The sequence below is a fragment of the Anaerostipes sp. MSJ-23 genome (assembly GCF_018918155.1).
Classification (GTDB): domain Bacteria; phylum Bacillota; class Clostridia; order Lachnospirales; family Lachnospiraceae; genus Anaerostipes.
Genome location: NZ_JAHLPY010000017.1, coordinates 1 through 55,802, shown reverse-complemented (window position 1 = coordinate 55,802; position 55,802 = coordinate 1). Strand labels below are relative to the sequence as shown.

56 protein-coding genes and 1 tRNA gene are annotated in these 55,802 nt (G+C 34.2%); 36 read left to right on the top strand and 21 right to left on the bottom strand.

What is annotated here, in order from left to right; translation table 11 throughout:
- Window positions 1-317 precede the first annotated feature (317 nt).
- From KQI71_RS10360 to dnaA, 10 genes are all read right to left on the bottom strand, one after another.
- Window positions 318-405: transfer RNA gene (locus KQI71_RS10360), tRNA-Ser, on the bottom strand.
- Between the two features lie 164 nt (window positions 406-569).
- The gene (locus KQI71_RS10355; protein WP_216435993.1) at window positions 570-1,127 is read right to left on the bottom strand and encodes a Fe-S-containing hydro-lyase; all 558 of its coding nucleotides are present in this window, start codon (window positions 1,125-1,127) and stop codon (window positions 570-572) included.
- A gap of 12 nt (window positions 1,128-1,139) precedes the next feature.
- A complete protein-coding gene (locus tag KQI71_RS10350) occupies window positions 1,140-1,982 on the bottom strand; it encodes a fumarate hydratase (RefSeq protein WP_216435991.1) in 843 nt (280 codons plus the stop codon).
- 14 nt (window positions 1,983-1,996) lie between these two features.
- Window positions 1,997-2,494 carry a hypothetical protein gene (locus tag KQI71_RS10345; protein ID WP_216435989.1) on the bottom strand — a complete coding sequence of 166 codons (498 nt, stop codon included), beginning with the start codon at window positions 2,492-2,494 and terminating at the stop codon, window positions 1,997-1,999.
- Between the two features lie 99 nt (window positions 2,495-2,593).
- Entirely contained in the window at window positions 2,594-5,080 is a 2,487-nt protein-coding gene (gene gyrA, locus KQI71_RS10340; protein WP_216435987.1) for a DNA gyrase subunit A, read from the bottom strand.
- Between the two features lie 17 nt (window positions 5,081-5,097).
- Window positions 5,098-7,020: a DNA topoisomerase (ATP-hydrolyzing) subunit B gene (gene gyrB, locus KQI71_RS10335; RefSeq protein ID WP_216435986.1), complete on the bottom strand. Its 1,923-nt coding sequence runs from the start codon at window positions 7,018-7,020 to the stop codon at window positions 5,098-5,100.
- A gap of 9 nt (window positions 7,021-7,029) precedes the next feature.
- Window positions 7,030-8,115, bottom strand: coding sequence for a DNA replication/repair protein RecF (gene recF, locus KQI71_RS10330; RefSeq protein WP_216435985.1), 1,086 nt, complete (start codon window positions 8,113-8,115; stop codon window positions 7,030-7,032).
- Between the two features lie 11 nt (window positions 8,116-8,126).
- Window positions 8,127-8,336: an RNA-binding S4 domain-containing protein gene (locus KQI71_RS10325; RefSeq protein WP_216435984.1), complete on the bottom strand. Its 210-nt coding sequence runs from the start codon at window positions 8,334-8,336 to the stop codon at window positions 8,127-8,129.
- A gap of 13 nt (window positions 8,337-8,349) precedes the next feature.
- Complete coding sequence (dnaN, locus tag KQI71_RS10320; protein ID WP_216435982.1) at window positions 8,350-9,453, bottom strand: DNA polymerase III subunit beta; 1,104 nt, start codon at window positions 9,451-9,453, stop codon at window positions 8,350-8,352.
- Between the two features lie 269 nt (window positions 9,454-9,722).
- Entirely contained in the window at window positions 9,723-11,054 is a 1,332-nt protein-coding gene (gene dnaA / locus KQI71_RS10315; RefSeq protein WP_216436000.1) for a chromosomal replication initiator protein DnaA, read from the bottom strand.
- 476 nt (window positions 11,055-11,530) lie between these two features.
- Here dnaA and rpmH point away from each other — a divergent pair, with 476 nt between their 5' ends.
- From rpmH to rsmG, 8 genes are read left to right on the top strand one after another with little or no spacing between them, the layout of a single operon-like run.
- Window positions 11,531-11,665, top strand: a complete 135-nt coding sequence (rpmH, locus tag KQI71_RS10310; protein WP_008392981.1) for a 50S ribosomal protein L34 — start codon at window positions 11,531-11,533, stop codon at window positions 11,663-11,665.
- A gap of 51 nt (window positions 11,666-11,716) precedes the next feature.
- Window positions 11,717-12,064: a ribonuclease P protein component gene (gene rnpA, locus KQI71_RS10305; RefSeq protein WP_216435980.1), complete on the top strand. Its 348-nt coding sequence runs from the start codon at window positions 11,717-11,719 to the stop codon at window positions 12,062-12,064.
- Window positions 12,061-12,294 carry a membrane protein insertion efficiency factor YidD gene (gene yidD / locus KQI71_RS10300; protein ID WP_216435978.1) on the top strand — a complete coding sequence of 78 codons (234 nt, stop codon included), beginning with the start codon at window positions 12,061-12,063 and terminating at the stop codon, window positions 12,292-12,294. The genes rnpA and yidD overlap by 4 nt, the downstream gene beginning before the upstream one ends.
- Before the next feature lie 5 nt (window positions 12,295-12,299).
- Complete coding sequence (locus tag KQI71_RS10295) at window positions 12,300-13,310, top strand: YidC/Oxa1 family membrane protein insertase (RefSeq protein WP_216435976.1); 1,011 nt, start codon at window positions 12,300-12,302, stop codon at window positions 13,308-13,310.
- 3 nt (window positions 13,311-13,313) lie between these two features.
- Complete coding sequence (gene jag / locus KQI71_RS10290) at window positions 13,314-14,102, top strand: RNA-binding cell elongation regulator Jag/EloR (protein WP_216435974.1); 789 nt, start codon at window positions 13,314-13,316, stop codon at window positions 14,100-14,102.
- A gap of 47 nt (window positions 14,103-14,149) precedes the next feature.
- On the top strand, window positions 14,150-15,523 hold the full coding sequence (gene mnmE, locus KQI71_RS10285; RefSeq protein ID WP_216435972.1) for a tRNA uridine-5-carboxymethylaminomethyl(34) synthesis GTPase MnmE: 1,374 nt from the start codon (window positions 14,150-14,152) through the stop codon (window positions 15,521-15,523).
- A gap of 2 nt (window positions 15,524-15,525) precedes the next feature.
- Window positions 15,526-17,418, top strand: a complete 1,893-nt coding sequence (mnmG, locus tag KQI71_RS10280; RefSeq protein ID WP_216435970.1) for a tRNA uridine-5-carboxymethylaminomethyl(34) synthesis enzyme MnmG — start codon at window positions 15,526-15,528, stop codon at window positions 17,416-17,418.
- Window positions 17,419-18,129: a 16S rRNA (guanine(527)-N(7))-methyltransferase RsmG gene (gene rsmG / locus KQI71_RS10275; RefSeq protein WP_216435968.1), complete on the top strand. Its 711-nt coding sequence runs from the start codon at window positions 17,419-17,421 to the stop codon at window positions 18,127-18,129.
- Here rsmG and KQI71_RS10270 read toward each other — a convergent pair.
- The gene (locus KQI71_RS10270; protein WP_253288036.1) at window positions 18,126-19,076 is read right to left on the bottom strand and encodes an alpha/beta fold hydrolase; all 951 of its coding nucleotides are present in this window, start codon (window positions 19,074-19,076) and stop codon (window positions 18,126-18,128) included. The two genes, rsmG and KQI71_RS10270, sit on opposite strands and share 4 nt — an antisense overlap.
- Window positions 19,077-19,202: 126 nt before the next feature.
- On the opposite strand from KQI71_RS10270, the gene KQI71_RS10265 reads away from it, so the two are divergent.
- From KQI71_RS10265 to KQI71_RS10230, 8 genes are all read left to right on the top strand, one after another.
- Window positions 19,203-19,967, top strand: coding sequence for a hypothetical protein (locus KQI71_RS10265; RefSeq protein WP_216435967.1), 765 nt, complete (start codon window positions 19,203-19,205; stop codon window positions 19,965-19,967).
- 12 nt (window positions 19,968-19,979) lie between these two features.
- Entirely contained in the window at window positions 19,980-21,665 is a 1,686-nt protein-coding gene (argS, locus tag KQI71_RS10260) for an arginine--tRNA ligase (protein ID WP_216435965.1), read from the top strand.
- 220 nt (window positions 21,666-21,885) lie between these two features.
- Complete coding sequence (locus KQI71_RS10255) at window positions 21,886-22,656, top strand: ParA family protein (protein WP_216435964.1); 771 nt, start codon at window positions 21,886-21,888, stop codon at window positions 22,654-22,656.
- A 2-nt stretch (window positions 22,657-22,658) separates the two neighbouring features.
- Window positions 22,659-23,552, top strand: a complete 894-nt coding sequence (locus KQI71_RS10250; protein ID WP_216435962.1) for a ParB/RepB/Spo0J family partition protein — start codon at window positions 22,659-22,661, stop codon at window positions 23,550-23,552.
- Between the two features lie 16 nt (window positions 23,553-23,568).
- A complete protein-coding gene (locus KQI71_RS10245; RefSeq protein WP_216435960.1) occupies window positions 23,569-24,060 on the top strand; it encodes a DUF4446 family protein in 492 nt (163 codons plus the stop codon).
- 13 nt (window positions 24,061-24,073) lie between these two features.
- Window positions 24,074-25,360 (top strand): serine--tRNA ligase, encoded by a 1,287-nt coding sequence (serS, locus tag KQI71_RS10240; protein WP_216435959.1) that lies wholly within the window; start codon window positions 24,074-24,076, stop codon window positions 25,358-25,360.
- 65 nt (window positions 25,361-25,425) lie between these two features.
- A complete protein-coding gene (locus KQI71_RS10235) occupies window positions 25,426-26,100 on the top strand; it encodes a response regulator transcription factor (protein WP_216435957.1) in 675 nt (224 codons plus the stop codon).
- Window positions 26,101-26,192: 92 nt separating this feature from the next.
- Complete coding sequence (locus KQI71_RS10230) at window positions 26,193-27,110, top strand: sensor histidine kinase (RefSeq protein WP_253288035.1); 918 nt, start codon at window positions 26,193-26,195, stop codon at window positions 27,108-27,110.
- Between the two features lie 55 nt (window positions 27,111-27,165).
- Here KQI71_RS10230 and KQI71_RS10225 read toward each other — a convergent pair whose 3' ends face one another.
- The gene (locus tag KQI71_RS10225) at window positions 27,166-27,357 is read right to left on the bottom strand and encodes a hypothetical protein (RefSeq protein WP_216435953.1); all 192 of its coding nucleotides are present in this window, start codon (window positions 27,355-27,357) and stop codon (window positions 27,166-27,168) included.
- A gap of 45 nt (window positions 27,358-27,402) precedes the next feature.
- Window positions 27,403-27,753: a cupin domain-containing protein gene (locus tag KQI71_RS10220; RefSeq protein ID WP_216435951.1), complete on the bottom strand. Its 351-nt coding sequence runs from the start codon at window positions 27,751-27,753 to the stop codon at window positions 27,403-27,405.
- A gap of 211 nt (window positions 27,754-27,964) precedes the next feature.
- On the opposite strand from KQI71_RS10220, the gene KQI71_RS10215 reads away from it, so the two are divergent.
- Complete coding sequence (locus KQI71_RS10215; protein ID WP_216435949.1) at window positions 27,965-28,732, top strand: ABC transporter ATP-binding protein; 768 nt, start codon at window positions 27,965-27,967, stop codon at window positions 28,730-28,732.
- Window positions 28,722-30,770: an ABC transporter permease gene (locus KQI71_RS10210; RefSeq protein ID WP_216435948.1), complete on the top strand. Its 2,049-nt coding sequence runs from the start codon at window positions 28,722-28,724 to the stop codon at window positions 30,768-30,770. Before KQI71_RS10215 ends, KQI71_RS10210 begins: the two co-directional genes overlap by 11 nt.
- Window positions 30,771-30,831: 61 nt before the next feature.
- On the opposite strand, the gene KQI71_RS10205 is transcribed toward KQI71_RS10210, so the two are convergent.
- The gene (locus KQI71_RS10205; protein ID WP_216435947.1) at window positions 30,832-32,634 is read right to left on the bottom strand and encodes a hypothetical protein; all 1,803 of its coding nucleotides are present in this window, start codon (window positions 32,632-32,634) and stop codon (window positions 30,832-30,834) included.
- A gap of 177 nt (window positions 32,635-32,811) precedes the next feature.
- Between KQI71_RS10205 and KQI71_RS10200 the strand changes: the two genes are divergently transcribed.
- From KQI71_RS10200 to KQI71_RS10160, 9 genes are all read left to right on the top strand, one after another.
- On the top strand, window positions 32,812-33,558 hold the full coding sequence (locus KQI71_RS10200; protein ID WP_216435945.1) for a DeoR/GlpR family DNA-binding transcription regulator: 747 nt from the start codon (window positions 32,812-32,814) through the stop codon (window positions 33,556-33,558).
- A complete protein-coding gene (pfkB, locus tag KQI71_RS10195) occupies window positions 33,555-34,460 on the top strand; it encodes a 1-phosphofructokinase (RefSeq protein ID WP_216435943.1) in 906 nt (301 codons plus the stop codon). Before KQI71_RS10200 ends, pfkB begins: the two co-directional genes overlap by 4 nt.
- Window positions 34,461-34,633: 173 nt before the next feature.
- Window positions 34,634-35,176 (top strand): 5-formyltetrahydrofolate cyclo-ligase, encoded by a 543-nt coding sequence (locus KQI71_RS10190; RefSeq protein WP_216435940.1) that lies wholly within the window; start codon window positions 34,634-34,636, stop codon window positions 35,174-35,176.
- 73 nt (window positions 35,177-35,249) lie between these two features.
- Window positions 35,250-36,419: a hypothetical protein gene (locus KQI71_RS10185; RefSeq protein ID WP_216435938.1), complete on the top strand. Its 1,170-nt coding sequence runs from the start codon at window positions 35,250-35,252 to the stop codon at window positions 36,417-36,419.
- Window positions 36,420-36,720: 301 nt separating this feature from the next.
- The gene (locus tag KQI71_RS10180; RefSeq protein WP_253288034.1) at window positions 36,721-37,788 is read left to right on the top strand and encodes an FAD:protein FMN transferase; all 1,068 of its coding nucleotides are present in this window, start codon (window positions 36,721-36,723) and stop codon (window positions 37,786-37,788) included.
- A gap of 17 nt (window positions 37,789-37,805) precedes the next feature.
- The gene (locus tag KQI71_RS10175; RefSeq protein WP_216435936.1) at window positions 37,806-39,506 is read left to right on the top strand and encodes an FMN-binding protein; all 1,701 of its coding nucleotides are present in this window, start codon (window positions 37,806-37,808) and stop codon (window positions 39,504-39,506) included.
- 13 nt (window positions 39,507-39,519) lie between these two features.
- On the top strand, window positions 39,520-39,939 hold the full coding sequence (locus tag KQI71_RS10170; protein WP_216435934.1) for an FMN-binding protein: 420 nt from the start codon (window positions 39,520-39,522) through the stop codon (window positions 39,937-39,939).
- A 1-nt stretch (window position 39,940) separates the two neighbouring features.
- Window positions 39,941-40,786, top strand: a complete 846-nt coding sequence (locus KQI71_RS10165) for a 4Fe-4S binding protein (protein WP_216435932.1) — start codon at window positions 39,941-39,943, stop codon at window positions 40,784-40,786.
- A 207-nt stretch (window positions 40,787-40,993) separates the two neighbouring features.
- A complete protein-coding gene (locus KQI71_RS10160) occupies window positions 40,994-42,820 on the top strand; it encodes a hypothetical protein (RefSeq protein ID WP_216435930.1) in 1,827 nt (608 codons plus the stop codon).
- 95 nt (window positions 42,821-42,915) lie between these two features.
- On the opposite strand, the gene KQI71_RS10155 is transcribed toward KQI71_RS10160, so the two are convergent.
- Together KQI71_RS10155 and KQI71_RS10150 are read right to left on the bottom strand one after the other, a co-directional pair.
- Window positions 42,916-43,989 carry an undecaprenyldiphospho-muramoylpentapeptide beta-N-acetylglucosaminyltransferase gene (locus KQI71_RS10155; protein ID WP_216435928.1) on the bottom strand — a complete coding sequence of 358 codons (1,074 nt, stop codon included), beginning with the start codon at window positions 43,987-43,989 and terminating at the stop codon, window positions 42,916-42,918.
- Window positions 43,989-44,252, bottom strand: a complete 264-nt coding sequence (locus KQI71_RS10150; RefSeq protein ID WP_216435926.1) for a TIGR03905 family TSCPD domain-containing protein — start codon at window positions 44,250-44,252, stop codon at window positions 43,989-43,991. The genes KQI71_RS10155 and KQI71_RS10150 overlap by 1 nt, the downstream gene beginning before the upstream one ends.
- A 172-nt stretch (window positions 44,253-44,424) precedes the next feature.
- Here KQI71_RS10150 and KQI71_RS10145 point away from each other — a divergent pair, with 172 nt between their 5' ends.
- The 5 genes from KQI71_RS10145 (at window position 44,425) to KQI71_RS10125 (ending at window position 47,806) form a co-directional block, all read left to right on the top strand.
- Entirely contained in the window at window positions 44,425-44,856 is a 432-nt protein-coding gene (locus KQI71_RS10145) for a PTS sugar transporter subunit IIA (RefSeq protein ID WP_216435925.1), read from the top strand.
- A gap of 54 nt (window positions 44,857-44,910) precedes the next feature.
- A complete protein-coding gene (locus KQI71_RS10140) occupies window positions 44,911-45,603 on the top strand; it encodes a 5'-methylthioadenosine/adenosylhomocysteine nucleosidase (RefSeq protein WP_216435994.1) in 693 nt (230 codons plus the stop codon).
- A 75-nt stretch (window positions 45,604-45,678) separates the two neighbouring features.
- Window positions 45,679-46,368 (top strand): hypothetical protein, encoded by a 690-nt coding sequence (locus tag KQI71_RS10135; protein WP_216435923.1) that lies wholly within the window; start codon window positions 45,679-45,681, stop codon window positions 46,366-46,368.
- Between the two features lie 52 nt (window positions 46,369-46,420).
- The gene (locus KQI71_RS10130; protein ID WP_216435920.1) at window positions 46,421-47,227 is read left to right on the top strand and encodes a delta-lactam-biosynthetic de-N-acetylase; all 807 of its coding nucleotides are present in this window, start codon (window positions 46,421-46,423) and stop codon (window positions 47,225-47,227) included.
- Between the two features lie 66 nt (window positions 47,228-47,293).
- Window positions 47,294-47,806, top strand: coding sequence for a dUTP diphosphatase (locus KQI71_RS10125; RefSeq protein ID WP_216435918.1), 513 nt, complete (start codon window positions 47,294-47,296; stop codon window positions 47,804-47,806).
- Window positions 47,807-48,215: 409 nt separating this feature from the next.
- Here the strand turns inward: KQI71_RS10125 and KQI71_RS10120 are convergent, their stop codons facing one another.
- The 4 genes from KQI71_RS10120 to KQI71_RS10105 form a co-directional block, all read right to left on the bottom strand.
- On the bottom strand, window positions 48,216-48,629 hold the full coding sequence (locus KQI71_RS10120; RefSeq protein ID WP_216435916.1) for a hypothetical protein: 414 nt from the start codon (window positions 48,627-48,629) through the stop codon (window positions 48,216-48,218).
- 100 nt (window positions 48,630-48,729) lie between these two features.
- Window positions 48,730-49,437: a DUF4367 domain-containing protein gene (locus KQI71_RS10115; RefSeq protein WP_216435914.1), complete on the bottom strand. Its 708-nt coding sequence runs from the start codon at window positions 49,435-49,437 to the stop codon at window positions 48,730-48,732.
- Window positions 49,427-49,984: an RNA polymerase sigma factor gene (locus tag KQI71_RS10110; protein ID WP_216435912.1), complete on the bottom strand. Its 558-nt coding sequence runs from the start codon at window positions 49,982-49,984 to the stop codon at window positions 49,427-49,429. The genes KQI71_RS10115 and KQI71_RS10110 overlap by 11 nt, the downstream gene beginning before the upstream one ends.
- A 98-nt stretch (window positions 49,985-50,082) precedes the next feature.
- Window positions 50,083-50,346, bottom strand: a complete 264-nt coding sequence (locus KQI71_RS10105; RefSeq protein WP_216435910.1) for a hypothetical protein — start codon at window positions 50,344-50,346, stop codon at window positions 50,083-50,085.
- A 155-nt stretch (window positions 50,347-50,501) separates the two neighbouring features.
- Here KQI71_RS10105 and KQI71_RS10100 point away from each other — a divergent pair, with 155 nt between their 5' ends.
- Complete coding sequence (locus KQI71_RS10100; protein ID WP_216435908.1) at window positions 50,502-51,557, top strand: PTS transporter subunit IIC; 1,056 nt, start codon at window positions 50,502-50,504, stop codon at window positions 51,555-51,557.
- Here KQI71_RS10100 and yyaC read toward each other — a convergent pair.
- Complete coding sequence (gene yyaC, locus KQI71_RS10095; protein WP_216435906.1) at window positions 51,554-52,111, bottom strand: spore protease YyaC; 558 nt, start codon at window positions 52,109-52,111, stop codon at window positions 51,554-51,556. The two genes, KQI71_RS10100 and yyaC, sit on opposite strands and share 4 nt — an antisense overlap.
- Window positions 52,112-52,269: 158 nt before the next feature.
- Between yyaC and KQI71_RS10090 the strand changes: the two genes are divergently transcribed.
- The 3 genes from KQI71_RS10090 to KQI71_RS10080 all read left to right on the top strand — a co-directional run bounded on the left by KQI71_RS10090 (window position 52,270) and on the right by KQI71_RS10080 (window position 55,304).
- Window positions 52,270-53,424 carry a LysM peptidoglycan-binding domain-containing protein gene (locus tag KQI71_RS10090; protein ID WP_216435904.1) on the top strand — a complete coding sequence of 385 codons (1,155 nt, stop codon included), beginning with the start codon at window positions 52,270-52,272 and terminating at the stop codon, window positions 53,422-53,424.
- 113 nt (window positions 53,425-53,537) lie between these two features.
- Window positions 53,538-54,734, top strand: coding sequence for a DUF5711 family protein (locus KQI71_RS10085; protein ID WP_216435903.1), 1,197 nt, complete (start codon window positions 53,538-53,540; stop codon window positions 54,732-54,734).
- 15 nt (window positions 54,735-54,749) lie between these two features.
- Window positions 54,750-55,304, top strand: a complete 555-nt coding sequence (locus KQI71_RS10080; RefSeq protein ID WP_216435900.1) for a CvpA family protein — start codon at window positions 54,750-54,752, stop codon at window positions 55,302-55,304.
- Window positions 55,305-55,802: the final 498 nt, after the last annotated feature.

Genomic DNA, 55,802 nt, shown 5'->3' with positions numbered 1-55,802 from the left:
CTTTATCCTTGTTATTACTGTTCTTAAAGAACGTTCGTCGATTTTTACTAAAATCGTCTGAAAAATTCAATTGAATTTTCAAGGTTGTCTTATTGTTCAGTTGTCAATGTTCTGTGATTTGCTTCTGTGTGTAAGAAGCTTTTCTATTATATCACTCTGTTCTTTGTTTGTCAAGAACTTTTTTTATTTTTTTAAGTTGTTTTTTATCAACTTTCGTGTCTCTTGTAAGACACAACTTGTTTATTGTATCACAGTATTTATTCTCTGTCAATACTTTTTTCAAAAAAATTAAATCTTTCAAAAGAAAGATTTAAAAGCGCAGAAGGAGGGATTTGAACCCTCGCACCGCGTAAACGGTCTACACCCTTAGCAGGGGCGCCTCTTCAGCCACTTGAGTACTTCTGCAAATGCCTAAACATAAATACTTTATGAAATTGCATTACGTTTTTTACAACGCTTGAATATCTTACCAAACTCACTTGGGTTTGTCAATACATTTTTCTTATTTTTTTTAATTTCTTATAAAATTAGTCAGGAAGAAGGAAACTCCCTTCTTCCTATTCTCAAAATTATAACAGCTGCTTTTTAAAATCTTCAACCGCTGTCTCATATAAATTATGTCCTTGACTATCAATCACAACAATAACTGGAAACCTTTCTACCTTTAATTTTCTGATTGCCTCTGTTCCAAGATCATTGTAAGCAATGACCTCTGCCTCTTTAATACATTTCGATAATAAAGCTCCGGCTCCGCCAACCGCTGCAAAATAAATTGCCTTATGTTTAATAATTGACTGAATGACTTCTTTTGATCTTTTTCCTTTTCCTATCATTCCCTTTAAACCATGTTCAAGCATCGTAGGTGTATATTTATCCATACGGCTACTTGTTGTTGGTCCTGCTGAACCAATAACTTGTCCCTCTTTTGCTGGTGTTGGTCCCAGATAATAAACAAACTGATTTTCTAATGATACAGGAAGCTCCTTTCCTTCCTGCACTGCTTCATACATTCTTTTATGTGCAGCATCTCTTGCAGTGTAAATCGTACCCGTTAAATACACATAATCTCCAGATTTTAAATTTTCTAATTCTTCCTGTGATGTTGGTATTGTTAAATATTTTTCCATATGTTCCTCTCCTTATAAGACTCTGTGTGAATGACGGTTAACGTGACAACATATATTAACTGCCAGCGGCATCCCCGCAATATGAGTCGGATATGTTTCAATATTTAATCCTAACGCTGTTGTACTTCCTCCAAGACCTCCTGGACCAATCCCAAGCTGATTAATTTCAGAAAGTAATTCTTTTTCAAGGCGTGCAATATGAGGTTTATCCGAATGCTCATCAAGATTTCTTGTCAAAGCTTTTTTAGCAAGAAATGCAGCCTTTTCAAAACTTCCTCCTAACCCTACGCCAATAACCATTGGTGGACAGGCATTTGGACCAGCATCTCGGACAGCTTCTATTACAGATCTCTTAATTCCTTCTTCTCCATCCGCTGGTTTTAACATAAAAATACGACTCATATTTTCACTTCCAAATCCCTTCGGTGCCACCAGAATTTCAAGATTTTCTCCTGGAACAATATCAATATGAAGAATCGCTGGTGTATTATCCTTCGTATTTTCACGAATTAAGGGATCTTTTACAACAGATTTTCGAAGATACCCTTCCGTATATCCCTGTCTTACTCCTTCATCCACTGCCTCTTTCAAAGGCATCCCTTCAATATGCACATCCTGTCCAATATTTAAAAATACAATTGCCATTCCAGTATCCTGGCAAATTGGAATTCTATCTTCACCTGCAATTTGCATATTTTCCTGAAGTTGCCCTATGATCTGTTTTCCCAAAGGACTTTTTTCATCTTCATATGCTTTTTCAAATCGGCATTTCATATCATCTGTTAAAGATAAATTCGCTTCAATACACATTTCTTTAATATTTTTTATAATTTCATCTGTGTGAATCGTTCTCATAACCGCCTCCAAAATTAATGCTTATGTTTCTTCTTTTTCTTCTGAATTGATTTTATCAGCTTTTCCCATTGCTTTCCAATCTGATCTGCCCTTTTAAACTGTTTTTTCTTTATACATGCCTTCATTTTCTTTTTATAATCGGTAATCTCCTGAAGCTGATCTTTCTTTGCCTTAGAAGTATCCATGCTCTCCAGTTTTTTCTCATACTCTTTTAAATTCTGCTTATTTTCCGCAAGAATCATTTTCTCAAACTGATGCATCTCTTTTTTTGCTTTTTCCACATCATCCACATATTGATGATGTACAGCATATTTGTAATTTGTATTCAGCCGATCATATTCTCCATCATTTCCATACAAATTATAATTTGAAAATCGCTGTTGACTTTCTTTTAATCCCTTTTCCATTTTATGAATTGTGGAAATTTTATAGAAAATAAATGCTCCGACTGCACACACTGCAATCAAAAGAAAAAGCACAATCTTCCATTTTCTTTTCTTCTGGTTGTCCATGATCTTTTTTCCTCCGTCACATAGCTATTTCCCATGATTCAGACTATTATATAACAAAAATGAAGGATAGGCAATTTCTACCTATCCTTCATGGAACACCTATTGTTCGTTTTCTTTTATTTCTGCTTCATTATCTTCTTCTACATCTTCCCGGACTTTTGCAATGCTTGCAACCTGAACATCATCATCTACATTCATTACCTTCACACCAGATGTATTTCTTCCAAGAACAGAAATACTGTCTACACTCATACGAATAATAATTCCTTCCGTTGTGATCATCATAATTTCATTATTTTCATCAACGGCTTTTACTCCAACAACATCTCCTGTCTTTTCTGTAATCTTATAGCATTTAACACCTTTTCCGCCTCTATGCTGGGAAGTAAACTCACTCATCATTGTCCTTTTTCCCATTCCATTTGCGGAAACAATTAATAATGCTTCTCCCTGACAGTCAAGCTGCATTCCAATCACTTCGTCATTATCACTCAGATTAATACCACGTACACCCATCGCCGTACGTCCCATACAACGAACATCTTTTTCATGGAAACGGATACACTGTCCATTTTTTGTTACAAGAAAGATATCCTTTTCATTATCTGTAAACTTAACTTCAATTAACTGATCGTCATCTTTCAATGTAATCGCTGCAAGACCAGTTTTTCTTATATTTGCAAAATCCATAATCGAAGATTTTTTAACAATACCATTCTTCGTTGCCATCATTAAGTATTTTCCTTCTTCATAATCCTCGATCGGAATGACTGCTGTAATCTTTTCTCCTGGTTGTAACTGAAGAAGATTGACAATAGCACTTCCTCTGGCAGTCCTGCTGCTTTCCGGAATTTCATAGGCTTTTAATCGATAAACACGACCAAGATTTGTAAAGAACATAATATAGTGATGGGTTGTAGTCATAAATAGCTCTTCAATATAGTCTTCATCGATGGTCTGCATTCCCTTAATGCCTTTTCCTCCTCTACGCTGACTCTTAAAATTATCAACGGTCATTCTCTTGATATAACCAAGTTTTGTCATAGTAATAACTGTATTTTCTTTTGAGATAAGATCTTCAATCGAAATATCATCCACATCAAAGCCAATTTTTGTTCTTCTGTCATCCCCATATTTATCACGAATTAAGATTAATTCATCCTTAATAACTCCAAGAAGAACTTTTTCATCTCCAAGAATCTCTTTCAATTCTTTAATACGAGTCATCAACTCATTATATTCTTTTTCAAGTTTTGCTCTTTCTAAACCATTTAAAGCACGCAGACGCATATCTACAATTGCCTGTGCCTGTGCATCTGTCAGTGCAAATTTTTCCATTAATTCTGCTTTTGCTGCCTGAATATTAGATGCTCCACGAATAATTTTAATAACTTCATCAATATGATCTTGAGCAATCAACAACCCTTCTAAAATGTGAGCACGTTCTTCTGCTTTATTCAACTCATATTTAGTTCTTCTTGTTACTACATCTTCCTGGTGTTTTAAATAATTACCAAGCATTTCGGAAAGATTTAATACTTTCGGCTCACCGTTAACTAATGCTAACATAATAACACCAAAAGTATCTTGTAGCTGTGTATGTTTATATAATTGATTTAAAATTACATTTGCATTTGCATCTCTTCGAAGTTCAATACAAATTCTCATACCGCTCCGATCCGACTCGTCTCGAAGTTCTGTAATACCATCAATTCGTTTTTCTCTTACAAGCGCTGCAATTTTCTCAATCAGACGCGCCTTATTGACCATATATGGAAGCTCAGTTACAATAATCCTCTGTTTTCCATTTGGCATCGCCTCAATATCTGTAACAGCACGTACTTTAATTTTTCCTCTTCCCGTACGATAGGCCTCTTCAATTCCTTTTCTTCCGAGAATTGTCGCTCCTGTTGGAAAGTCTGGACCTTTTACAACATCCAGCAATTCCTCCATTGTCGTTGTACGATCCTCTTGTATACGATTGTCAATAATTTTAATAACTGCATCAATTACTTCTCTCAGATTATGCGGAGGAATATTCGTTGCCATACCAACTGCAATACCTTGTGTACCATTTACAAGCAAATTTGGAAATCTTGATGGAAGTACGGAAGGCTCTTTCTCTGTTTCATCAAAGTTTGGTACAAAATCTACGGTATTTTTATTAATATCTGCCAATAACTCCATGGAAATTTTGCTAAGCCTTGCTTCTGTATAACGCATAGCTGCCGCTCCATCCCCATCAACAGAACCAAAGTTTCCATGTCCATCTACCAGCGGATATCTGGTAGACCAATCCTGAGCCATATTAACTAATGCCCCATAAATAGAACTATCACCATGTGGATGATATTTACCCATGGCATCACCAACGATACGGGCACATTTACGATGTGGTTTATCCGGACCATTATTTAATTCAATCATTGCATAAAGAATTCTTCTCTGTACAGGTTTCAGACCATCCCGTACATCTGGAAGAGCTCTGGATACAATAACGCTCATCGCATAATTAATGTATGATGTTTCCATTGTCTTCTTCAGATCAATGTCATGAACTTTATCAAAAATTGTGTTCTCGTCCATTCTTTTCTTCCTTCCTACTAAATATCAAGATTCTGTACATATCTTGCATTTGCTTCAATAAACTCTCTTCTAGGTTCTACTTGATCTCCCATTAAGGTTGTGAAAGTCAAATCAATCTCAGAAGCAGAATCCTCATCTAGATTTACTCTCAAAAGAATTCTCTTTTCCGGATCCATAGTTGTATCCCATAACTGTTCTGCATCCATCTCACCAAGACCTTTGTAACGCTGAATCTTAATGTTATTATCTCTTCCAATCTCTTCAAGAATCTGATTTAATTCTTCATCACTGTAAGCATACCAGTATTTTTTATTCTTTTCGATTCTAAAAAGAGGCGGCTGAGCCAAATAAACATAGCCATGTTTAATTAGATCTGGCATAAAACGATATAAAAATGTTAATAATAACGTTGCAATATGTGCTCCATCCACATCGGCATCTGTCATAATAATAATTTTATGATAACGCAATTTCTCAATATTAAAATCATCATGAATTCCTGTACCAAATGCTGTAATCATTGCCTGAATTTCCTTATTCACCAGAATTTTATCAAGCCTTGCTTTTTCCACATTTAAAATTTTACCACGCAATGGAAGAATAGCCTGTGTCGCACGAGAACGTGCTGTTTTTGCAGATCCTCCTGCAGAGTCTCCTTCGACAATATAAATCTCACAATTTTCTGGATTCTTATCAGAACAATCTGCAAGTTTTCCAGGAAGACTCATTCCATCCAGTGCAGTTTTTCTTCTTGTTAAATCACGCGCTTTTCTTGCGGCATCCCTTGCTCTCTGTGCAAGAACTGCCTTTTCACAAATAACTTTTGCCACCTGAGGATTCTGCTCTAAGAAATACGTCAGCTGTTCTGCAACGACACTATTTACTGCACCTCTTGCCTCGCTATTTCCAAGTTTTTGTTTTGTCTGACCCTCAAACTGAGGTTCTCCAATTTTTACACTAATCACAGAAGTTAAACCTTCTCTGATATCCTCACCAGAAAGGTTATCCTCTTTTTCCTTCAGCAAATTATTTTTTCTTGCATAATCATTAAAAGAACTTGTTAATGCATTTTTAAATCCAGACAAATGCGTACCACCTTCTGGAGTAATGATATTATTTACAAAACTTAAAGAAGTCTCATTATACGAATCATTATGCTGAAGTGCAACCTCAACATAAACTCCGTCTTTTTCTCCCTCACAGTAAATAACTTGATCATAAAGACTTTCTTTTCCCTTGTTCAGATAAGCAACAAATTCCTTAATTCCACCCTCATAATGGAATATTTCTTCTACTCTTTCTTCACCACGTTCATCTGCAAGAACAATTTTAAGATTCTTGGTTAAGAAAGCGGTTTCTCTTAATCTTGTTTTTAATGTTTTATAATCAAAATTTACCGTCTCAAAAATCGTATCATCTGGCATAAACTGTACGGTTGTACCTGTTCTGTCACTATCTCCTACAATTTTCAGAGGATAACATACTTTACCTCTCTCATAACGCTGCTGATAAACATGACCTTCTTTGTATACTTTTACTTCAAGCCATCTTGATAATGCGTTTACAACCGAAGAACCTACTCCGTGTAATCCACCAGATACCTTGTATCCTCCACCACCAAATTTACCTCCAGCATGAAGAATGGTAAATACAACTTCGACACTGGATACACCTTTCTTTTTATTAATTCCAACAGGAATTCCACGGCCATTGTCCTGTACAGTTACAGATCCATCTTTGTTTAATGTCACATAGATGGTATCGCAGTACCCCGCCAGAGACTCATCAACCGCATTATCTACAATCTCATATACCAGATGATGAAGTCCTTTTTCTGATGTACTTCCAATATACATTCCAGGTCTTTTGCGCACAGCTTCAAGCCCTTCTAGGATTTGAATCTGATCTGCGCCATATTCCCCTTGTTTTTGTGTACCCATAGTCTCCTCCTAATTCTGTTTGATTATTTTTCCTTCTTTTATCTGAAACATTCGCTGAACCGGCAAATGTTGACTAATAAATTCATCCAGGCCAGTACAAGTAATAAACGTCTGTGTATCCTTAATACTTTCCAGCAAATATATTTTACGGTTACTATCAAGTTCTGATAAAACATCATCTAAAAGTAAAACCGGTGTATCATGAAGAACTTCCTTTACAAGCTGTATCTGTGAAAGTTTTAAAGAAAGTGCCGCCGTTCTCTGCTGTCCCTGTGATCCAAATTTACGAATATCAATGCCATTCACAATAAAGCTGATATCATCCCTGTGGGGTCCAATACTTGTTGTTGTATATTTCAGATCTATACTTCTTTTTTTGTTTAATTCTGTTAAAAATATATCATATTCTACGTTATTTTCATACTCTAACTGAATTTCTTCTCGATTTCCAGTCAATTTTCTATGAATTTGTTTTATAATCATATTTAAATGATCAATAAATTTTCTACGATAACGAATAACTTCAGATCCATATTTTACAAGCTGAAGATCCCAAAATTCTAAAGTATCCACTAAATTCGGCTGAAATTTCAATTGTTTCAACAAATTGTTTCTCTGCATTAATATTTTATTATACTTTGTCAAGTGATATAAGTACAGTCTTTCCAGCTGGGATAATTCAATATCCAAAAACTTTCTGCGCTCACTTGGACCATTTTTTATAATTTTTAAATCTTCCGGTGAAAAAAAGATGACCGGAATCTGTCCCAGAAGATCACTGGATTTACGAATTGGAATCCGGTCAATTGCAACACCCTTTACACGGTTTTTCTTTAAATGCATATCCAGCTGATGCATAATATCCTGTTTTTCATAATGAATTCTAATATGTGCCTCATCATGATGAAACTGTATGATTTCCCGATCTTTACTACCTCTGTGCGATTTTGTCGTGGCTGCCAAATAAATAGCCTCCACAATATTCGTCTTTCCCTGGGCATTATCACCATACAAAAGATTCGTTCCACCTGCAAAATTCATCGAAAGCTGCTCATAGTTCCTGTAATTCTTTAATTCTAAAGACTTAATAAACATAATGCTCCCAACTATTTTACAATTTTTACTTCTTCTCCGTCAAAAGAAATTATTTCTCCACCAAAAAGTTTTTTTCCACGACGAGTTTCAACTTCGCCATTTACGAGAACTTCTCCATCCTGAATAACAATCTTTGCATCCAGCCCAGATCCTACAAGGCCAGCGGCTTTTAAAGCCTGACCAAGTTTAATATGTTCGTCTCTTAGTTTAATTTCTATCATGATACTCTCCTTTTTAATGATTAAAATTAACAGGAAGGATTAAATACGTGTAAGTTCCTGCATCATCACGAATATAACAAGGTGCTTTAGGATTTACAAGATAAATGTGAATCTCTTCGTCATCAATGACCCTAAGTACATCCATCAAAAACTTTGGATTAAATCCTATCAGTATATCCCTTCCTTCTTTCTGAATCATAATACTTTCTTCCATAGATCCAAAGAAAGAAGAAATGCTTAATTCTAAAGAATTATCTGTAATATTAATAATAATTGGTTTTTTATCAGATTCTCTAATCAATAAGCTAGCACGGTCTATACAATTTAAGAATTCTTTCTTATTTATTGTAATTTTTGTTTCATAATCACTGGAAAGCATCTGACTTATTTTATAATATTCCCCTTCCAGAAGTCTTGAAACAACTTTTGTACTATCAAATTCAAATAAAATATGTCTTGGAGTTACATAAATTGCAACATCCTTTTCAACTTCTCCTGATATAATTTTAACAATCTCCTGAAGTGTCTTTCCTGGAACAACAACCTTAAATTCATCTGCGCTATCTTTCAATTCAAGTTTACGAATCGAGATGCGATGTCCATCTAATGATACTACGCTCAATTGTTGATCTTTAACTTCAAATAATTCTCCAGTCATCAATTTTGTATTTTCATTATCTGAAATAGAGAAAATTGTTTGACGAATAATTTCTTTTAAAGAAAATTGTGATAATGTAATATTCTTTTCTTTTTCAATCTCTGGAAGTGCAGGAAATTCTGTACCATCCTGACCAATAATGTGGAAACTTGATTTTTCACAAACGATTAATGTGTTAAAATCTTGTGTTGTTTCAATTGTAACATCATTATCAGGAAGTTTACGTACAATTTCTGAAAATAGTTTTGCGTCAAGAGCGACTTTTCCTTGCTCAAGAATTTCCCCTTCAATTGTAGTTTCTATACCAAGTTCCATATCATTTGCTGTTAAAGTAATTGTTCCTGCTCCAGCTTCAATTAAAATACATGAAAGAATAGGGAGTGTTGTTTTATTAGATACTGCTTTAGATACAATACCAACTCCGTGAACAAGATTACTTTTTTTACATATAATTTTCATAAATGTGTATAACTCCTTCCTATGTAAAATTTACTTAAATAAATAAAATATAACCGTAGTCTTCGTAGTAGTAGCTGTGGATTTGGGGATAACCTTAAAAAACCTTGAAAATTCGGGCTTTTCCGATGTGGATAACTTGTGCATAAGCTGGGGAAAAAGGTTGGATAAGTCTCTAGTTATCAACATTCCAAAATTTGGGAATGAATGTTTATACACAGGATATCCACAAGTTATCCACAGTATTTGTGGATAACTCACTTATTATTGCATTATTCCATTTTTTTGGTGATAACATTTATAATATTCTGTAAATTAACATCTTTTTGTAAATCTCTCTCTATTTTTTCCACACCATGAATCACAGTAGAGTGATCTCTTCTGCCAATAAATTCACCAATTTTAACAAGAGAAGTATCTGTTAGTTTTTTACATAAATACATACAAATTTGTCTTGGATATGCGATATCATGGCTTCTTTTTTTGGAAATGATATCACTCGTTTGAATATTAAAATGTTCTGCGACTGTTTTTAGAATCAGATCTGGTGTGATTTTTGGTTTATCTTTACTGTCAATTAAATCCTGGAGTGCAAGTTTAGAAGATTCCAGGCTAATTGGCTGTTTATTTAATTTGGAATAAACTTTAATTTTATTTAAGGCACCCTCCAGATCACGAATATTAGATTTAATATGAGTTGCGATATAATCAAATATTTCGTCATCGATATAAAGGTGGTCAAGTTCCGCGCGTTTTCTTAAAATTGCGATCTTTGTTTCATAATTTGGCGGCTGGATATCCACAGTAAGTCCCCAACTAAATCGGCTTCGAAGTCTTTCTTCTAAGACATCCAGATCTTTTGGCGGTTTATCTGAAGAAAGGATAATTTGTTTTTTAGAATTATATAAAGCATTAAATGTGTGGAAAAATTCCTGCTGAGTACTTTCTTTTCCGATAATAAATTGAACATCATCGACTAAAAGAACATCAATATTTCGGTATTTATTGCGTAGTTCTTCCTGTTTTTTATGCTGAATGGAGTTGATAACTTCGTTTGTAAAGTCTTCACTTGTAACATATAAAACATTTAAACTTTTATTATGCTCGAGAATATAATGAGCAATTGAATGCATTAAATGAGTTTTCCCGAGACCAGCACCACCATATAAAAATAAAGGGTTATAAGCTTCAGCAGGTGCCTCGGCAACTGCAATACTGGCGGCATGAGCCATCTGGTTATTATCACCGATAACAAAAGTGTCGAATGTATATCGTGGATTTAGATTATTGTCATCTGGGATAGAATTCTTTACCGAAGGCTTTTTTGAATTCTTATTTTTTTCGAGTTCGAATTCAATCTTATATTCCTTCCCAATTAAAAGATGAATCGCCATGGAAATATTAAAATCATACATTTTGGTTTTGATAAACTGAATTCCTCTCTCATCATATTTCTCAGGAAGACATAAAACAATTTTATCATCCTGTACATCTGTAATATGAAGTGGTTTGATCCATGCATTGATTGCTGCACTGGACATATCACATTCCTGTTCCAATTTAATAAGTACATCATCCCAGATGTCCTCAATGTTTTTTTTCATGTCTGACATGGCTAATTCGAATCCCTTTCTACATTAATTTTTATAAAAGTGCATAGATGCGCACTATAATTAGTGTATAACAAAAAAAATATTTTTTCAATGTCTGTTTGAGAGTTATCGACAAGTTATGAACAGGTTGTGCACAGAAGAGTGGAAAATTACCCACAGGGTGTGGATAACTTTGTCCACATTATCCACATGTTGAATTGTGTTGAAAAATAAAGATTTTTGACATCTCAAAAAAAGATATACACATGTTATCCAGAAGTTATACACATCCCAAGTATAGATTACCCACAAATTGTGGATAACATTTGATTTATCCACAATATATGTACAGCAATGAATTTCTAAGAAAAAAAGCGATTATTTACTTGACTTTTCCTTAAGTGTCTGGCTATAATAGGAGTGATGTTTTTACGAATATATTATTCATATATATAATCAGATTTTATTAATAAGGAGGTGTTTTGACAATGAAAATGACATTTCAGCCAAAGAAAAGACAGAGATCTAAAGTTCATGGATTTAGAAAAAGAATGAGCACTGCTAACGGAAGAAAAGTTCTGAAGAGTAGAAGAGCAAAAGGAAGAAATAGATTATCAGCTTAGGTCGCAGAGATGTGACCTTTTCTTTTCTCTATTAATAAGGAAGAGACTATTATGAAACATTATCATTCATTAAGGAAAACCAGGGATTTCCAGCAAGTCTATCATAGAGGAAAATCAAAAGCTAACAGATATTTAGTATTTTATTATAGAAAAAATGATTTCGATTATAATCGACTTGGAATATCCGTAAGTAAAAAAGTTGGGAATAGTGTAGTAAGGCATCGCGTGACACGTTTAATTCGTGAAAGTTATCGATTAAATCAGGAAAAAATTAAGAATGGATATGATATGGTAGTAATTGCAAGAAAAACTGCAAAAGATATTGACTACCGTACAATGGAGAGTGCATTTTTACATCTTGTGGAAATACACCATTTAAAAAAGAGTGATCATATTTGAAAAAAATTTTAATTGCTGTTATTAAATTTTACAGAAAGTATTTATCGAAGTTAAAGGGAAGAGGAACTTGCATTTATGTTCCGACGTGTTCGGAATATGCAATTGAAGCCTTGGAAAAACATGGCGTGATAAAGGGAAGTCTTTTGGCTATTTATCGAATATTGAGATGTAATCCATTTTCCAAGGGCGGATATGATCCTGTTCCTGAAGTCAGGAAGGGAAAAAGGTAAGAAAAATGATGTTTTTGGCACAGGCCCAGAATGTGGGCACAGGTGGAATTTTATATCCGATTGTAAGAATTTTCGGATGGGTCATGGAAGGAATTTATAATGTCCTTGCAGCCATGGGAATTTATAACGTCGGATTATGCATTATCTTATTTACGTTAATTTCCAAGCTTCTGATTTTACCATTGACCATGAAACAGCAGCGGTCTATGAAAATTAATCAGGTAGCGCAGCCGGAAATTAATAAAATTAACAAAAAATACAGAAATAAAAAAGATCAGGCATCAATGATGAAACAGCAGGAAGAGATGCGCCAGGTTTATGATAAATATGGAACCAGTCCTACAGGTGGATGCGCGACTACATTAATTCAGTTTCCGATCATCATGTCTTTGTACTATGTTGTACGTGCAGTAGAACGATATATTCCTCAGATTGCAGCAGATTCTAAGATTCATGAACATTTATTTGAGCTGCTTCCAGGAATTAATATTCAGGCAACACCAGGATTTAAACTTAGTCCGTTATTACTTGTACCAATCGCTTCGTTTCTTTTCCAGTTTTTAAGTGCAAAAACATCAATGTCAAATACACAGATGGATGAAAACGCACCAGGAGCAGGTATGACAAAAAGTATGATGTATACAATGCCATTGATGTCATTATTTATGTGTATTACTTTACCAGTTGCCCTGGGTGTATACTGGACAGCAAGTGCTTTATTCCAGTGGATTCAGCAGATTGCTTTTAACTATTACTATGATCATGCAGATATGGATAAAATCATAGAAAAGAGCAGAGAAAAAGCAGCAAAGAAGAAAAAGAAAAAAGGACCTTCATTATATGAAAAGATGCTTGGTGCGGCAGCAGAACAGCCGCAGTCAGGTGAAATTAAGAAAGGTGCCAGTGCAAAATCTACTAAGAATGTAAATTACAGTGGAAATGCTGGTGGAAATTCTAAAGGAGGAATTGCATCAAAAGCGAATGCACTGAATCGAAATAATAAGGGAGGTAAATAGGGAATGGCAGTAAAGAGATTTACAGGAAAGACAGAAGCAGATGCAGTAATGAATGCTGCAATGGAATTAGGAATTCCAAGTACCGACCTGAATTATAAAGTTATTGATTCTGGAAGTAATGGTTTCTTCGGATTATTTAAGAAACCGGTCATTATTGAAGCTAATACGGAGATAAAGACATCCGTTGAGCAAAAACCTGTAAAAGAGATTAAGAAAAAAGAAGAAACAAAAGCGAAAGAGAAAAAACCGGCAAATTATGATAAAAAGATGCCAGGTAAAGCAAAAGAAAATGCTGTACCAAAAGAGCAGAAAAAGACAAAAGCACCAGAGAATATTGATGATATTGTAAAAGATACAGAAAAATATTTAGATGAAGTGTTAAGAGCCATGGGATTAGATCCAAAATTGAACCTATATTATAATCGTAGAGATAATGTTTTAAATATTAATGTCTCTGGGGATAAGATGGGAGCATTGATTGGAAAACATGGACAGACTTTGGATGCACTTCAGTATTTGACAAGCCTTTTTGTAAATAAAGAAAGTGATTCGTTTGTTAAGATTAAATTAGATACAGAGAATTACCGAGAGAGAAGACAGCAAACATTAGAAAAATTAGCTGGAAGTATTGCATACAAGGTGAAGAAAAATAAAAAGCCGATTTATCTCGAGCCGATGAATCCAAATGAAAGAAGGATCATTCATTCTGCTTTGCAGAGAGATCCGGATGTAATTACGAAGAGTGAAGGAAAAGATCCTTATCGTAAAGTTGTTATTATGCTGAAAAAATAAGAGAGAAGGCTGCCTTGGTTAAGGCAGCCTTTTTTGAGGTGAATTATATGAATGCAGATACGATTGCAGCAGCGGCAACCCCAATGACCAGTAGCGGTATTGGAATTATAAGAATTAGTGGGGATCAGGCGCTGCCTATTATTTCAAAAATATTTAAACCGAAAAAAGAAAAAAAGATGGAAGAAGTTCCAACTTATACAGCACATTATGGACATATTTATGTAGATGGAAAAATGCTGGATGAATGCATTGTTCTTGTAATGAAGGGACCACATTCTTATACGACAGAAGATGTAGTGGAAATTAATTGTCATGGTGGTGTCATTGTAATGAAGAAAATTCTCGAGGCAGTTTTGAAGGCTGGAGCAAGACCGGCAGAGCCAGGAGAATTTACAAAAAGAGCTTTTTTAAATGGCAGAATTGATTTGACAAAAGCAGAGGCAGTTATGGATTTGATCCAGTCTAAAAATGAATTTGCACTTACATCATCTTTGAAGCAGTTGGATGGAGTACTTGGAGATAGGATCAGTTCTATAAGAAAGGAAATTATTCACAGTGTTGCATTTATTGAGTCAGCGTTAGATGATCCAGAGCATTATTCTGTGGATGGTTTTTCTGATCAGCTGAAGATTCAAATTGAGGATATAAAAAAGCAGCTCAACCATTTTTTGGAACATGCGGATGATGGAAGGATTCTGAAAGAAGGAATTCAGACAGTTATTGTAGGAAAACCCAATGCTGGAAAATCTTCTGTTTTAAATGTACTTCTTGGGGAAGAGAGAGCTATTGTTACAGAAATTGCAGGAACAACAAGAGATACATTGGAGGAGTCAATTCAGATTAATGGGATTCCTTTAAATATTATTGATACAGCGGGAATCCGAGATACGGATGACTTAATCGAAAAGATTGGTGTGGAAAAAGCAAAAGATTTGTTGAAAAAGGCTGATCTTGTATTATATGTTGTGGATACTTCGGTTCCATTTACAAAAGAAGATGAACAGATTATTGATCTGATTAGAGAAAAACAATCGATTGTCTTATTAAATAAGGCCGATCTTGAAACAATTGTTACAAGAGAAGAATTGAAGGAAAAAGGATTTGAACATGTTGTAGTGATTTCTGCGAAACAAAGACAAGGAATGGATGAACTTTATGAAGCAATTAATAATATGTTTTTCCATGGAAGAGTTTCTTTTAATGATGAAATCTATCTTACAAACATCAGACATAAAGATGCAGTATCAAATGCACTGCATAGTTTAAATCTTGTTCTTAAGAGTATTGATGATGGAATGCCGGAAGATTTCTTTTCGATTGACTTGCTGGATGCATATGAACAGTTAGGATTTATTACGGGAGAATCTGTAGGCGAGGATCTTGTTAACGAAATATTTGCAGAATTTTGTATGGGTAAATAAAGATGAAAAATTTAGAAGAACAATATGATATCGTTGTAGTAGGAGCTGGACATGCAGGATGTGAAGCGGCTTTGGCATGTGCAAGACTCGGATTGGAAACTATTTGTTTCACAGTAAGCATGGATAGTGTGGCGTTAATGCCGTGTAATCCTAATGTAGGTGGAAGTTCCAAAGGGCATCTTGTAAGAGAGATTGATGCATTAGGAGGAGAGATGGGAAAAAATATAGATAAAACCTATCTTCAGTCAAAAATGTTGAATCAGTCTAAAGGACCGGCTGTACATTCTTTAAGAGCACAGGCAGATAAAAAAATGTATTCTATTTCCATGACACAGGTTATGGGAAATACAAAAAATCTAACATTAAGACAAGGAGAAGTTACAGAAATTCTTGTATCAGAAGATGGTAAAATTGAAGGTGTAAAAACTTATTCTGGAGCAGTTTATCATGCAAAAGCAGTGGTACTGACAACTGGAACTTATTTAAAGGCAAGATGTATTTATGGGGATGTCAGTACACATACAGGGCCAAACGGACTTCAGGCGGCCAATTATCTGACAGATTCCTTAAAAGCTCACGGAATACAGATGAGGAGATTTAAGACGGGAACTCCTGCCAGAATTGATAAAAATACAATTGACTTTAGTAAAATGAAAGAACAATTTGGGGATGAACATATTGTTCCTTTCAGTTTCACAAATACAGAAGATGATATTAAGAGAGATCAGATTTCATGTTGGCTGACTTATACAACGGAAGAAACACATAGGATTATCCGTGAGAATATTCAGAGATCTCCTTTATTTTCCGGTGCCATTGAAGGTACAGGGCCACGTTACTGTCCATCTATTGAAGATAAAATTGTAAAATTCCCAGATAAAAATCGTCATCAGGTGTTTATAGAACCAGAAGGAGAATATACGAACGAGATGTACGTTGGGGGTATGTCTAGTTCACTGCCAGAGGATGTTCAGTATCAGATGTATCACAGTGTTCCAGGTTTAGAGAATGCCAAAATTGTAAGAAATGCATATGCGATTGAGTATGATTGTATTGATGCAACACAGCTAAAACCTTCGCTGGAATTTAAATCAATTGAAGGACTATTTAGTGGAGGACAGTTTAATGGAAGTTCAGGATATGAAGAAGCAGCGGCACAGGGATTGATGGCTGGAATTAATGCAGCAAGAAAACTTCAGGGAAAAGAAGCTATTGTATTAGACAGATCCCAAGCGTATATTGGAGTATTGATTGATGATCTTGTAACAAAAGAGACTTCAGAGCCATATCGCATGATGACTTCCAGGGCAGAGTATCGTCTTCTTCTGCGTCAGGACAATGCAGATCTTCGATTAACAAAGATTGGACACGAAATTGGTTTGATTGATGAAGCTCGTTATGAACATCTTCTAGAAAAAGAAAAACAGATTGATGCGGAAATGGAACGTTTGAAAAAAGTAAATGTTGGAGCATCTAAAGAGGTACAGGCATTGTTAGAAAAACTGCAGACACCAACATTGAAATCAGGTTCTAATATGATCGAGTTGATCCGTCGTCCAGAATTAAACTATATGGTATTAGCACCAATTGATAAAGAACGTCCACAGCTTGCCATGGATGTACAGGAACAGGTAAACATTAATATAAAATATGAAGGATATATCCGTCGTCAGTTGTCTCAGGTAAAACAGTTTAAGAAAATGGAGAAAAAAAGAATTCCAGATGATATTCGGTATGAGGATGTTGGAAGTCTGAGAATTGAGGCAAAACAGAAGCTTTCTAAAATTCGTCCTTCTTCTATTGGACAGGCATCAAGAATTTCTGGAGTATCACCGGCCGATATTTCCGTTTTGCTTATCTATTTAGAGCAGATGTATCACAGGAGAACAAAATAAATGGAAAGATTAAGACAAAAAGCACAGACTATGGGAATTGAATTAAATAATTCTCAATTAGCAAAATTTGAGCAGTATTATGAGATGCTGATTGAAAAAAATAAGGTGATGAATCTGACTGCGATTACAGAAAAACAAGATGTCATTGATAAGCATTTTGCAGATAGTCTTGCTTTTATAAAAACAGGAATTGCTTTAGATGGGAAAAAACTTTTGGATCTTGGAACCGGTGCAGGTTTTCCAGGAATTCCATTAAAAATTGCATTTCCGGAATTGGAAGTTGTATTATTAGATTCGTTAAACAAAAGAGTTCGATTTTTAAACGAAGTGATTGATGCATTAGGTCTTGAAAAAATCACAGCGATCCATGGAAGAGCAGAAGATTTTGCAAAACAGAAGGAATATAGAGAAGGTTTTGATTTGGTTGTATCAAGAGCAGTTGCAAATCTTGCAGTGCTTTCTGAATATTGCATTCCTTATGTTGCAAAGGATGGATATTTTTGTCCATATAAATCTGGAGATGTGAAAGAAGAGTTACAAGGAGCAAAAAAGGCGGTTCATATTCTTGGAGGAGAAATAAAAGATATCATTTCTTTTGAAATTCCGGATACTGATATGAGTAGAACTATTTTAATGATTAAAAAAGAAAAGGCAACCCCGAAAAAATATCCGAGGAAAGCGGGGCTGCCATCGAAAGAACCAATCCATTAAAAGAAGATTTTGCAAAGATCTAAAAGACTTTGTGGATTTTCTAAATGAGGAAGATATAAGGTATGTTTTAAATAGCATCCTTCAATAGAGGGATTTAAAACTTGATATTGTTCTAATGTATTTTGTGCATCTGGAATATTCTGACTGATTGCCAAATAAATACTTTGATCAATATTTTGTAATGCATAAACCAGGCTGGAATTCATATAACCACCAGATTGGCAAGCATATAAATATTTTGCGCGGGTTCCTCCTCGGTGTGCATTTTTATAATATTCCTCCATATAGGATTTTTGTACATCTGACGGATTTTGAAAATACTTTTTAAAAAAGCGATGATGTATCATTGGAGTAGAATGCATGATATTATAAATAGAAGTTCCAATGATTGGTGATTCCAGTAAATATTTTAAAAGATTTCGACACTTTGTTGGAAACCGGGATGCAGAAGCCATATTTTGTGGATTAATTAGTAATAATTTATGAAACTGTTCTTTTTCCATGGAACAGGCTTGGATTGCAAAAGAACAAGAATTTCCAGATACGATGACATCTGTCTTCTGACCGATGATATCTTTGATGAAATCGTTGATCAGTTGAACATACATATAGCCGGTATAAGAAATCTTTGGTTTTTCTGATCTTCCACATCCAAGAAGGTCTAATACATAAACGGTATGTTTTTTTGATAAAGGTTTGACTAGCTGACAAAATTCAAGACTGGAACTTCCGCTGTCCAATGTATGAATTAGTAGGATTGGAGTTCCTTTTCCTTGTTTTGTATAAAAGATATTGCCAAAACGCCAAGAATATTCATGCGAATTTTTTGGGGGAAAAGTATCTTTGAAACGCTGAAGAAGAAAGATTATCTGATTCATTAAAAAGATGCCAAAGATACTTAAAATACTGATCAGCGTTATCTTTTTTTGTTTATTGTAGGGTTCCATAGGCAGCTCCTTTCTATGTAAGCTCTGATAGCATTTTATGTTTCTATTATATGCTAAACAAACTTTTGATACAATAATACTTTGATTTCTTCTTTTTTTCGTTTATGATAAGAAAAGGTGGTGCAAATGGGAAATATGACAGAGAAACAGGAATTAATGAGTGAGCTTTATAATTATCTGACCGGAGAAGTCAGAGAACAGTTTCAGGTAAAAGAAGTGCTTGCCAAGGAATTGAGAGCTCTTTTAGAAGAACGAAAACAAAAAGTAAATGATGTGGGAGATCAGACACGCGTTTATAAAATACGCCGTGTATTTTCACCTTTAGATTTTCATGAGGAAGAGGAAGAAAATGATAAAGCTGACACTTCAGAGATTGATCGAGATATAAAAATTAAAGAAAAAGATGCAAGACAGGCAGAACAAAAAGTGCAGATGCTAGCTGAGTATTTGCATGGGATTGAAGAATATCTTCTAGAAGAATCAGATCAGAAGGAATCAGAAGATACCGAAGAAACAAATCAAAAAATTCTATCGTTTTCATCTTTCTGGGATTTGCTTGAAAGTGCTAAAAAGTTACATCCAAAATTAAGAATCAATTATAAAAAAAATGATCAGAAAACAGATGTCATGCTGGACTTTGCATTTTTAAAAGAATTTCAGAAAATTACAGAATTTTTTACAAAGGAAATAAAGGTATATGTCATCAATGTGGAAACAGATATAAAACCAGAAAAGGTTTTGATACAATTTCAGATAAAACCTAAAGTTCCAGCCGATATGTCTGCTTTTCAGGAAAAGAAAAAGAAGTTGACGGATCTGCTTGGAAACGAATTTTTCATTGAACGATGGAAGACCAATACATTAGTGATAAAAGCAAATATAAAATCATAGAAAGGGAAAAATATGAAAAACAAAATTATTGATTTACTAGATCAGACGATTGAAGAATTAGATAAAGAAAAAATTGCAGATATTTTGGAAATTCCGCCAAAAGAAGATATGGGAGATTTTGCATTTCCATGTTTTCAGCTTGCTAAGGTATTTAGAAAAGCTCCGAATATGATTGCACAAGAAATTGCAGAAAAAATTCCACAATCAGAGAATCTTTCAAAAGTAGCAGCTATGGGTCCATATGTGAATTTTTATGTAAATAAAGAAATTTATGTAAAAGAAGTTTTAAACAAAATTGGTTCTGATTATGGTGCATCAGATGAGGGAAATGGAAAAACGATTTGCATCGATTACTCTTCTCCAAATGTAGCTAAGAATTTTCATGTTGGACATTTGAGAACAACAATTATTGGAAATTCTCTATATCATATTTTTGATAAATTGGGATATAAGGTGGAGAGAATCAATCATTTAGGAGATTGGGGAACACAATTTGGAAAACTAATTGTTGCCTATAAAAAATGGGGAAGTAAAGAAGCTGTTGAAGAAAAAGGAATTCCAGAACTTTTGGAACTGTATGTCAGATTCCATAAAGAAGCAGAAAAGGACGATTCTTTAAATGATCAGGCAAGAGAATGGTTTGTAAAGATGGAGCAGGGAGATAAAGAAGCTCTGGAAATCTGGGAATGGTTTAAAGATATTAGCTTGATTGAATATAAAAGAATTTATAAAATTTTAAATGTAGATTTTGATCATTATACAGGTGAAAGTTTCTATCGTGATAAAACAGCAGCGGTTGTACAAGAATTAAAAGAAAAAGGACTTTTAGAGGAAAGTGAAGGAGCCAAGATTGTTAATCTTGAAAAGTACGATATGGCACCTTGTCTTGTAACAAAGAAAGATGGAAGTTCCATTTATGCAACTCGTGATTTGGCAGCTATTTTCTATCGTAAAAATACGTATCATTTTGATAAATGTATTTATGTAACGGGATTAGAACAGAAACTGCATTTTGCACAGGTATTTAAAGTGGTTGAATTGATGGGATATGAATGGGCAAAAGATCAGTTGATTCATGTTCCTTATGGATTGGTTAGTCTGGAAGGTGGAAAGTTATCTACAAGAAATGGAAACATTATTTATGCTGAAGATATTTTAAAAGAATCAGTTTCTAAGATTCGAGAGATTATTGCTGAAAAGAATCCAGATCTAAAAGATAAGGAAGATGTTGCTCAGAAAGTTGGTATTGGAGCCATCATCTTTAATGATCTTTATAATCAAAGAATTAAAGATGTTACATTTACATGGGAAAAGATCCATAGTTTTGATGGTGAGACAGGCCCTTATGTTCAATATACTTATGCAAGAGCAGCAAGTGTTCTAAGAAAAACAGGAATTAGCGAAGTTGGAGAGATCGATGCTTCCTTAATTACAGACGATACATCGGTTGCGCTGTTAAAAGAAATTGAAAGATTTCCTGAGGTTGTTAAGACAGCAGCACAGCGTTTGGAACCATCTGTTGTTTCACGTTATGTTATGGCAGTTGCACAAGCGTTTAACAGATTTTATCATGAAAATCAATGTAATGTAGAAGATGAAAATCTTATGAAAGCTAGAGTAAAACTTGTTTTAATTGCAAAACAGGTTATCAAAGATGCTTTAGATTTACTTGGAATTCAGTGCCCAGAGCAGATGTAAGAATAAGAAGATTTTTCATGAGGGAGAGAGAAATAAATTTCTCTCTCCCTCATATTTCACGTGAAACATCATGATAAAAAGCTTTAAAATTGTAAATATGTACACTTTTTTGGGAATATTAATTTGGAAATAATGCGTAGTGCCAAAAAGATATGTTTCACGTGAAACATATAGAAAAGGAAAAAAATAAGTGCTATAATGTTTTCAAAAGGAGAATATTATGGGAAGAACAATTGCAATTGCAAATCAAAAAGGTGGTGTAGGCAAGACAACAACTGCGGTGAATCTTTCGGCAGCATTAGCTGCAAAAGGAAAGAAAACACTCATTGTTGATATGGATCCACAAGGAAATACCACCAGTGGACTTGGTCTGGATAAGAATGATCTAGAAAAAACAACTTATGAAGTTATTACGAATGAATATCCAATAGAAGAGTGCATTCATCAAGATTTGTTTGAAAATCTTTCCCTGCTTCCTGCAAATCGAAATCTAGCGGGTGCTGAAATTGAATTAATGACTGTTGATAAAATGCAGTTTATTATGAAAGAAAGCTTAAATCAAGTGAAAGATGATTATGAATTTATTATCATAGATTGTCCGCCAGCACTTGGAATGTTGACAGTTAATGCAATGACAGCCGCAGATACAGTTATTGTACCAATTCAATGTGAATTTTATGCGTTAGATGGATTGACACAATTAATTTATACCATTGAGTTGATACAGAAAAGTTTAAATCCAAATCTGAAAATAGAAGGTGTCGTATTTACAATGTATGACGCACGAACAAATTTGTCTCTTCAGGTAGTAGAAAATGTAAAATCCTATTTAAATCAAAATATTTATAAAACAATTATTCCAAGAAATGTTCGTTTGGCAGAAGCTCCAAGCCATGGTCTTCCGATTAATTTATATGATGCAAGATCGACTGGGGCGGAAAGTTATGGACTTCTTGCTGATGAAGTTATTGAAAATGGAGGTGCAGAATAGGCATGTCAGGGAAAAAGAAAGGTCTTGGACGCGGTTTGAATACATTAATTCCAAGTGTTCCAATTATGGACAGTGGACTGACAAAAGAAGTGGCAGAAAAGAAAGAAGATCATTCTATCAGTGAGTTGATGATGCCAATTCAGAAGCTTGAGCCAAATCCTCAGCAGCCAAGAAATCAATTTGATGAAGATGGATTGCAAGAACTGGCAGATTCTATAAAGCAGTATGGAATTCTTCAACCTTTATTAGTAAAAAAAAGAGATCATTATTATGAGATTATTGCTGGAGAACGCAGATGGAGAGCAGCAAAATTAGCAGGAATGAAAGAAGTACCTGTCATTGTAAAAGATTTTACAGAACGTGAAATTGTTGAAATTGCATTGATTGAAAATATACAAAGAGAAAATCTTAGTCCGATTGAAGAAGCAATGGCGTATAAAAAGCTGATGCAGGATTTTCAATTGAAACAAGATGAAATCGCAGCGAAGGTAAGTAAAAGTCGTGCTACAATTACAAATTCTTTAAGATTATTGAAATTAGATCATAGAGTTCAAAACATGCTTGAAGATGAAATGATTAGTACAGGACATGCAAGGGCTTTGCTTGGAATTTCAGATGGAGATATGCAATATCAAATTGCAATGAAAGTTTTCGATGAAAAATTGAGCGTTCGTGATATTGAAAAACTTGTAAAAACAATGAATCAGCCCAAAAAAGAAAAAGAACAGAAAGATAAATATTCGTTTTTATATCAGGATCTGGAAGAAACAATGAAACAGATTTTGGGAAGTAAAGTACATATTAAAAATAAAAAAGATAACAAAGGAAAAATTGAGATTGAATATTATTCCCGCGATGAATTAGAAAGAATCGTGGATATGATAAAATCTATTTAGGAGGAACATAATAAGAATGTGGGAAACAATAAGAAGTGTTGATATCCTGTATATTACTATGGGGTTAGCAGCACTGGTGGTTCTATCGTTTCTGTTAATCATTGCGCTTTTTATAAAAACAAGTAAATTAAAAAAGCGTTATGAAAAATTTCTTTCGGGAAATGATGGCAAATCTCTGGAAAAATCTATTTTTGATAGATTTGAAAAAATGGAGAATATTGCGCAGGAACAGAATGTGATCGAAGAAGAAATCAATGATGTTCGAAACCAGTATTCTAATACATATTCTAAAATGAAGATTTATAAGTATGATGCATTTTCGGATATGGGTGGAGAGACTAGTTTTGTTCTTGGACTTTTGGATAAGAACAATGATGGAATGTTATTGAATAGCATGATGAGCCAAAGTGGTACCTATGTTTATGCAAAGGAAATTACCGGTGGCAAATCAAAAGTAGCATTATCAAAAGAAGAAATGATCACATTGGAAGATTGTATGAATCAATAATTTGGAGGAAGATATGTTAGATATTAAATTTTTAAGAGAAAACCCGGATATTGTAAAGAAAAATATTCAGAATAAATTTCAGGACCGTAAATTACCATTAGTAGATGAAGTAATTGAATTAGATAAAGAGAATCGTGAAATTAAACAGGAAGTTCAGTCTCTTCGTGCAGATAGAAATAAATTATCAAAACAGATCGGTGCTCTGATGGGACAGGGTAAAAAAGATGAAGCAGAAGAAGTAAAAAAACAGGTAACAGCTTCTGCAGATCGTATTGAAGAACTGAGTGAAAGAGAAAAAGAAGTTGAAGAAAAAATTAAAAAGATCATGATGACAATTCCAAACATTATTGATCCATCTGTACCAATTGGAAAAGATGATAGTGAAAATGTGGAACTTGAAAGGTTTGGAGAACCAGTAGTTCCTGATTTTGAAGTACCTTATCATACAGATATTATGGAAAGCTTTGATGGAATTGATTTAGATAGCGCAAGAAAAGTTGCAGGAAATGGTTTTTATTATCTAATGGGAGACATTGCAAGACTTCATTCTGCTGTTATTTCTTATGCAAGAGACTTTATGATTGATCGTGGATTTACTTATTGTGTTCCACCATTTATGATTCGAAGCAATGTCGTAACCGGTGTTATGAGTTTTGATGAAATGGATGCTATGATGTATAAGATCGAAGGGGAAGATTTATATCTGATTGGTACAAGTGAGCATTCTATGATTGGTAAATTTATTGATACAACAACACCAGAAGCAGAACTTCCAAAAACATTGACAAGTTATTCTCCATGTTTCCGAAAAGAAAAAGGAGCTCATGGAATTGAGGAACGTGGAGTTTATCGTATTCATCAATTTGAAAAACAGGAAATGATCGTTGTATGTAAACCAGAAGAAAGTAAAATGTGGTATGATAAATTATGGAAAAATACAGTAGATCTGTTCCGTTCTATGGATATCCCAGTACGTACTTTGGAATGTTGTTCTGGTGACCTGGCAGACTTAAAAGTAAAATCTGTAGACGTAGAAGCATGGTCTCCAAGACAGAAAAAGTATTTTGAAGTTGGAAGCTGCTCTAATCTTGGAGATGCACAGGCAAGAAGACTTCGCATTCGTGTAAAAGGTGAAAATGGAAATTACTTTGCCCATACATTAAATAATACAGTTGTTGCACCACCTAGAATGCTAATTGCGTTCCTTGAAAATAATTTAAGAGAAGATGGAAGTGTTGCAATTCCAGAAGTTCTAAGACCATACATGGGTGGAAAAGAATCTATTCAGCCAAAGAAATAGTAAAATTTAAAAAAGGCATCTCAAAATGAGATGCCTTTTTTCTTTATAAGAAAGAGTAAGAAACCATGAAAAAAACAAATATTTTAATTATAGAGGATCATGAACCAATTCAAAAAGAATTAGCCATTTTTTTAGAAAAATATGGATATCAAGTAACAGTGCCGCAACAGTTTGATACAGTTGTAAACGATTGTCTGAAGGAAGACATAGATTTAATTTTATTGGATATTAATCTGCCTGTTTTTGATGGCTATTATATTTGCCGTGAAGTACGAAATCATTCAGATGTACCAATAATTGTTGTAACAAGCCGGAATAGTGAGATAGATGAATTGATGAGTATGAATCTTGGGGCAGATGATTTTATTACAAAACCTTATAATACTCAAATTTTATTAGCTCGCATTACAGCACTATTAAAAAGAACAAAGAAGGTATCCGAAGAAGAAAATATTATAAAATGCAGAGGATTGGAAGTTTTTTTAAATAGGAGTGTTGCGTTATATCAAGGACAAGAAATAGAACTTAGTAAAAATGAAATGAAAATTTTATATACCTTGATTAAAAGAGAAGGATCAATTGTATCTAGAGATCAATTAATGGAAGCATTATGGCAATCTAATGAATTTATAGATGATAATACACTTACAGTGAATATTAATAGATTAAGAAAAAAATTGGAGACAATCGGATTAGAAAAATTTATCACAACCAAAAGAGGACAGGGGTATATGATATGACATTTGGCACATATATAAAAGATCGCAAAATTTCTTGTATGATAGAAATAATTCTTATAGTCTTTATATTCTTTTTCCTTATGATGTTTCAGATGAATCTTTTTGCAATTGTTTATTTAATCAGCATTTTAGTTTTTGTAAAGCTTGTGGGCTTTTTGTATGTTTATTTTAAAAAGCGAAATTTTTATTGTTCTTTACAGGAATCTTTAGAAGGACTTGATAAGAAATTTTTGCTTTTAGAAATGATAGAGCGTCCGGAATTTTTAGAAGGACAGATTTTTTATGATTGTTTGTCTGAATGTAATAAGTCTATGAATGATGAAGTCTTTAAATGTCAGCAACAGTCTTCTTCCTATAGAGAATATATTGAAATGTGGATTCATGAAGTGAAGACTCCTTTAGCTGCAGGAAAATTAATTATAGAAAATCACCCTTCTGAGATTCAAGATATATTAAAAGATGAGCTTAATCAAATCGAGTCGTACTTAGATCAGGCGTTATATTATGCAAGAAGTACAAGTGTAGAAAAAGATTATATGGTTAAGTGCATTGATTTAAGAGAAATTGTGGAAAGTGTCATAAGATCCAATGCAAGAATGTTGATAACAAATAAAATAAAAGTAATATTAAATGAATTATCTTTTTCAATATTTAGTGATGAAAAATGGATAGAATTTATTCTTCAGCAAGTTGTGATAAATGCGGTTAAATATCGGAAAGAGTCCAAAGCAGAAATTGTTTTTGAAGCTAGAGAAGAAAAGGATCGAGTTATTCTTAAGATTTGTGACAATGGAATTGGAATTTCAAAGAGAGATCTTCCTAAAGTGATGGAAAAAGGTTACACAGGGACAACTGGTCGAAATTATAAACAATCAACAGGAATGGGATTATATTTATGCAAGTGTTTGTGTAATAAATTAGAGATTGATTTTTGGATTGAATCTAAAGAAAAAATAGGAACAAATGTATTTATAGGATTTCCAAGAAATTCTATGATATTTCTGAAATAAAAGAAGATGCCATATCGAAAAGTATTCGTATGGCATCTTTTTGTCTGAAGAAACCTTAAGACTTATCATGATCATCGGCAGGAACAAAAGGAGGTTTATATGGATATAGATCTTCATAAGCCTCCAATTCTTCCTCTGTTTTTGGAACAACTTGAATCAATCCGGTACAGTCTGTTGTAGAGCAAACATTGCACATTTCAAAAATATTTTCATCGATTTCTTCGTTTGTCTTTTTTTTATCCATCATCAGTTCGCCTCCTTACAGAGACAGTATGGCTGATTTTTGATAAAATTATTTATCTAATAAAATTAAAGCTATAAAAATCAGATCTTCATCACCGATATTTTCAATTCCATGTCCAGCTCCATCACTGGTAAATGTTGTATCACCTGCATGGATTTTATATTTGTTACCATTATCATTGTAAAGAGCAGTTCCCTGGAGAATATGATAAGCTTCACCTTCATTTTCATGAGTGTGGTAACCTAGAGCACATCCAGGAGGAATAATGACTTTACCAAAAAGGCGGCTACTGTTTTTCATTTCAGTTTCAGATAAAAATGCCATTTTTTTAATCGGCGTGTCAGAACCGTTGGCATCTTTTAAAGTTTCAATTTTGACATCTTCATTTTTTAAGTACATAGATGATCCTCCTAAGTTTTATAATCAAGATTAAATGTATAAATTTAGTATAATCCGTTTCACTTTTATTGGCAATATGACAAAAATGTAAGTTTTCTGTAAGGGAAATCGATGGATAGAGTGTTGCTTCAGTGCTATATTATAGACAAGACAATAAGAGAAACAAAAAAGCAATATCAAATAGATTATGAAAAAATAAGGAGATGGAAAAATGAGTTCTGTATTGAAAGTCGATAATATTGAAAAATATTATGGAAGCAAAGCAAATCTGACAAAGGCAATTGACCGGATCAGTTTTGAGGTAGAAAAAGGGGAGTACATTGGAATTATGGGTGCGTCTGGTAGTGGAAAGACAACGTTGTTAAATTGTATTTCTACAATTGATCATGTAACTGCCGGGAATATTTTGATCAATGGGATGGATATTACAAAACTAAAAGGAAAGTATCTTTCTAAATTTAGAAGAGAAGAGCTTGGTTTTATTTTTCAAGATTTTAATCTGTTAGATACATTAACGGCATTTGAAAATATTGCTTTGGCACTTACGATCATGAAAGCTCCGGCAAGAGAAATTGAGGAAAGAGTTAGATCAATTGCAGAGAAATTAATGATTACAGAAGTACTAAATAAATATCCATATCAGATGTCTGGAGGACAGAAGCAGAGAGTTGCAGCTGCAAGAGCCATAATCACAAATCCATCGTTGATCCTCGCAGATGAACCAACTGGAGCATTGGACAGCAAAGCGGCAAGGATGTTATTAGACAGTATGGACACGATGAATATGGAACTTAATGCAACAATTCTAATGGTAACGCATGATGCTTTTACAGCTAGCTACTGTAAACGTATTTTGTTTATCAAAGATGGAAAAATTTTTAATGAACTTATTCGCGGAAATGATTCAAGGAAACAATTTTTTGACCGTATCATTGAGGTTGTAACATTGCTTGGAGGTGACAGTACAAATGTATTCTAAAATTGCATTTCATAATGTCAAAAAGAGTATGCGGGATTATACAATATATTTTTTAACATTGACATTTGGAATTTGTTTATTTTATATGTTTAATTCTGTTCATGCACAACAGGCTGTTTTAAAACTGAATGAGAGTCAGAAATCCATGATGCATGTTATGTCAATGATTATCAATTGGATCTCAGTATTTGTGGCAGTTATTTTAGGATTCCTCATCATTTATGCAAATCAGTTTTTAATGAAGAGAAGACATAAGGAAATGGGAATATACCTGTTGCTTGGAATGGAAAAACGACAGGTTTCAAAAATTCTTTTGATCGAAACATTTCTAATCGGTGTTTTTGCATTGATCGCAGGACTCATCGCAGGGGTATTTTTATCACAGGGATTAGCAATGTTAACAGCTAGAATGTTTGCCGTACAGATGAAAGAATTTAAGTTTGTGTTTTCTCAAACTGCATTAATTCAGACAATAGTGTATTTTGCCATTATTTTTATAATTGTGATGATTTTTAATGGAATCAGCATATCAAAATATAAATTGATCAATCTGTTAAATGCGGCAAAGAAGAATCAGAAAGCAAAATTGAAAAATCCAATTTTGTCAGTAGTCTTATTTATTATATCGATTGGATGTCTTGGCATGGCCTATCATTTGATTGAGAAAAACCAAATGCTTGCGATTGATACAGATTTTAAGATCAGCATACTTCTTGGAGTAATAGGGACATTTCTGTTTTTCTTTTCATTGTCAGGATTTTTACTGGAATTTGCAAAAAGAAATAAAAGATTTTATTATAACGGATTGAATATGTTTATTTTAAGACAGATCAATTCAAAGATCACAACAACATTTGTGTCAATGTCAATGTTATGTTTAATGCTATTTTTAGCGATCAGTGCTTTTGCAACGGGAAGTGGATTAGCAAGCTCTGTGAAAACAGATCTTGATGATATGACCAAATTTGATTATACATTTTATGGATTATTAAAAAGCGGTTATCAGAAAAATCAAGAACAAAAATTATTGAAAAAAATGAAAGATCTTGGGCTGGATGTGGAAAAAGATGCAAAAGAAATTTTAGCAATCAATGTGTATAAAAATGGTAATTTTAAAAGCAGCAGATATAGTATGGAACCACTCTTGAAAGGAAGAGAAAAATATTCTAATTATACAGCAAGTTATGTGAAAAATCTTTATAGAGTTCCATTAACATTTGTAAAGCTATCTGAGTACAATAAGATTCATAAAAAGCTCGGTGAGAAGGAATTAACTTTAAAAGATGATGAATATGCATTAAATTGTGATTATGGAAATCTGATTCCAATCTTGGAGAAGGCGGCAAAAGATAAGCAAGAGATTAAATTAGACGGAACAACATATAGGATGAAATATGGATTGCAAAAAGATACCTTTATGGTAACAGCAGCAAAAACAGATATGGGAACGGTTGTTTTAAATGATAAAGTAATTGATTCATTAAAGATCAGTGATTCCACTTTATATTTGAATATCAATTGGAAAGGAAACGCCCAGAAAGTATCACAAAGATATACAAAATATTTAAAACAGCTGCTCACAAGCGGTAAAATGCCAAACTCACCATATTCAGCAACGATTTCAAAAGAAGAGGTATATGAACAAAGTACAGGGTTAAGTACGATCATGACTTATATTGCGATTTATATCGGATTAGTATTTTTGATCACTTGTGCAGCAGTACTGGCATTACAACAATTAAGTGAAAATGCAGATAATATCGAAAAGTATCAATTATTAAATAAAATTGGAACTTTACAAAAAATGATCAATCATGCAATCAAAGCACAGATCATTATTTATTTCTGTCTTCCATTGAGCTTAGCGTTAGTACATTCCTATGTAGGAATTAAAACAGCTTCTATTTTGATTTCAACATTGGGACAGATTAATATATCAGAATCAGTAGTACAATCATTAGCCATTGTTTTAGTGATTTATATCGGATATATGATAGCAACTTATCTAGGAAGCAAAAATATGTTAAAAGAAAAATAAAAAAGAAATGGCAGAGTTTAATTTTTCTGCCATTTCTTTTTTTGAGGTTATATGAAAAAAGTTATTTATTGATAGCTTTTCCATTTACATATAATGTATATCCATTAAAATCAATATTACTGTAAGAACTGTCTTTATCATTGAGAGATGTTACATAAGAATCTCCAGTCAGTTTCATCTTAGAAGAAGAATCTAAAGTTAAGGAAATCTTCTTAGCACTGTTCTTAGCATTAATAGTTCCTGTATAAGTGGAGGAATTGCTGAGCTTCATTGTAAGTGTAGATAATTTATCTAAATTGATATTGCCAGTGAATGTCTGTTTGGAAGCATTTAATTTCACAGTACCTCCATTAGATCCACTTTGTCCCCATTCAGATGTTCCTTTGACGGAGAGAAGAGTGTTGCTTCCGTAAGATAATTTTGTATCTGTAAGGTTGATCACTGCATCTGTATTTGTTACAAAGAACATTGGAGCTTTTTTGTAATAGCTGGAATTTTTAGATACAGATAAAGTTGAATTTTTAGCTGTAAATGTTCCAGTTCCAGTAGAAGCATCACCAGACATTGATTGATAAATCATGATACCGGCATTATCTACATTGTTTCGATTGCCAGCACCGCTTGCACTTAGCGTGGAATTTGTCACTGTTGCTGAATTTTTTCCTTCAATGACAACCATTTGAGAACCAGAAGCAGTTCCTTTTGTGTTGTTGACGGAAATGTTTCCTGTGGAATAAATGACAGGTGATCCAGCTCCTTTTGTTGATAAGTCAGAGTTTTTAGCAGTTACAGTTCCTTCTCCACGATCAGTAGCAAGAGAGGCGCAAGAATTACCTGCTGTTTGTACAGTCACATGATTTGCAAGAATTGTTCCGCCATAAGTAGCGTCAAGTCCACGAGCAGAAGCATTACCAGTTGTTGTAATCGTTGAGTTACTGATCTTAATTTTTGCTTTACTTCCAGTTGCAAAAACAGCATTGCTGCCTTTTGCAGAAGTAGTGATTTTTGTATTATTAATCGTTGCAGAAGATTTTGAGGTTACAAGCAATCCGGAATTAGTTCCGTAGAACTCAGAGTTTTCCGTATTGCTACTATCTCCGGAAGATTTTTGAATAACTGCATTTTTTAAAGTAAGAGATCCGCCGTTTTTTACAAGAATCCCACATTGATCTTTTTTTGTGGCTTTATAAGTTCCAGATAAAGTCTTAGAAAATTTTGAGATTATTTTTGAAGCTGTGTATTTCACCGACTTTGTATGACTTTGTGGGGAACTACTTGGTACTCCAGAAGATGCTATGTTAGAATCTTGTGATGGTAATTGGGGCTGTCCGTTAGAAGTCATTAATTTTTGTGTCATGAAGGATTCTCCAAATGTAAGCCCACCTGCAAGTAATAGGGAAATGACGCCATAAGCAATGCTCTTTTTTCCAGATATGAAAGTTTCACGGAATGTTTTCTTATGAAAACTTGAGAAAATCAAGTAAAGAAGACACAGTGAAAAAAGAAAACTTTCCGCTCCAAGAAGAGCAATGGAACTTGTAGAAATCTTCATAGATGGCTGTTTTCCAGAAGGTTGTTTCATATCTGGTGGTTGTTGTGATGAATTTCCAGAACTTCCGGAAGGTTTTTCTGGTGGTCTATTGGTATTTTTGTTATTACTGTTTTTATTGTTTTTATTGTTATCTCCTCCAGGAGTTTGTGTATTTCCAGGTGCACTGCCTCCGGCAGAAGATTGTTGCTGCGTTTGACTGGATGGTGCAGATGGTTTACTTTGTGTCTTTATATGGAAGATTGTAAAGCCAATAGATGCAGCAAGAAGAATCATTAAACTTGTTGTAAGAATATTTTTCTGTATTCGTTTCATTTGTTCTACCTCCTTTTATTTACATCATAAAAAGAAAATGTGTAAGAAATAAGGAGGAAATGTGTAGAAAATAAAAAAATGAATAAATTGTGAATGATTGAATATGAAAGAAAATGATTGACTATGACTGAAATCATGATATAATTAAGATAGATAAGTAAAAAAGGAAGTGGTGAAATGCTGGCGCAGGAACGGTTTGAGAAAATTTTAGAATTGCTCAGAGTTGAGCAATCTGTTACAGTTACTGAGCTGACAGAAAAACTAAATATTTCAGAATCTACGATTCGTCGAGATTTGACAGCTTTGGATCAACAAGGGCTTCTGATTAAAGTATATGGGGGAGCGACAGCAGTAAAATCTGTATTGGCACGTGAGGAAGCAGTTGCACAGAAGTCTGGAAAAAATTTAAAAGAAAAACAGGAAATTGCCAAATATGCGTCCAGCTGTATTTTACCTGGAGATTTTGTTTATATTGATGCAGGAACAACGACAGAGCTGATGGTTGATTTCCTAGGGAAAAAAGATGTCACTTATGTAACAAATGGGATCAGTCATGCAAGAAAACTAATGAATAAAGGAAGCCGAGTCTTTTTATTAGGAGGCGAAATCAAAGCTGTAACAGAAGCAATCATTGGAGAAGATGCGCTCGAAGATCTTGAAAAATATAATTTTACAAAGGGATTTTTTGGAACAAATGGTGTAGATCAAATAAGCGGATTCACAACTCCGGATTTAAAGGAAGCAGCTGTAAAGAGAAAGGCAGCAGAACATTGTAGCCAGATATTTGTTTTGGCAGATCATAGTAAATTTGATCAGGTATCACCGGTAAAATTTGCAGATCTTAAAGATGCAGTGGTTATTACCGATCAGCTTGAAAATAAAAAATATCAGAAGTTAACAACGATCAAGGAGGTATTTTCATGATTTATACAGTAACATTTAATCCGGCCATTGATTATGTGATTAAGGTAGACAATCTAACACTTGGAATGGTAAACCGTACGACAAGAGAAGATATATATTGCGGAGGAAAAGGTATCAACGTATCTAATGTTTTATCTAATCTTGGGATTGACAGTGTTGGTCTTGGTTTTATCGCTGGATTTACAGGAGATGCAATTGAAGCTGGAGCAAAAGAACTTGGCTTTACCCCAGATTTTATTCGATTGAGAGAGGGAATGACAAGAATCAATGTAAAAATAAAATCAAATGAAGAAAGTGAAATTAATGGAATGGGTCCAGTTATTCATGAAGATGAACTGCAAGTTATGTATGAAAAATTGGATCAGTTAAAAGATGGAGATATGCTTGTATTGGCAGGAAGCATCCCTGCAAGTCTTCCAGAAGATATTTATGAAAAAATCATGGAACGATTACAGGAAAAGAAAATTCAGATTGTTGTTGATGCGACAAAAGATCTTTTATTAAATGTATTAAAATATCATCCATTCCTTATTAAGCCAAATAACCATGAACTTGGAGAAATGTTTGGTGTTGTATTAAAAGGAAATGATGAAATTATTGAATATGCAAAAAAACTTCAAGAGAAAGGTGCAAGAAATGTTCTTGTATCCATGGCTGGAGATGGTGCAATTCTTGTAACAGAGGATGGACAAGTTCATATTTCTCCATGCCCGAAGGGAGAAGTAAAGAACTCTGTTGGAGCCGGAGATTCTATGGTTGCCGGATTTATTACAGGTTATATTAGAAGTAATGGAGATTATAATGAGGCATTAAAGATGGGAACGGCAGCTGGAAGTGCGAGTGCATTCTCTGAAGATCTTGCGACTGGTGAAAAGATTATGGAATTATATTCTCAATTATAATGCAAATATAAGAGTGCTGTGATAAAATGAGTCTGAGCAATCAGGCTCATTTTTATTACTTCATAGGAAATTTGTCGCTGAAGCGATCCAACGCAGGCGGACAATTCTGTAGAACAGGATTCTTTTTTGTATATATGAAAAATGCTTGATGAAGAAAGGAACCATTAGAGAAAATGACAAAACAGGAAGCAAGAAAAATCATCAAAGAAAGAAAACAGCAGCTTTCTGATGATTATAAAAAACAGGCAGATAAAGATATTTTTCAACGATTAATAGATAGCAAGGAATATAAGAATGCAAAAACTCTATTTTGCTATGTCAGTATGAAAAATGAGACGGATACATGGATGTTCATTCGCAGGGCATTGGAAGATGGGAAAGTTGTTGGAGTTCCAATCTGTATTGGAAAAGGAATAATGGAAGTAAGAGAAATTCATAGTTTTTCAGACCTTAAGGAAGGCGCATATGGAATTATGGAGCCAAAGGATGACTGCAGAACAATGGATAAGAATGAATTTGAACTTGGAATCATACCATGTGTTTCCGCAGATCGACAGAGGAAGAGACTTGGACATGGAGCTGGATATTATGATCGTTATTTGCAAGGAACAGATTTCTTTAAAATTATGATATGCTGGGAAGAACTTCTTTTAGATGAGATACCGGTAGATACACATGATATTGTCATGGATCGATTGATTACAGAAAAAAATTAATTGTATGAGATATTTTCAGAGAGAAGATTGTATAAAAGATAGAGAGGTATTTCGTTGGGAAAGGAGAAACTAAATGAAGAAAATATGGAAGAAGATCGCAAGAGTTGTGCTGGCTTTGGGAATTGGTCTTATTATGGCATTATCATCTGCCAAAGTAAAGGCATCAACATCATCTGTAATACAGAAGGTAAAGACGAAGAATTGTAAAAAGAATGTTATGCCAGAAGAGTGGAATCAAAAAGAAATAAAAGCTTATCAGTTTGACACAGAAGAAGCAACTGTTTATCTTCTCACTGGTGGAATTAAATATTATAATAAGAACTTTAAAGCAAACAATCAGCTTGTTAAAATTATGGTTATGGATGATGGCTATTTGAATTTTTCGTTAGAGTGTGGGGGAAAATCAAAGATCTATTTTTATGATAGTAATATGAAAATAAAAACCCAGGGTACAGCATCGGAAGGAATTGAATATATGACTAGAGTAAAAGCTGGGGATGTATTTTATACCAGAATTCCGAAAGGACAGGAAGCTTATCTTGCATCTTGGGTATTAAAAGACAGTTTTGGAAAACTTTCTCAAAATAAAACATATATTCAAAAAGGAACGGGATCTTATACTTATCATGCATTTAAAGTAAAAGATCGTGCACTGGTTAGTTTTGAAATAGATTCTGTATATCAAAAAGGTGATACTTTTGTAAAAATTGAAAAGAAGAAGAAGGGAAAATGGCAAAAGATTGGAAGTACAGGAAAAGTTAAAGGTGGAAAATCTTCAGATGACCAGATTTATTATGCTCTTTCTGGGGGAGAGTATCGTTTATGCTTAAAATCACCATCATCACAGGCTGTATCTGTTAGTTATGAAAAAGAAAGTTATAAAAAGAAGGCGGTTGTATATAAAAAATCAAAAGCTAAAAATATTAAAAACGAAGATGGAACAGATGAAATTTATACACAAAATGAAAAGGCATCGAGATGGTATAAGATAACGGTTCCGTCAAAAAAAGTTAGATATGTATTAAATTTTGAAAGTGGAACAATGACAGGTGGGTTTGACTTTACTGTTTATAAAAAAGGAAGAAAGAAATCAATAAAAACCATAAAGGTTAGAAAATTTGATGAAAAAATGATAAAGCTCCCAAAGGGAAAGTCTACTTATTATATTAAAGTTTCTAAAAATGGAAAATCAACAAATGGTTATTATGGATTGTCATTTTTTAAGTGGCAAAACGGAAACTAATGATAAAGATCATATGTATGTTCACAGATATTTAAGCGTTTCTCTCTCAGTTTTTTTGAGAGAGAAACGTTTCTTTTTTTATATTATATTTTATCATAAAAAACTTAATTATATTTTGAGTCAAAAAGATAATGAGAAAAAATCGCAATAAGATAACTTGTAATAAGAAAGAATTTTCGATAATATATTAGTTAGCATTTGCTAACTAAATAAACACAGGGTAAAAGGTTGACAATGAGAATATTGTTCGGCCTTAAACTTATGGGAAAAAAGATATTTTAGCTTATATTTGGAGGCAATCATGAAAATAAAAATAAGAAAATGTGCAGGCATTCTTATGTTGTGGATTATGTGCATTTTTGTACTAACTGGTTGTGAGCAGAATCAGAAAAAACAGGCAGTAACAGAGAAAAAAACCAGTGAAGAAGAAGCTTCTATTGATGTATTTGCAATGGATACTTATATGACTTTAAAAGCATATGGTAAAAATGCAAAATCTGTTTTGGAAGATGCAAAGGCCGAAATTCAGAGGCTTGATCAGCTATGGTCCGTCGGGAATAAAAAAAGTGAGATTTATCAGTTGAATCAGAAAAAGAAGTTAAAAGTATCAGAAGAAACTTTAAATTTGATTGAGTATGGAAAACGGATGAATCAGGTAACAGGAAAAGCATTTGATATTACAATTTATCCATTGATGGATCTTTGGGGATTTACAACAGAAAAATATAAGGTTCCAACAGATGAAGAAATTAATGAAATTCGGGAAAATCAGATGGGAACACAATATATAAAAATTAATAAAAAAAGCCGTGTTGTTACATTGGAACATGGGATAGAGATTGATCTTGGTGGAATTGCCAAGGGATATACTTCTCAAAAGATAGCAGAGCTGATGGAAAAAGAAGGAGTCAAACATGGTGTGATTAGTCTTGGTGGAAATGTTCAATCAATTGGAACAAAAACAGATGGAAGCCGTTGGAAAGTAGGAATTCAGTCACCGGATGATTCAATGGAAATGGTTGGAGCTTATCAATCAAAGGGAGAGTCTGTCATCACATCTGGTGCTTATGAGCGTTATTTTGAAAAGAATGGTACGGTTTATCATCATATTTTAGATCCTTCTACAGGAAAACCATCTAGAAAGAATCTAACATCTGTAACAATCATTAGTAAAAATGGAACGTTGGCAGATACATTGTCTACATCTTTGTTTATTATGGGAAGAGATAAAGCAATCCAATTTTGGAGAAACCACTCCAAGGAGTTTCAAATGATCTTGGTTGATCAAAATGATAAAATTTATATTAGCCAAGGAATTCAAAAATATTTTACTTCTGATTATAACTATACTGTTGTGAAAGATAAATAGAAAGTGAAGAGAGGAATATGAGACATATTGAATTGTTGAAAAAAGTTAATTTTATTCAGTTTGTACCAGCCATTTTTGTTATAAGTTTGGTAGGAAACAGTATTTTTGGTTATACAGCACCGAAGGTTAAAAAATCCAATCCAAACGCCCAAACAAAGCAGGTGGAAGCAGCAACAACCACCGCAAAGAAGAAAGCGAAAAAAGCAAAAGTAGGAGATATTGACTTAAGTAAAATTAAAGATGGAACATATCATGGTGAAGCCAATGGATATCGTGGAAAAGTAAAAGTTGCAGTAACCGTAAAATCGCATAAAATTACTGCAATCAAGGTATTAAGCAGCTCTGATGATGCAGCCTTTTTCAATCGTGCATCTGCTGGTGTGATTAAGAGTATTCTTGCAAAACAGTCATTAAAAGTGGATGTAGTTAGTGGGGCAACTTATAGTTCTAATGGAATTATTAAGGCTGTAAAAAATGCATTAACCGGAGAAACTGATAAATCTTCTGTAAAAGCAGCAGCGAATTCTGGTTCAAAAGGTTCTGCTGCAAGCGCTGGTAAAGTAAAAGAGTCCGGTACATATAAAGATGGAACATTTACAGGGTCTGCAAGTGGATATCACGGAACGGTAAAGGTTGAGGTAACAATCAAGAATGGAAAAATTACAGCAATTAAGGTCTTAGAGAGTCATGATGATGCTGCATATTTTAACCGTGCAAAAGGAACGCTGCTTCCATTAATGATCAAGAAACAGACAACAAATGTGGATGCGGTTAGTGGAGCAACTTATAGTTCGAACGGAATTATTAAGGCAGTTCGAAACGCACTAAGTAAAGCTGCTGTTGATGGTTCAGTTGTAGGTAATGATTCCGATAGTGCAAGTGATAGCTCTTCCAATCATAATAACAACAATAGCAATCAACATAAAAATAATATTCCAAATGTTTCTGGAACTTATAAAGATGGTGTTTATGAAGGCACAGGAAAAGGGTTCCGTGGAAATATTACTGTAAAAGTTACGATTAAGTACAGTAAGATTGTAGCTATTTCGCTTGTGAAAAATGAAAAAGATGATAAGCAGTTCTTTGAGAAGGCGTGGGCGGAGGTACCATATAGTATTATTGCTTTACAATCCGCAAATGAGAATAAAGTAGATGCAGTTAGTGGAGCAACCTATAGTTCTCATGGAATTATGGCAGCAGTTCGGAATGCACTGACAAAAGCTTTATCAAAGAAAGACGATCATAAAAAAAATAATAACGATAACAACAAAAACGACAATAGCAACAATAACAACAATAATAACAAAAACGACAACAACAATAATAACAAAAACGACAATAATAACAATAATAACAAAAACGACAATAATAACAAAAACGACAATAATAACAATAATAATCAACCAGATTCTGATGGTACTGTTTATACAGCAAAAGCAGTTTGTGTTCCAGATGAAGAGCTGGATTTTCGCCGATATAATCTGACAATCAATGTTCCGGTATCTACAGATGGGGTGATTGATTTTGATAAGATCACAGCTTCTGGAGATGGAGCATCTTATAACAATGAGTATATTCAATTTGCAAGAAATGGAATTATTAAACAATTGAAATCTGGTATGAAAATTGAAGATTGTGATGTTGTCAGTGGAGCAACCTGTTCTTCAAAAGCAATCAAGGAAGCTTACCAAGACGTTATACAACAGATGGAAAAATAGGGGATAGCATAAGATGAAAATTCAATTGAAAAATTATAAACATTTTATTATGCGCTTGTGTAATCTTGCTTTGATTCTTTGTATTTGTTTGGTTTATCATAATATTGCATTAGTGCGTGCACAGAAAGAAGCGAAAATTGAAGCTGAAAATCAGAAACTTTCTGCTGCCTATAAAGATGGTATTTATGAGGGAAGCGGACAGGGATATGGAGGAACCATTGTCGTTCGTGTTACGATTAAAGGAGGAACTATTTCAGATATTAAGATTAAAGAGGCAAAAAATGAAGATCCTGCTTATTTAGATAATGCAAAAAAGATCATGGAGACAATGAAAAAGAAACAAACAGCTAATGTTGATGTAGCCAGCGGAGCAACTTATAGTTCGAAGGGAATTATTACAGCGGTGCAGAATGCATTAAAGGAGGCGTCATAAAATGAAAAAAAGAGATCTTAGACGCCTTACAAGACAAATGATACAAATCGTATTTTTCCTTTGGATGCCGGCTCTTTATACATCCGCATTTTCAGGAGTACGGTATGTGATTGAAAAAATCCGTGCGGGACAGCCAATTGAACAAAATGCGTTTCTTGTGATGTTCATTGCGTTATGTGGTTTTACCATTTTATTTGGAAGATTTTTTTGTGGATATGCGTGTGCATTTGGTACATTGGGAGATGGAATGTTTGCTCTTTCCCAGTGGGTTCAGAAGAAATTAAAAAGAAAGAAGAAACTTCCGTGGTTTTCAGCGGAAACCGGAAGAAAACTTCAAAAAATAAAATATGTGTTATTAATTGTCCTAATGCTGATTTACGGGTTAGGATTTACAAAAAAATTCCATGGAACCAGTCCTTGGGAAGTTTTTTCCATGTTGTACACAGGAAAGATCCCAGATGTCGGTTATCTGACGGGATGGGTGATCTTTGTACTGATTCTGGTGGGTATGTGCTTTAAAGAAAGATTTTTCTGCCAATATCTTTGTCCTATGGGAGCAATTTTTGCATGGCTACCAGTTCTTCCGTTTTCTGTTCTTGATAGAGATCGAAGCAGCTGTATTCCAAAATGTCGTGCATGCGAGATGAAATGTCCTGTTGATTATCAAATCAAAAGGGATCAAAAAAATGGCGGAGAATGCATTCATTGCCTTCAGTGTGTGGATGTTTGTCCCAAACAAAATATTCATCTCGGTTTAGGAAAACGATGGAAGGGCAGTGAATTACTGTTTGTTTTTGTAAAACTTATATTGTTTATTGCGCTGTGTCTTTTTGCGCAGAGTTTGTAAAATAAAAAAGTGTGGCATCCAATCTGGATGCTTGCTTTTAACAATGAAGTTAGTCTAAACAAACTATCGTTATTCCCTGAAATTGTAAAAATATGATCGATATCTCTGATAAGGTTTTATCAGGATAAAGATAAATATGTATGTAGGCATTTCCGTACTTTATGCCGAAGTACAAGGCACAATGATTTATTTTTAAAGGAGGTTCACATGAGAAGAACAACAATGTGGAAAAAGAGTCTTACAGTAGCACTTGCAGCAGCAATGATGACAGGTCCGGTTTCAATACCGGCTGTATTTAACAGCAGTGTGGCAATTGTAAAGGCAGAAGAGACTCAGACATCAGGATTAAAGGATCCAAAAACATTAAAAGCAGTTGACGGTTATTATTATGCGACGGTCAACATGGAGTATGCAGATTATTACTATGGAGAAGTCAATAGGACAGTGAATATCACAAGTCTTGATTTATCCAAAGGTGATATTGTAGATGCAAAATATGCAGGTGGATCCTATGACGCTGTTACATCTGCGACTACAACAAAATCCAAAGGGTTTCCAACAACTTATTATACAGAGAATGTAAAGAATAATGAAACTGGGGATGAGGCAACGGGTGTTAATATTAATGGCATTGCAGATGTACAAATTCGTATTCCAGTAGCTTTATATCAAGCGTATTATAATGCTTATACTCAAAATAAAGATAAAAATTTATCGGTATATCAATATCTTGCAAATGCAAAATTCTCGGACAGTGCGTTTGATGAATATAAAGAATTAAATGGAGATGGAACATTTAAAGCCACAACTTCTACATCAGAAGTAAAATCAGAAGTAACAGCAGCGATTACTTCAACTTCTAACTGGGGTAACTGGCAGATTTCTGTAGAAAATCTTCCTTCTTATGTTACAAAAAAAAGTATGGAAGGGGTTATTTTAGAAACTTCTGATGGAGAGAAATATGGTCTTCTTCATGAAGATAACTTATGGCTTCAGCCAAAAGAAATTTCTTTTGCAGCAAGAGAATTTACTGAACCTCATGGAAACCATGTGGCTTATGCACATACAAAGGGTCTGAATGGAAAGACAATTAAAAAAATTACTTATCTGTTAAGAAAGACGGATGCATATGAAGAAAAAGGAAGAGATGGAAGTATTACACAAGTACCAGCATGTGATGGAAAAGATCTTGTGATTCATACGAACCTTTATGTGAAACCATTGTTAAGCAAAAATCAGGAAATTACAGTATCTGAAGGAGCATATAGCGAAAGTGGAACAAAAGTAAAAGTTGATACTTCCAGAGCACCAAAAGATGCAAATTACAATCTTACAAAAGTAACAAAAGGAGCAGGAAGAGCTGCTCAGGTCATTGATCCAACATTGTATAGCTATAAAGATGGTATTCTTACTCTTGATAAGAGTCTTGAAATCGGAGATGATTATACAATCACTCTTGAATCTGAGAAATATGCTGATGTAAAACTTTCGGTATCTATTAAAAAAGCAACAGATATTTCTGTGGCCACATCATTAAGCATATCAAAAGTATATGGAGATAAAGCAATAGATCTTGGAGCAAAATCTGTAGAAGGAACAACTTTAAGTTATAAAACAAGCAATAAGAAAGTTGCAGATGTATCAGATCAGGGAGTTGTTACTATCAAAGGAACAGGATCTGCGACAATTACCGTGACTGCATTTGGTGAAGGCTTTTGCACAGAAACAAAGAAAGTAGCAATCAAGGTAGTACCAAAGAAACAGAATGTAAAAGTAAAGGCTGGTAAACAAAAATTAGATGTATCGTGGACAAAAGACAATCAGGCATCTGGATATCAGTTACAAGTTGGATTAAAGAGTAACTTCAAAGGCGCTAAGACTTATTCGGTGACAACTTATAAGACTTACAAGAAGACAATAAAGAGTTTAAAATCAAAAAAGAAATATTATGTAAGAGTACGTTCATATAAGAGCGTTGGAAAGACAAAATTGTATGGAGCATACAGTGCAGTGAAATCTATTACAGTAAAATAATGTAAAAAATAAAAAACATGCATGTTTATTGAATCTTTAACATCTAAGATACGGAAAAGAATAAAAAACATGCATGTTTTTATTGCATTATAAAATTAATTTTTCTTTGTAGCCAGTTCATTGGCAAGGTTTACGATGGTTTCAATTGGGTTTGCCAGTTCACTTTTGTTCATGGCTTCAATATATTTTTCACGATTATCGTAAACAGTGTTTACTGCATTTAATAAAGTCTGGCTTGTTACATCTTTTTCTTGTAAAACGTAGCTGTAACCTTGTTTTTCAAAGGATTGTGCATTGAGGATTTGGTCTCCACGGCTGGCATCTAATCCAAGAGGAATCAGGATGTTTGGTTTGCGTAATGCTAAAAGTTCACAAATAGCATTGGCACCAGCACGAGATACAACAATATCTGCACAGGCAAAATAGTGTTTCAGTTCTTTTTTTACATATTCAAATTGTTTGTAACCTCTGATATGTGACAGAGATTCATCTAAGTGATTACGTCCACATAGATGAATGATCTGATAGCGTTCTAGCAAGTCATTTAAGTTTGTGCGGATCGCATTGTTGATTGCTACAGAACCAAGACTTCCTCCAATAACAAGAAGCACAGGTTTTTCATCATTGAAATCGCAAAGAGATAAACCAGTTTCTTTCTTTCCCTGGAAGAGTTCCTCGCGAATTGGTGATCCGGTAAGGACAGCTTTTCCCTCTGGTAGATGAGAGATAGTTTCCGGGAAGTTACAGCATACTTTACTGGCACTTGGAATGCTTAGTTTGTTGGCAAGTCCTGGAGTCATATCAGATTCATGAATGATAATTGGAATATGCAATTTTTTTGCTGCAATTACAACAGGAACTGTAACAAATCCTCCTTTGGAAAAAATAACATCTGGGTGTAGTTTTTTTAATATTTTTTTTGCTTCAAAATATCCTTTTAATACGCGGAAAGGATCACTGAAGTTTTTTAAATCAAAATAGCGGCGTAATTTTCCGGATGATATTCCATAGTAAGGAACGCCGATATCACCAATCAGTTTTTTCTCCATACCGTTATAGGAACCGATGTAAGAAATATCAAATCCTTCATCGATTAGTTTTGGAACGAGAGCCATATTTGGCGTTACATGACCGGCTGTACCACCTCCGGTTAATACGATTCGCTTCATTATGCAGCACCTCCTGAAGGATGTTCTTCTTTATACAATTTTAATGCTCTGGAAAGCTGGTCTGGACAGGATGTACCACGGAATCCGCAAGGAATACCGGAAAGTTTTTCAATAACTTCGTCAATTGGACGACCGATTGCAAGGGCTGCAACACCGGCAGTATTTCCCATACATCCGCCTTGGAATTTTACATCTGTCAGGATACCATTTTCTATTTCAAATTCAATGGCACTGGAACAAGTACCTTTTGTCTTATAAATCATAATTCCCTCCTGTTAACATTGTTTCATGCTATGTCTCATTATAGCCCATCAGGGAACATGCGTCCAGTGGGCAATTTTGAAATGTTTCATGGCAGTTGTGCTGGTTTGTTTATTTTCTGCATGGTAAAATAAATATAAGAAAAAATATGAAAGAAGAAAAGGGGGAAACAGCATGAGTCGTGTATTTCATTCGGATAGTATTTTATTAAATCAGGCATTTGAGGATAAGATTTCAGCAATAAAAAAAGCAGGAGAAATTCTTATAGATCTGGGATGTATTCAATCAGAGTATATAGATTCGATGATAGAAAGAGATGAAAAGATTTCTGTATATATAGGAAATGGAGTTGCAATTCCGCATGGAATGGCAGGATCTGAAAAATATATTAAGGCTTCCGGAGTATCTTTTATTCAAGTTCCTAAAGGAGTATCTTTTGGGCCAGATAAGATAGCTTACCTTATTATTGGAATTGCTGGAGTTGATGAGGAACATTTAGAAATTCTTGCAAAATTGGCTATCACATGTTCTGATATGGAAAAAATAGAAAAGCTGCGTGTTGCAAAAACAAAAGAAGAAGTTTTAGAAATCTTGTCTGATCTATAAAATTTGTGGTATGCTGACAGAGAGAAAAAGACATCAGGAGGAAAAGAAATTATGATCATTGGAATTATTGGAGCTATGGAAGAAGAAGTCAGCACACTGATTGAGTCCATGGAAGAAAAAGAAAAAAGCAGTTTTGCAGGAATGGACTTTTATAAAGGAATTTTGCGCAAAAAAAATGTTGTAATTGTGCAGAGCGGAATTGGAAAAGTTAATATGGCGATCTGTACACAGATTCTTGTAGATAAATTTCAAGTGACACATTTAATTAATACCGGGGTAGCCGGAGGATTATATAAAGACATTGAAGTTGGAGATATTGTAATTTCAAGCGATGCTGTTCAGCATGATATGGATGCTACAGGATTTGGATATGAGCCAGGTGTAATTCCAAGAATGGAAACATCTATTTTTGAGGCAGATAAAGGGCTGATTTCTATTGCAGAAGAAGTATGCAAAGAGGTAAATCCAGAAATTCAGTGCTTTACTGGACGTGTAGTCAGTGGAGATCAGTTTATTTCAGATAATGAAAAGAAACATCAGCTGATCTCACAATTTGGCGGATATTGTGCAGAAATGGAAGGTGCATCTATGGCACAGGCTGCTTATCTGAATCATATTCCATTTATCGTTTTACGTGCAATTTCTGATAAGGCAGATCAGGAAGCAACCGTAAGTTATGAGGAATTTGAAAAAGCAGCAATCAAACACATTGTTCGTCTGGTTCTTGGTATTTTAGACAGAGAATAATCGAACTTTGTAAGATGATTTTTCTTAAGTTTCCATAGGGACTCTTTTATAATGATAACAAAAGGAGATGTGGATATGGAAATCTTAAAGGAAACATTTTTTATTCAGGGGCTGGCATCGGCACTGGTGATTGCATTACTTGTAAAATTGATTGTATTTAGAAGTTATCACCGTTTATTGTCAGCTGCAAATGATATGGACAAGCCGAAACGGCACTGGATCGGAATACTGAAGAAGAAATTTGAAAATTACTATCAACTCAATGCGAAGATACATAATGCTTCTTGCATCGTTGATCAGTATTTTGAAAATCATCGGATCTTTGGTATTCCGGTTTCTTTTTGGGAACAAATACCGGGATTTTGTGGTATTTTATGTATGCTGCTTGGATGCCTTGGTGCGATACGAGGAATGATAGAAGGAATCGATTTCTTTTTATGGTTTCGAAGTTTAATGATCAGTGTGTCTGTTGGCTTTTTAATTTTTATGATCGATAATCTTTTCCTTCTAGATCATTTGAAAAAAAGAATACGGAGCACTTTGATTAATTATCTGGAAAATATTTTACCCAATAGAGTGAATAAGGCGGAAGGAAAGCGGGAGAAAGAGGAAAAACAACATATACGTCAGGAAAAAAGGAGTGCGCAAGAGAAAGAAGAAGCAGATGAGATTGTAGAAAAATGGAGCCAGATTGCAAGTACTAGAGAACTGGAGCTTACGAAGGAAGATATAGAAACATTAAAAGATTTTATAAACGACTTATAAAGCACAAGGAGAATCATAGAATAATATAGAAAAAGAAAGAATGGGTTTTTCTATGAAATATGTGGTTTTTCAGATTTTCTTAGTTGCCATGCTATTTGGAGGATGTGCGCAGCCGAGGATAGTATCAACGGAAGAAACTGTGATTCAAACGGTTGGCACAAAGGTTCAGGGAACCGAGGGATGGTGGATCAAAAGAAATGAAAATCATCAAACACCGGAGGCATCAGATAAGATTGATCTTTCTAAATATGATGCTTATTATGTAGATCCAAAAGCAGATAAGAAAAAATGTATTTATCTGACATTTGATTGTGGTTATGAAAATGGATTTACTCCAAAAATTCTGGATGTATTAAAGAAAGAAAAAGTACCAGGGGCTTTTTTTGTTACCAAACCTTTTATCCGAGAAAATAAAGATCTTGTCAAACGAATGAAGAAAGAAGGGCATATTGTTGGAAATCATACGGTTCATCATAAAAGTATGCCATCTCTTACCGATAGAGATAATAAGCAAGAAATTAATGATTGTGCAGAATATTGTAAAGAGGCAACAGGTTATGCGATGGATCATTTTTTTCGACCGCCAATGGGAGAATACAATGAGAGAACTTTAAAACTTACAAAGGAAATGGGATATAAGACTATTTTCTGGAGTATGGCATATCTTGATTATGATGTTAATAAACAGCCGGGAAAAGAGTATGTAGTGCAGCATTTTGAAAAATATTCCCATAATGGAGCCATTCCGTTGATTCATAATGTATCAAGTTCGAATGCACAGGCATTAGGTACAGTGATATCAAATTTGAAAAAAGAAGGCTTTCAATTTCTTTCGCTAAAAAACCTTCCAGACTATTGAATCTGTGGGAAGTGTCTGATAAAATATTCTGGAACTACAGAAGAACAGTACAAGACAGGAGCGTTTATGAATAAGATTGCACAGTTTCATAAGGTAAGCTTTGCTCAGTTTGAGGAAAGCTGGAAGGATAGTTTTCCGGATACAACATCCGATGAAATTAGAAAAATTTATGATGAAATCAAGCTGCCTTGCAGAGCAACAAAGGGATCTGCAGGATATGACTTTTTCAGTCCTATTGATTTTACTTTAAAACCGGGAGAAACAATTAAAATTCCGACAGGGATTCGTGTATTTATTGAACCAGATTGGGTATTAAATATTTTTCCGAGAAGCGGGCTTGGATTTAAATTCCGTCTTCAGATGAACAATACTGTTGGAATTATTGATAGTGATTATTTTAATTCTGATAATGAAGGGCATATTTTTGTGAAATTAACGAACGATACAAATGAAGGAAAAACAGTTTCTGTTGCAAGAGGAACTGGTATGGTTCAGGGAATCTTTATGCAGTATGGAATTACAATTGATGATAATGTCGTACAAATAAGAAATGGCGGCTTTGGCAGTACAACAAAATAATGAAAAAAGAGCTGGGGTTTTTGTATATAAAAACTCTGGCTTTTTTCCCAGAGAAGAGATTTAATTTTGAATATGCATATCTTTTACGGGAATGAAATATGAGAAGGATTTTCCCGAACAAAGAGATATTCAGCATGTCCTGCTAAAAACTTTTGTTCGCCTCCATTCCGCAGTAAATTTTAGGGATACGAAAATGGTATAGTTTCTAATTTATAGGTTGCATTGTTTGTTAGTAACTGGGAAAATCCCTCTCACTATATAAACGTTATAAAGTGAAAAAACAGGAACAAAAAACGGAAAAAAATAAAAAATTAACGAAAAAAAGACAGAGGAATCTGTCTTTTTTAACGAGTAAGGATCTTTAAAATGAAAATTAATATAGTTATCGTGTAATTAAAAACATTGCAGATTATTTATATTTATTTTTGTAAGTAAAAGTATCGCTGTTAATTTTCTTACCACCTTTTGATTTATAAATGGTAACGGTACTGTAAACACGATAGGTATACCCTTTGGTGACATAATAAGAGCTGCTAAATGCATTAGTTCCAGTATCACCATGAGTACCACTTGCTAAAGTATGCCAAGAACCGTTAGAATAACGCTGGAGTTTCATATTAATTTTTGAATAATAGCTTCCTTTGCTAGGAATTACAGTTGTATACGGAACAGCTTCTCCTAAAGTATAGAAGCTTAATCCTATATAAACACTGTCAAAACCTTTCCAGTCATTAGCAGCAGAAACGGGAATTGAGGCGATAGAAGAGATAGACAGCAAGATGCAGAGTGAACAGATAAGCATAAATTTTAAAAATTTTTTCATAAAAAATCCTTCCTATCCTTACTGCTCTTACAAAGTCATATTTGGATAAAAAGAAGCAAAAAAATAAGACCTCTTTTAAAGAAGTCTTATTAGAAAATACTTATTTAGTTATTTTGATGTTTTCGGCAATTTTTAACATCTCATTTTCATTTAAAGAAGATGAGATATTAAAAATAATATTTTGATTATACCAAAGAAATTTATTTGACTTACCTTTTATAAAATAGTAAGTCTTATTATTGTGATTTATTTTGGTATAGGATGATTTATTCATATTTTGATAAGTACTGTATTCTTGATCGGGTTGTAAGCATATATGAATGTATTTATTGGAATATTTTTTATAGTCATATATAACTTGTTTTTCTTTATGTAAATATTGTTCTTTTTCTAGTTTATACCCATCCGGTATATATCCAAATGTAAATTTTTCTTTCGTTTTGGAATCATCTTTTACATCAACTTTTGTTTTATCGTTTAAATTAGAACTACGGTTAAAAATAAAGTTTAAAACAGGTTCTCTAAAAGCTTTAACGTTCATAGCCGTGACCATGGCTATGCCGAGAACGATGACGAAAACAGCTGCGATTTTTTTTCCTAATTGCATGCGCTCCTTTCGCACCTCTTTTTGGTAGGCTTTTTTGAACATAGCCTGCATTTTGTCATCAAATTCTTTTGAAGGCTCCAATTCCGGAATATCTTCAAATTTTTGAACCTCTTCTTCGATATACTGCTTGCCGCCGTATTCGATCAGATGGTCCAAGAGTTGTTCTTGGTCGTCTGTTGTTTTGTTATTCTTATCGTTCATAGAAATCCTCTTTTCGAAACATCTTTCGCATTTCTTTCTTTGACTGGAAAATCCTTTTTCTTACTGCACGTTCAGAGATATGAAACATCTCTGCAATCTCCCTATGGTTAAATCCATATACGTAATAAAATAAGACCGTATCGCGTAATGTGGGTTTTAAGTGGGAAATTTTCTCTTTTAAAGATACCAGATTGATGTAACGCATATATGCATCCTCTGGATCTTTGAGATCATAATACTCACTGCAGTTGTCGAAGTCCAGAGACATATGAAAGTTTTTCTTTTTTTCTCTGCTCATTGAGTAAATCGTATTTCGAAGAATAGCATAAAGAAAAAAGATAACTTCATTTTCCGGAATTGTTAAAATTTTATCCGGATTGAGAATAATACTCTCAAAAACCTGCTGAACTGCTTCCTCTGCATCTTGTTGATTAGAAGTATATTTCATTGCGGTACAGTAAAGACGGTGAGCATGTTTTTCATAAATCAGAGCAATTTTTTCTGTAATCTCGTGACCGACAGGCTTCAGTGTTCGTCGTCGTTTCATAAACCCCTCTTTCGTTAAAAGTACGAATTGTAAGAAATGATTTCTTTATATGTTTAGTATACTCAAATATGATAAATATGTAAATATTTTTGACGAAATCATTCTTCAATTACCTGAATTTCAAGATAATCAAAATTGATTTCTTCTATAAAACAGTCGGAAGTAAAACGGGTTTTGCTGTGAAGAATAAAATCCTGTTTATTTGATTCCAGCCAGAGTGGTTTTTGAAGGTCAAATTCGTAACAGATTTCTTCTAATGCTTGGTAGACTTTTCTTGTACGATTCAGGTCATTGTCGATGCAAATAACTGTATCCTGAAGCATATGATTTTTCTTAAAAATTTTACCCCACATACGAAACATAAAGATGCCTGCTTTCCAAAATAATAAGTCAATAGTTTCCTGGGTTTAGTATAGAGTTATTTTGGATTGTTGTAAAGAAAAAAATTTGGAACTGGACAGACTTTTTGTAATCGTTTATGCTGGACAATAGAAAGGAATATACCGGAGGTATTAAAATGAAAATTTTTAAGAGGATCTTTGTGGATGGGCTGACCGGAATGACGCTTGGATTGTTTGCAACGTTAGTTATGGGAATTATTTTGCAGCAGATCGGCAGCTGGATTGGAAGTGCAGAAGGAACGATGATCATGACAATGGCAGCTCTTCTGAAAATGATGACAGGTGCGGGTATTGGTATTGGAGTTGCTAGCCGCCTGGAGGAACATCCGTTGATTGTTGTGTCAGCAGCTGCTGCTGGAATGGCAGGTGCTTTTGCCCCAGCCATTATTGCCGGATCACTTACTGTAAAAAGTGGATTACAGATTTCTGGTTATGGAGAACCATTGAGTGCGTTTCTTGCGGCTTATGTTGGAATTGAACTTGGACGTCTTTTTATTGGACGGACAAACCTTGATATTATTTTGTCACCGCTTGTAACAATAGCTGCCGGAAGTATTGTAGGACTTTTGGCAGGACCATATCTAACCCTTTTAATTGAAAAGATTAGTCATATGGTTCAGTGGGGAACGAAACAGGAACCATTTCTTATGGGAATGGTTGTTGCTGTTTTGATGGGCATGATCCTTACACTTCCATTTGGTGCATCAGCAATTGCAGTTAGTCTTCATTTGACTGGGATTGCAGCGGGAGCAGCGACGGTTGGCTGCTGTGTACAGATGGTTGGCTTTGCAGCAGCAAGTTATCGGGAAAATGGATTTGGAGGCATGCTTGCTCAGGGAATCGGAACACCGATGCTGCAGCTTCCTAATATTATAAGAAGACCATGGATTTGGCTTCCAACGATTTTAACAAGTGCCGTTTTGGGTCCAATATCAACACTTTTATTTAAAATGACGAATAGCGCAGCTGGTGCGGGTGTTGGAACTTGTGGGCTTCTTGGTCCATTTTCTGCATATCATTCGATGGTTTCTGCAGGGAGACCTGAGCTAGCTGCACTTATTATTGTCGTACTAATGTGTTTTGTAGCTCCGATTGTTGTTACTTACGTGATCGCAGAGGCAATGCGCAGATTAGGAGTTATCAAGGATAGAGACATGCAGATCGAGGTCTAGTATGGGCAGCATAAATGTTCAATTCCAGAAGAAATAAAAGATGCAAGTTCTACAACAATTTGAAGCCTTGTATTTTGAATCATTTCTTCATTAGAATGTGATGTGTGATTGACGATGCCAGTGATGGAAATATTTCCAATTGGCGGGAGATCTTTCGAAACTCCTTGCCCGGGAAACAGAGGAAGAGGAGAGAGTGTGATATATCCGACATGTTCTCTGCAGCCAAGACAAGCATCAATTGCGATAATAAAAGGCTGTTCGTGGGAGGTTTCAATTTTTTTAATTGTTTCATGGAGGTTTTGCGCATGGACTGGGTTTGATAGGCATCCATAAATCGTACAATCGGTAGAAGATAAACAGTGATTTTGTAAATATTGACCAACAAGGGGACCAAGACAGTCACCGGTAGCACGATCTGTGCCAATGCAGACAATGACCAGTGGCTGTGTTTTTTTGCGCCTTTTTTCCATTAGCGTCCGGAAATCGTTTTGGAATTCATAAAACGCCTGAACATCCGGCGGATAGTAGTATGAAATTGTATTAGAAAATAACATGAACAACCTCCTGTCTGGAATCATTTGTGTTCCTAGTTTATACAAAAGATAAAAAAATATGTAGAAAAAAAGAGCGTTTCCCTCGACGAGGTTTGATAAAAAAAAAGAATAAAGTGTGCTAACATCTTTTTATTATAAAGGAAAGGAAGGCATAACTTGTGAAAACAGAACAGCAGCTGCCAAAAAATATCCGTCAGATTGGAAGTCCGGCAGGGCACACAAAAGTTTATGTAGAGGATTATGTAATTACCTTCTTAAATGCACTCACCACAGATCATAATACATTTGTTCGTGGAGCCATTTTATTTGGTGAAAAGAAAAAAATAGGGAACGATACAATTATTTTTGTAAGAGGAGCCATTGAGGGACAGAATCTGGAACTGGATTTGGACGAAGCTGTTTTTGATGACAGAGTATGGAGAGAAATTTACCAGCAAAAAGACCGTTTTTTTGGGCAGATGGAAGTCATCGGCTGGGCATTATTGCGTATGGGATTTTCTGTTCGTTTAAATGACAAAATAAAAAAAACGCATTTTGAAAATTTTCCAGGGGATGGGAAAGTTTTATATATGATTGATCAATTGGAACAGGAAGATGCATTTTATGTATATCGTGGACAAGATCTTGTAAGGCAAAGTGGATATTATATATATTATGAAAAAAATCCGATGATGCAAAGTTACCTGATTGAGAGAAATGAACGTATCAAAGAAGTAAGATCTTATGAAAATATGATGGAAGCGAGAAGAGATGAAAAGGTGATTCGACAGTTTCGAGAACGAGTCATGGAAAAGACAAAATCGAGTCATCGGAAAGGAATGATTCGAAGGGTAGCATCAGCGGCAGTAATGGCAATCGTAATTGCAGCTGGGGGTGCGATGTATTATTATTCACAAAATCGTACAACGATTGATTTTCGTTCTATGGTTCAAGGTGCAGTAACAACAATGGGAATGGGAGTACATAAACAGATCGCTACAGAAAAAGAAAAAATGCCATCGACATTGCAAACACAAGAACAAAAAACAGAAACGACAACGACAACAGAGAAAAAGAAGGAAAAAACAACACAGGAAACGGAGAAAACGACACAAACGGTAAAACAAAGTACAACAGAACAGAGGAAGGTAAGGACTATAAGGAGAGAATGGGAAACTTATAGAGTACGGAAGGGAGATACACTTGTTTCTATTAGTAAAAGAAGATATGGGAATCAAAGAGCGATACAAAGGATTAGAGATTTAAATGGAATCGGTCCAAAAGAACAGATTTATCCGGGACAGAAATTATTATTGCCGAGTTATAGAAAATAACATCAGAAAAAAGAAAGATTTTCTTAAGATACCAGGACTTTACGAAGGCTTTTGGATAAGGTATACTAGATTTTAACAAAAAGCAGGGAATAAAAAAGTTGGAAGGGTGTTCTATGGAACAAAAGACGAAATCAGGATTTTCCCTTTATATAAACAGTAGTGAAAATGTAAAACATGCTGTTAGGGTTCAGCGCAGAAAGATGAAATATCGGAAAGCATTGTTAATTGCTTTAGTGATTGTCTGGATTTTTGGTCTATTTGCATATCGTTATCGAACATATCGGACAATGACCATTGAAAAGATATTAACAAAAGATATGGCTAATTCTGCAGGATCTTTTGCATATAAAAGTGGAACAATCTGTTATAGTGAAGATGGGATGTCATTTTTGGACAAGGATGGAAATGAAGAATGGAATCGTACATATTCTATAAAAAATCCTTTGGTTTCCTATCGGGGGAATTATTTAGCCGTTGCTTCAAAAAGCGGAAATGATGTTGTGTTGTTGACTCAGTCAGGACAGATGAAACAATTTAATGTTTCTTATCCAATCATTGATATAGAAGTGGCAAGTCAGGGAGTGGTTGCCTTGCTTCTCCAAGGGGAAGATGGAAATTATATTGAACTTTATGAAGGTGGTCGAAAAAAACTGGTAAGTATTAAGACAGCACCGGATGATAATGGGTATCCGATTGATATTGCGTTATCAAGTGATGGACAAAATCTTGCGGTAAGTTATTTGATTGTTGACGGAGTTAAAACAAAGAGCCGGGTTGCTTTTTATAATTTTGGAAATGAAGGAAAGGAAAAAGACGATCAGATGATCGGCTCTTTTGATTTCAATGATACGATTATACCAAAAGTTAGTTATATGGGAGACTCCAGACTTTGCGCAATTGGAGATCATCAGGTGATTATGTTTAAAGCCGGAAGAAATCCTTCAAAAAAACGAGAAGTGACATTAGATAAGATAGTAAAAAGTGTTGCGGTAAGTGATCGATATATGGTTCTTGTATTAGAAGATAAAGAAAAGTTGACCAAAAAAGGTCAGTATGAGATGGAAGTGTATAATCGATCAGGAAATAAAATTATGTCCAAAGAGTTTTCTTCAGAATATAATAAAATTGCAATTGGAAAAAGAGAAGTACTTTTTATTGGCAACTATCATTATGCAATCTTTAATTTTGCAGGACATAGAATGTTTAGAAAGAATTTTAAAAGAAGAGTTTTGGATATAGCACCAACTGGAAAAGCACGTAAGTATTTAATTTCATATGAGGATGAAATGGATTTGATTAGCTTACGCTAAGAAACGAGGTACATAATGGGAGAAATAATTTTAGCAGTTCTTGGGATTTATCTGTTGCTTCAGATTATTCTTGGATATCGAAGAGGTTTTTTAAAGGTACTGATGCGATTTGCTGCATGGATTTTGACATTTGCTATTTCTTATTATATTGCTGATTATATTAGACAGCCGATTGCAAAGATAATAGAAGCGCAGTATGGAAGTATTCTTGTAAAGGAAATTTCTTATGTGATTGCTTTTATTGCAGCATCTATTGTAATCCGCATCTGTTTTGGATTTGTGATTCATTTTATTAATAAGATTAGTTCTATACCAGGAGTTGGGTTTGTAAATAAACTAGCTGGAGCGATCCTTGGCTTTGCCAAAGGCTCTCTGGTAATCATGTTTTTGCTGTTTTTAGTAGCAATGATGCCAAAGATTGGATTGAATAAACAATATGAACAGATTACAGAAGGAAATGAAAAAATAGAAAAATTTCTTCAAAGTAATCCTTTTCTTCAGATGTTTGATCAGAAAATATCTGAAGAAAAGGAACATTTGCTGGAAGGAACACAAGGAGTATTCCGTTAATACGGAATACTTTTTTTATTGTAATGAAAATATAAGAAGAAAAATAAAAAAAGTTGAAAAAATAGTTGACAGAAAGATTCTGGTATGATATTATATCTAAGCTGTCTTCGAGAGACAGTAAGTCATCAAAAATGATTTTGAAAAGAATAAAAAAGTACTTGACAAAAGATACTAATGTTTGATATGATATAAAAGTTGCTGACAGAGATGATCAGAACATTATAAAATATCAAAGAAAAAGTTCTTGACAAATAAGAATAAAGATGATATGATATAAAAGTTGCTAACGATGGTAAATATCAAAAGCAAAAAATAAAAAAGTTCTTGACAAACAAAGAACAGAGTGATATAATAGAAAAGCTTCTTACACACAGAAGCAAATCACAGAACATTGACAACTGAACAATAAGACAACCTTGAAAATTCAATTGAATTTTTCAGACGATTTTAGTAAAAATCGACGAACGTTCTTTAAGAACAGTAATAACAAGGATAAAG

Bases quoted from the DNA above. Each gene is read 5' to 3' on its own strand.
- KQI71_RS10170 (WP_216435934.1), top strand. From the start codon at position 39,520: ATGAAAATTCAATTGAAAAATTATAAACATTTTATTATGCGCTTGTGT.
- dnaA (WP_216436000.1), bottom strand. From the start codon at position 11,054: ATGAAAAAAAACATTGAGGACATCTGGGATGATGTACTTATTAAATTG.
- KQI71_RS10325 (WP_216435984.1), bottom strand. From the start codon at position 8,336: ATGATAGAAATTAAACTAAGAGACGAACATATTAAACTTGGTCAGGCT.
- rsmG (WP_216435968.1), top strand. From the start codon at position 17,419: ATGGAAAGATTAAGACAAAAAGCACAGACTATGGGAATTGAATTAAAT.
- KQI71_RS10345 (WP_216435989.1), bottom strand. From the start codon at position 2,494: ATGGACAACCAGAAGAAAAGAAAATGGAAGATTGTGCTTTTTCTTTTG.
- yyaC (WP_216435906.1), bottom strand. From the start codon at position 52,111: ATGTTATTTTCTAATACAATTTCATACTACTATCCGCCGGATGTTCAG.
- KQI71_RS10115 (WP_216435914.1), bottom strand. From the start codon at position 49,437: ATGAACGATAAGAATAACAAAACAACAGACGACCAAGAACAACTCTTG.
- jag (WP_216435974.1), top strand. From the start codon at position 13,314: ATGGCAGTAAAGAGATTTACAGGAAAGACAGAAGCAGATGCAGTAATG.
- KQI71_RS10355 (WP_216435993.1), bottom strand. From the start codon at position 1,127: ATGGAAAAATATTTAACAATACCAACATCACAGGAAGAATTAGAAAAT.
- KQI71_RS10225 (WP_216435953.1), bottom strand. From the start codon at position 27,357: ATGATGGATAAAAAAAAGACAAACGAAGAAATCGATGAAAATATTTTT.
- KQI71_RS10265 (WP_216435967.1), top strand. From the start codon at position 19,203: ATGGGAAATATGACAGAGAAACAGGAATTAATGAGTGAGCTTTATAAT.
- KQI71_RS10200 (WP_216435945.1), top strand. From the start codon at position 32,812: ATGCTGGCGCAGGAACGGTTTGAGAAAATTTTAGAATTGCTCAGAGTT.
- KQI71_RS10210 (WP_216435948.1), top strand. From the start codon at position 28,722: ATGTATTCTAAAATTGCATTTCATAATGTCAAAAAGAGTATGCGGGAT.
- KQI71_RS10125 (WP_216435918.1), top strand. From the start codon at position 47,294: ATGAATAAGATTGCACAGTTTCATAAGGTAAGCTTTGCTCAGTTTGAG.
- KQI71_RS10100 (WP_216435908.1), top strand. From the start codon at position 50,502: ATGAAAATTTTTAAGAGGATCTTTGTGGATGGGCTGACCGGAATGACG.
- KQI71_RS10270 (WP_253288036.1), bottom strand. From the start codon at position 19,076: ATGGAACCCTACAATAAACAAAAAAAGATAACGCTGATCAGTATTTTA.
- dnaN (WP_216435982.1), bottom strand. From the start codon at position 9,453: ATGAAAATTATATGTAAAAAAAGTAATCTTGTTCACGGAGTTGGTATT.
- KQI71_RS10080 (WP_216435900.1), top strand. From the start codon at position 54,750: ATGGGAGAAATAATTTTAGCAGTTCTTGGGATTTATCTGTTGCTTCAG.
- KQI71_RS10130 (WP_216435920.1), top strand. From the start codon at position 46,421: ATGAAATATGTGGTTTTTCAGATTTTCTTAGTTGCCATGCTATTTGGA.
- KQI71_RS10120 (WP_216435916.1), bottom strand. From the start codon at position 48,629: ATGAAAAAATTTTTAAAATTTATGCTTATCTGTTCACTCTGCATCTTG.
- KQI71_RS10220 (WP_216435951.1), bottom strand. From the start codon at position 27,753: ATGTACTTAAAAAATGAAGATGTCAAAATTGAAACTTTAAAAGATGCC.
- KQI71_RS10295 (WP_216435976.1), top strand. From the start codon at position 12,300: ATGATGTTTTTGGCACAGGCCCAGAATGTGGGCACAGGTGGAATTTTA.
- KQI71_RS10165 (WP_216435932.1), top strand. From the start codon at position 39,941: ATGAAAAAAAGAGATCTTAGACGCCTTACAAGACAAATGATACAAATC.
- gyrB (WP_216435986.1), bottom strand. From the start codon at position 7,020: ATGGGTACACAAAAACAAGGGGAATATGGCGCAGATCAGATTCAAATC.
- KQI71_RS10230 (WP_253288035.1), top strand. From the start codon at position 26,193: ATGAATCTTTTTGCAATTGTTTATTTAATCAGCATTTTAGTTTTTGTA.
- KQI71_RS10160 (WP_216435930.1), top strand. From the start codon at position 40,994: ATGAGAAGAACAACAATGTGGAAAAAGAGTCTTACAGTAGCACTTGCA.
- KQI71_RS10135 (WP_216435923.1), top strand. From the start codon at position 45,679: ATGGAAATCTTAAAGGAAACATTTTTTATTCAGGGGCTGGCATCGGCA.
- argS (WP_216435965.1), top strand. From the start codon at position 19,980: ATGAAAAACAAAATTATTGATTTACTAGATCAGACGATTGAAGAATTA.
- KQI71_RS10235 (WP_216435957.1), top strand. From the start codon at position 25,426: ATGAAAAAAACAAATATTTTAATTATAGAGGATCATGAACCAATTCAA.
- KQI71_RS10155 (WP_216435928.1), bottom strand. From the start codon at position 43,989: ATGAAGCGAATCGTATTAACCGGAGGTGGTACAGCCGGTCATGTAACG.
- rnpA (WP_216435980.1), top strand. From the start codon at position 11,717: ATGAAACATTATCATTCATTAAGGAAAACCAGGGATTTCCAGCAAGTC.
- KQI71_RS10255 (WP_216435964.1), top strand. From the start codon at position 21,886: ATGGGAAGAACAATTGCAATTGCAAATCAAAAAGGTGGTGTAGGCAAG.
- KQI71_RS10250 (WP_216435962.1), top strand. From the start codon at position 22,659: ATGTCAGGGAAAAAGAAAGGTCTTGGACGCGGTTTGAATACATTAATT.
- KQI71_RS10190 (WP_216435940.1), top strand. From the start codon at position 34,634: ATGACAAAACAGGAAGCAAGAAAAATCATCAAAGAAAGAAAACAGCAG.
- KQI71_RS10245 (WP_216435960.1), top strand. From the start codon at position 23,569: ATGTGGGAAACAATAAGAAGTGTTGATATCCTGTATATTACTATGGGG.
- KQI71_RS10185 (WP_216435938.1), top strand. From the start codon at position 35,250: ATGAAGAAAATATGGAAGAAGATCGCAAGAGTTGTGCTGGCTTTGGGA.
- KQI71_RS10150 (WP_216435926.1), bottom strand. From the start codon at position 44,252: ATGATTTATAAGACAAAAGGTACTTGTTCCAGTGCCATTGAATTTGAA.
- mnmE (WP_216435972.1), top strand. From the start codon at position 14,150: ATGAATGCAGATACGATTGCAGCAGCGGCAACCCCAATGACCAGTAGC.
- mnmG (WP_216435970.1), top strand. From the start codon at position 15,526: ATGAAAAATTTAGAAGAACAATATGATATCGTTGTAGTAGGAGCTGGA.
- pfkB (WP_216435943.1), top strand. From the start codon at position 33,555: ATGATTTATACAGTAACATTTAATCCGGCCATTGATTATGTGATTAAG.
- KQI71_RS10105 (WP_216435910.1), bottom strand. From the start codon at position 50,346: ATGTTTCGTATGTGGGGTAAAATTTTTAAGAAAAATCATATGCTTCAG.
- KQI71_RS10175 (WP_216435936.1), top strand. From the start codon at position 37,806: ATGAGACATATTGAATTGTTGAAAAAAGTTAATTTTATTCAGTTTGTA.
- KQI71_RS10145 (WP_216435925.1), top strand. From the start codon at position 44,425: ATGAGTCGTGTATTTCATTCGGATAGTATTTTATTAAATCAGGCATTT.
- KQI71_RS10110 (WP_216435912.1), bottom strand. From the start codon at position 49,984: ATGAAACGACGACGAACACTGAAGCCTGTCGGTCACGAGATTACAGAA.
- KQI71_RS10205 (WP_216435947.1), bottom strand. From the start codon at position 32,634: ATGAAACGAATACAGAAAAATATTCTTACAACAAGTTTAATGATTCTT.
- KQI71_RS10180 (WP_253288034.1), top strand. From the start codon at position 36,721: ATGAAAATAAAAATAAGAAAATGTGCAGGCATTCTTATGTTGTGGATT.
- KQI71_RS10085 (WP_216435903.1), top strand. From the start codon at position 53,538: ATGGAACAAAAGACGAAATCAGGATTTTCCCTTTATATAAACAGTAGT.
- recF (WP_216435985.1), bottom strand. From the start codon at position 8,115: ATGTTTATTAAGTCTTTAGAATTAAAGAATTACAGGAACTATGAGCAG.
- rpmH (WP_008392981.1), top strand. From the start codon at position 11,531: ATGAAAATGACATTTCAGCCAAAGAAAAGACAGAGATCTAAAGTTCAT.
- KQI71_RS10350 (WP_216435991.1), bottom strand. From the start codon at position 1,982: ATGAGAACGATTCACACAGATGAAATTATAAAAAATATTAAAGAAATG.
- serS (WP_216435959.1), top strand. From the start codon at position 24,074: ATGTTAGATATTAAATTTTTAAGAGAAAACCCGGATATTGTAAAGAAA.
- KQI71_RS10215 (WP_216435949.1), top strand. From the start codon at position 27,965: ATGAGTTCTGTATTGAAAGTCGATAATATTGAAAAATATTATGGAAGC.
- gyrA (WP_216435987.1), bottom strand. From the start codon at position 5,080: ATGGACGAGAACACAATTTTTGATAAAGTTCATGACATTGATCTGAAG.